The 55,852-nt window shown below is 66.3% G+C and carries 50 protein-coding genes (2 of these 50 cut by a window edge); 23 read left to right on the plus strand and 27 right to left on the minus strand.

Annotated features, from left to right (window positions below):
- Both ACQY39_RS11500 and ACQY39_RS11505 read left to right on the plus strand, forming a co-directional pair.
- Positions 1–15: the end of a tripartite tricarboxylate transporter permease gene (locus ACQY39_RS11500; protein WP_428506304.1), read on the plus strand. It extends 1,512 nt beyond the left edge of the window; the window shows 15 of its 1,527 coding nt (coding positions 1,513–1,527); the start codon falls outside the window, past its left edge; it ends in the stop codon at positions 13–15.
- A gap of 19 nt (positions 16–34) precedes the next feature.
- On the plus strand, positions 35–1,051 hold the full coding sequence (locus ACQY39_RS11505) for a 2-dehydropantoate 2-reductase (protein WP_428506306.1): 1,017 nt from the start codon (positions 35–37) through the stop codon (positions 1,049–1,051).
- 21 nt (positions 1,052–1,072) lie between these two features.
- Here the strand turns inward: ACQY39_RS11505 and ACQY39_RS11510 are convergent, their stop codons facing one another.
- From ACQY39_RS11510 to ACQY39_RS11525, 4 genes are all read right to left on the minus strand, one after another.
- Complete coding sequence (locus tag ACQY39_RS11510; protein ID WP_428506308.1) at positions 1,073–1,909, minus strand: HAD family hydrolase; 837 nt, start codon at positions 1,907–1,909, stop codon at positions 1,073–1,075.
- A 75-nt stretch (positions 1,910–1,984) separates the two neighbouring features.
- Positions 1,985–3,733 carry a PhoH family protein gene (locus ACQY39_RS11515; protein ID WP_428506310.1) on the minus strand — a complete coding sequence of 583 codons (1,749 nt, stop codon included), beginning with the start codon at positions 3,731–3,733 and terminating at the stop codon, positions 1,985–1,987.
- Positions 3,734–4,014: 281 nt separating this feature from the next.
- Positions 4,015–4,494, minus strand: coding sequence for a peroxiredoxin (locus tag ACQY39_RS11520; protein WP_428506312.1), 480 nt, complete (start codon positions 4,492–4,494; stop codon positions 4,015–4,017).
- 164 nt (positions 4,495–4,658) lie between these two features.
- Complete coding sequence (locus ACQY39_RS11525) at positions 4,659–5,033, minus strand: Mth938-like domain-containing protein (RefSeq protein ID WP_428506314.1); 375 nt, start codon at positions 5,031–5,033, stop codon at positions 4,659–4,661.
- Positions 5,034–5,175: 142 nt separating this feature from the next.
- On the opposite strand from ACQY39_RS11525, the gene ACQY39_RS11530 reads away from it, so the two are divergent.
- Genes ACQY39_RS11530 through speD form a run of 6 tightly spaced genes read left to right on the plus strand, consistent with a single transcriptional unit; the run spans position 5,176 to position 11,148 of the window.
- Positions 5,176–6,456 (plus strand): pyridoxal phosphate-dependent aminotransferase, encoded by a 1,281-nt coding sequence (locus ACQY39_RS11530; RefSeq protein ID WP_428506316.1) that lies wholly within the window; start codon positions 5,176–5,178, stop codon positions 6,454–6,456.
- A gap of 55 nt (positions 6,457–6,511) precedes the next feature.
- Complete coding sequence (locus tag ACQY39_RS11535) at positions 6,512–7,825, plus strand: homoserine dehydrogenase (protein ID WP_428506318.1); 1,314 nt, start codon at positions 6,512–6,514, stop codon at positions 7,823–7,825.
- Positions 7,826–7,830: 5 nt separating this feature from the next.
- Positions 7,831–9,237: a threonine synthase gene (gene thrC, locus ACQY39_RS11540; protein WP_428510791.1), complete on the plus strand. Its 1,407-nt coding sequence runs from the start codon at positions 7,831–7,833 to the stop codon at positions 9,235–9,237.
- Positions 9,230–10,489 (plus strand): molybdopterin molybdotransferase MoeA, encoded by a 1,260-nt coding sequence (locus ACQY39_RS11545; RefSeq protein ID WP_428506320.1) that lies wholly within the window; start codon positions 9,230–9,232, stop codon positions 10,487–10,489. The genes thrC and ACQY39_RS11545 overlap by 8 nt, the downstream gene beginning before the upstream one ends.
- A complete protein-coding gene (locus ACQY39_RS11550; protein ID WP_428506322.1) occupies positions 10,486–10,761 on the plus strand; it encodes a MoaD/ThiS family protein in 276 nt (91 codons plus the stop codon). Before ACQY39_RS11545 ends, ACQY39_RS11550 begins: the two co-directional genes overlap by 4 nt.
- A gap of 15 nt (positions 10,762–10,776) precedes the next feature.
- A complete protein-coding gene (gene speD / locus ACQY39_RS11555) occupies positions 10,777–11,148 on the plus strand; it encodes an adenosylmethionine decarboxylase (protein ID WP_428506324.1) in 372 nt (123 codons plus the stop codon).
- A 27-nt stretch (positions 11,149–11,175) separates the two neighbouring features.
- Here the strand turns inward: speD and ACQY39_RS11560 are convergent, their stop codons facing one another.
- The 3 genes from ACQY39_RS11560 to soxR all read right to left on the minus strand — a co-directional run bounded on the left by ACQY39_RS11560 (position 11,176) and on the right by soxR (position 13,990).
- On the minus strand, positions 11,176–12,336 hold the full coding sequence (locus ACQY39_RS11560; RefSeq protein WP_428506326.1) for an IS30 family transposase: 1,161 nt from the start codon (positions 12,334–12,336) through the stop codon (positions 11,176–11,178).
- A 460-nt stretch (positions 12,337–12,796) separates the two neighbouring features.
- Complete coding sequence (locus ACQY39_RS11565; protein WP_428506328.1) at positions 12,797–13,327, minus strand: outer membrane beta-barrel protein; 531 nt, start codon at positions 13,325–13,327, stop codon at positions 12,797–12,799.
- A 96-nt stretch (positions 13,328–13,423) separates the two neighbouring features.
- Positions 13,424–13,990 carry a redox-sensitive transcriptional activator SoxR gene (gene soxR / locus ACQY39_RS11570; RefSeq protein WP_428506330.1) on the minus strand — a complete coding sequence of 189 codons (567 nt, stop codon included), beginning with the start codon at positions 13,988–13,990 and terminating at the stop codon, positions 13,424–13,426.
- Positions 13,991–14,085: 95 nt separating this feature from the next.
- On the opposite strand from soxR, the gene ACQY39_RS11575 reads away from it, so the two are divergent.
- Positions 14,086–15,114, plus strand: a complete 1,029-nt coding sequence (locus tag ACQY39_RS11575) for a questin oxidase family protein (protein WP_428506332.1) — start codon at positions 14,086–14,088, stop codon at positions 15,112–15,114.
- 84 nt (positions 15,115–15,198) lie between these two features.
- Here ACQY39_RS11575 and ACQY39_RS11580 read toward each other — a convergent pair whose 3' ends face one another.
- From ACQY39_RS11580 to ACQY39_RS11590, 3 genes are all read right to left on the minus strand, one after another.
- Complete coding sequence (locus ACQY39_RS11580) at positions 15,199–15,717, minus strand: outer membrane beta-barrel protein (protein WP_428506334.1); 519 nt, start codon at positions 15,715–15,717, stop codon at positions 15,199–15,201.
- Positions 15,718–15,877: 160 nt separating this feature from the next.
- Positions 15,878–17,488: a flavin monoamine oxidase family protein gene (locus tag ACQY39_RS11585; protein WP_428506336.1), complete on the minus strand. Its 1,611-nt coding sequence runs from the start codon at positions 17,486–17,488 to the stop codon at positions 15,878–15,880.
- Positions 17,488–19,086 carry a polyamine aminopropyltransferase gene (locus tag ACQY39_RS11590; protein WP_428506338.1) on the minus strand — a complete coding sequence of 533 codons (1,599 nt, stop codon included), beginning with the start codon at positions 19,084–19,086 and terminating at the stop codon, positions 17,488–17,490. Before ACQY39_RS11590 ends, ACQY39_RS11585 begins: the two co-directional genes overlap by 1 nt.
- A 227-nt stretch (positions 19,087–19,313) precedes the next feature.
- Between ACQY39_RS11590 and ACQY39_RS11595 the strand changes: the two genes are divergently transcribed.
- Positions 19,314–19,973 (plus strand): PEP-CTERM sorting domain-containing protein, encoded by a 660-nt coding sequence (locus ACQY39_RS11595; protein ID WP_428506340.1) that lies wholly within the window; start codon positions 19,314–19,316, stop codon positions 19,971–19,973.
- A 43-nt stretch (positions 19,974–20,016) separates the two neighbouring features.
- Here the strand turns inward: ACQY39_RS11595 and ACQY39_RS11600 are convergent, their stop codons facing one another.
- Genes ACQY39_RS11600 through ACQY39_RS11610 form a run of 3 tightly spaced genes read right to left on the minus strand, consistent with a single transcriptional unit; the run spans position 20,017 to position 23,011 of the window.
- On the minus strand, positions 20,017–20,244 hold the full coding sequence (locus ACQY39_RS11600) for a DUF350 domain-containing protein (RefSeq protein ID WP_428506342.1): 228 nt from the start codon (positions 20,242–20,244) through the stop codon (positions 20,017–20,019).
- Positions 20,245–20,280: 36 nt separating this feature from the next.
- The gene (locus tag ACQY39_RS11605) at positions 20,281–21,942 is read right to left on the minus strand and encodes a DUF4178 domain-containing protein (RefSeq protein WP_428506344.1); all 1,662 of its coding nucleotides are present in this window, start codon (positions 21,940–21,942) and stop codon (positions 20,281–20,283) included.
- A gap of 13 nt (positions 21,943–21,955) precedes the next feature.
- Positions 21,956–23,011, minus strand: a complete 1,056-nt coding sequence (locus tag ACQY39_RS11610) for an SPFH domain-containing protein (RefSeq protein ID WP_428506346.1) — start codon at positions 23,009–23,011, stop codon at positions 21,956–21,958.
- Between the two features lie 224 nt (positions 23,012–23,235).
- Between ACQY39_RS11610 and ACQY39_RS11615 the strand changes: the two genes are divergently transcribed.
- Positions 23,236–23,736: a molybdenum cofactor biosynthesis protein MoaE gene (locus ACQY39_RS11615; RefSeq protein WP_428506348.1), complete on the plus strand. Its 501-nt coding sequence runs from the start codon at positions 23,236–23,238 to the stop codon at positions 23,734–23,736.
- Positions 23,733–24,137: a fluoride efflux transporter CrcB gene (crcB, locus tag ACQY39_RS11620; protein WP_428506350.1), complete on the plus strand. Its 405-nt coding sequence runs from the start codon at positions 23,733–23,735 to the stop codon at positions 24,135–24,137. Before ACQY39_RS11615 ends, crcB begins: the two co-directional genes overlap by 4 nt.
- Before the next feature lie 79 nt (positions 24,138–24,216).
- On the opposite strand, the gene ACQY39_RS11625 is transcribed toward crcB, so the two are convergent.
- Entirely contained in the window at positions 24,217–27,336 is a 3,120-nt protein-coding gene (locus ACQY39_RS11625; protein ID WP_428506352.1) for a beta strand repeat-containing protein, read from the minus strand.
- Between ACQY39_RS11625 and ACQY39_RS11630 the strand changes: the two genes are divergently transcribed.
- Positions 27,335–27,505, plus strand: a complete 171-nt coding sequence (locus ACQY39_RS11630; RefSeq protein WP_428506354.1) for a hypothetical protein — start codon at positions 27,335–27,337, stop codon at positions 27,503–27,505. The two genes, ACQY39_RS11625 and ACQY39_RS11630, sit on opposite strands and share 2 nt — an antisense overlap.
- Before the next feature lie 183 nt (positions 27,506–27,688).
- Here the strand turns inward: ACQY39_RS11630 and ACQY39_RS11635 are convergent, their stop codons facing one another.
- Complete coding sequence (locus tag ACQY39_RS11635; protein ID WP_428506356.1) at positions 27,689–28,207, minus strand: DUF1993 domain-containing protein; 519 nt, start codon at positions 28,205–28,207, stop codon at positions 27,689–27,691.
- Positions 28,208–28,397: 190 nt separating this feature from the next.
- On the opposite strand from ACQY39_RS11635, the gene clpB reads away from it, so the two are divergent.
- Positions 28,398–31,004 (plus strand): ATP-dependent chaperone ClpB, encoded by a 2,607-nt coding sequence (gene clpB, locus ACQY39_RS11640; RefSeq protein ID WP_428506358.1) that lies wholly within the window; start codon positions 28,398–28,400, stop codon positions 31,002–31,004.
- Between the two features lie 664 nt (positions 31,005–31,668).
- Here clpB and ACQY39_RS11645 read toward each other — a convergent pair.
- On the minus strand, positions 31,669–32,691 hold the full coding sequence (locus tag ACQY39_RS11645; protein WP_428506360.1) for a DUF2804 domain-containing protein: 1,023 nt from the start codon (positions 32,689–32,691) through the stop codon (positions 31,669–31,671).
- The gene (locus ACQY39_RS11650) at positions 32,688–33,698 is read right to left on the minus strand and encodes an AraC family transcriptional regulator (RefSeq protein ID WP_428506362.1); all 1,011 of its coding nucleotides are present in this window, start codon (positions 33,696–33,698) and stop codon (positions 32,688–32,690) included. The genes ACQY39_RS11645 and ACQY39_RS11650 overlap by 4 nt, the downstream gene beginning before the upstream one ends.
- Before the next feature lie 201 nt (positions 33,699–33,899).
- On the opposite strand from ACQY39_RS11650, the gene ACQY39_RS11655 reads away from it, so the two are divergent.
- The 3 genes from ACQY39_RS11655 to modA all read left to right on the plus strand — a co-directional run bounded on the left by ACQY39_RS11655 (position 33,900) and on the right by modA (position 37,278).
- A complete protein-coding gene (locus ACQY39_RS11655) occupies positions 33,900–34,802 on the plus strand; it encodes a sterol desaturase family protein (RefSeq protein ID WP_428506364.1) in 903 nt (300 codons plus the stop codon).
- Positions 34,803–34,878: 76 nt separating this feature from the next.
- Entirely contained in the window at positions 34,879–36,522 is a 1,644-nt protein-coding gene (gene nadB, locus ACQY39_RS11660; protein WP_428506366.1) for an L-aspartate oxidase, read from the plus strand.
- 3 nt (positions 36,523–36,525) lie between these two features.
- Complete coding sequence (modA, locus tag ACQY39_RS11665) at positions 36,526–37,278, plus strand: molybdate ABC transporter substrate-binding protein (RefSeq protein WP_428506368.1); 753 nt, start codon at positions 36,526–36,528, stop codon at positions 37,276–37,278.
- A 10-nt stretch (positions 37,279–37,288) separates the two neighbouring features.
- Here modA and ACQY39_RS11670 read toward each other — a convergent pair whose 3' ends face one another.
- From ACQY39_RS11670 to ACQY39_RS11685, 4 genes are all read right to left on the minus strand, one after another.
- Positions 37,289–37,579: a late competence development ComFB family protein gene (locus ACQY39_RS11670; protein ID WP_263519192.1), complete on the minus strand. Its 291-nt coding sequence runs from the start codon at positions 37,577–37,579 to the stop codon at positions 37,289–37,291.
- Positions 37,580–37,703: 124 nt separating this feature from the next.
- Positions 37,704–39,908, minus strand: a complete 2,205-nt coding sequence (locus tag ACQY39_RS11675; protein WP_428506370.1) for a TonB-dependent receptor domain-containing protein — start codon at positions 39,906–39,908, stop codon at positions 37,704–37,706.
- 144 nt (positions 39,909–40,052) lie between these two features.
- A complete protein-coding gene (nadA, locus tag ACQY39_RS11680) occupies positions 40,053–41,183 on the minus strand; it encodes a quinolinate synthase NadA (RefSeq protein WP_428506372.1) in 1,131 nt (376 codons plus the stop codon).
- A gap of 61 nt (positions 41,184–41,244) precedes the next feature.
- Positions 41,245–42,087: an AraC family transcriptional regulator gene (locus ACQY39_RS11685; protein ID WP_428506374.1), complete on the minus strand. Its 843-nt coding sequence runs from the start codon at positions 42,085–42,087 to the stop codon at positions 41,245–41,247.
- A 69-nt stretch (positions 42,088–42,156) separates the two neighbouring features.
- On the opposite strand from ACQY39_RS11685, the gene ACQY39_RS11690 reads away from it, so the two are divergent.
- The 3 genes from ACQY39_RS11690 (at position 42,157) to ACQY39_RS11700 (ending at position 46,151) form a co-directional block, all read left to right on the plus strand.
- The gene (locus ACQY39_RS11690) at positions 42,157–43,425 is read left to right on the plus strand and encodes an MFS transporter (protein WP_428506376.1); all 1,269 of its coding nucleotides are present in this window, start codon (positions 42,157–42,159) and stop codon (positions 43,423–43,425) included.
- A gap of 96 nt (positions 43,426–43,521) precedes the next feature.
- Positions 43,522–45,282 (plus strand): thiamine pyrophosphate-binding protein, encoded by a 1,761-nt coding sequence (locus ACQY39_RS11695; protein WP_428506378.1) that lies wholly within the window; start codon positions 43,522–43,524, stop codon positions 45,280–45,282.
- Positions 45,279–46,151: a hypothetical protein gene (locus ACQY39_RS11700; RefSeq protein WP_428506380.1), complete on the plus strand. Its 873-nt coding sequence runs from the start codon at positions 45,279–45,281 to the stop codon at positions 46,149–46,151. Before ACQY39_RS11695 ends, ACQY39_RS11700 begins: the two co-directional genes overlap by 4 nt.
- A 20-nt stretch (positions 46,152–46,171) precedes the next feature.
- Here the strand turns inward: ACQY39_RS11700 and ACQY39_RS11705 are convergent, their stop codons facing one another.
- Positions 46,172–47,005 (minus strand): hypothetical protein, encoded by an 834-nt coding sequence (locus ACQY39_RS11705; RefSeq protein WP_428506382.1) that lies wholly within the window; start codon positions 47,003–47,005, stop codon positions 46,172–46,174.
- 295 nt (positions 47,006–47,300) lie between these two features.
- On the opposite strand from ACQY39_RS11705, the gene ACQY39_RS11710 reads away from it, so the two are divergent.
- Entirely contained in the window at positions 47,301–47,522 is a 222-nt protein-coding gene (locus tag ACQY39_RS11710) for an RNA-binding S4 domain-containing protein (protein WP_428506384.1), read from the plus strand.
- A 33-nt stretch (positions 47,523–47,555) separates the two neighbouring features.
- A complete protein-coding gene (gene rraA, locus ACQY39_RS11715) occupies positions 47,556–48,053 on the plus strand; it encodes a ribonuclease E activity regulator RraA (RefSeq protein ID WP_428506386.1) in 498 nt (165 codons plus the stop codon).
- Between the two features lie 4 nt (positions 48,054–48,057).
- Here rraA and ACQY39_RS11720 read toward each other — a convergent pair whose 3' ends face one another.
- Together ACQY39_RS11720 and ACQY39_RS11725 are read right to left on the minus strand one after the other, a co-directional pair.
- Positions 48,058–48,753 carry a LytR/AlgR family response regulator transcription factor gene (locus ACQY39_RS11720; RefSeq protein WP_428506388.1) on the minus strand — a complete coding sequence of 232 codons (696 nt, stop codon included), beginning with the start codon at positions 48,751–48,753 and terminating at the stop codon, positions 48,058–48,060.
- A complete protein-coding gene (locus tag ACQY39_RS11725; RefSeq protein WP_428506390.1) occupies positions 48,753–50,483 on the minus strand; it encodes a sensor histidine kinase in 1,731 nt (576 codons plus the stop codon). Before ACQY39_RS11725 ends, ACQY39_RS11720 begins: the two co-directional genes overlap by 1 nt.
- Positions 50,484–50,628: 145 nt before the next feature.
- Between ACQY39_RS11725 and ACQY39_RS11730 the strand changes: the two genes are divergently transcribed.
- Positions 50,629–52,062, plus strand: coding sequence for an alpha/beta hydrolase (locus ACQY39_RS11730; RefSeq protein WP_428506392.1), 1,434 nt, complete (start codon positions 50,629–50,631; stop codon positions 52,060–52,062).
- 2 nt (positions 52,063–52,064) lie between these two features.
- Here the strand turns inward: ACQY39_RS11730 and ACQY39_RS11735 are convergent, their stop codons facing one another.
- The 3 genes in view from ACQY39_RS11735 to mfd are tightly spaced (at most 22 nt apart) and all read right to left on the minus strand, a layout consistent with a single transcriptional unit that may run on beyond the window.
- Positions 52,065–53,015: a septation protein IspZ gene (locus ACQY39_RS11735; protein WP_428506394.1), complete on the minus strand. Its 951-nt coding sequence runs from the start codon at positions 53,013–53,015 to the stop codon at positions 52,065–52,067.
- A gap of 22 nt (positions 53,016–53,037) precedes the next feature.
- On the minus strand, positions 53,038–53,730 hold the full coding sequence (gene serB, locus ACQY39_RS11740) for a phosphoserine phosphatase SerB (protein WP_428506396.1): 693 nt from the start codon (positions 53,728–53,730) through the stop codon (positions 53,038–53,040).
- A 10-nt stretch (positions 53,731–53,740) separates the two neighbouring features.
- Positions 53,741–55,852: the 3' portion of a transcription-repair coupling factor gene (gene mfd / locus ACQY39_RS11745; protein WP_428506398.1), read on the minus strand. Its footprint extends 1,365 nt past the window's final position; the window shows 2,112 of its 3,477 coding nt (coding positions 1,366–3,477); the start codon falls outside the window, past its right edge — the gene reads right to left on this strand; its stop codon occupies positions 53,741–53,743.

Raw genomic sequence — 55,852 nt, forward strand, 5'->3', positions numbered from 1 at the left:
GTGAAGGCTGTATGAGCGGAATGAGGGCAGGGGCATGAAGTTCGCCATCGTGGGCGCAGGCGCCATCGGCGGCCTGCTCGGGGTGCGCCTGGCCGCGGCCGGTGAGCAGGTCTGCTTCATCGCCCGCAACAAGAACCTGGCCGCCATCCAGGCCCAGGGCTTCACCCTGATCGAGGAAGACGGTCGCAAGCTGACGCAGCCGGCTGGCGCTAACTTGCATGCGGTTCAGCGCATGGCTGAAGCCGGTGTGCAGGATGTCGTGCTGCTGACCGTCAAGGCGCATCAGCTGGTCGATCTGCTGCCCGAGCTGCCGGCCCTGATCGGCCCGCAGACCTTGATCGTCAGCATGATCAACGGCCTGCCCTGGTGGTACTTCCAGGGCTTGGCCGGCCCGCATGAGGGCCGCGTGTTGGAGTCAGTGGACCCGGGCGGCGCCATCGCCGCCACGCTGCCCTCGGCCCAGGTGATCGGCAGCATCGTCTACCCAGCGGCGCAGCTGGAGGCGCCCGGGCGGGTGCGCCTGATCGAGGGCAATCGCTTCAGCCTGGGCGAACTCGACGGCCAGCGCAGCGAGCGCATCGAGGCCTTGTCACAAGCGCTGATGCGCGCCGGCTTCAAGGCGCCGGTGGCCAAGGACATCCGCTCCGAGCTCTGGGTCAAGCTCTGGGGCAATCTGAGCTTCAACCCGATCTCGGCCCTGAGCCACGCCACGCTGGAGGACATCTGCCGCTTCCCGCTCAGCCGCGAGCTGGCCGCGCGCATGATGGGCGAGGCCCAGCAGGTGGGCGAGAAGCTGGGCGTGCAGTTCAAGATCTCCCTGGACAAGCGCATCGCCGGCGCCGAGGCCGTGGGCGCCCACAAGACTTCGATGCTGCAGGATGTGGAGGCCGGCCGGGCGCTGGAGCTGGAGGCCTTGCTGGGGGCCGTCGTCGAGCTGGCCCGCATCACCGAGACAGTGACGCCCAATCTCGACGCCATCTATGCCGTCACGCGCCTGCTGGCCTTGAGCCTGAGCCGGCAGGGTGGCCGCTTGCAGATCAGCCCGGCCTGACGCCCCTCACAGAGGCGCGCTTCAGCGCTGCCAGTCGCTCTCGATGAAGCGCAGTACCGCATCCTCGTGGTGCGGGCCGATCACCTGGTGGGCTTCCTGCTTGACCGCCTCGATGGCGTTGGCCACGGCGATGCCGCGGTGGGCGGCACGCAGCATCTTGACGTCGTTGACATGGTCGCCAAAGACCACGACTTCGCGCTCCTGCAGGCCGTAGCGCTGGGCCAGCAGCTGGATGCCCTGGTCCTTGGTGGCGCGCCGGTCGTGCACGGTCAGCCAGGGCCAGCCGGGCTTGTAGAGGTCCTCGGCGAGATGGGTTTCCACCGCATCGCCGCAGAGCGCGTCGATGTCCGCCTGCAGTGCCGCCAGCGGCGCTTCGCGTTCCACCACCACAAAGGTCACGGCCGGGTCGCGCAGCTCGTCTTGCAGGCGCGGGCTGTGGCGCAGGCGCGGGTCCGCATTGCGCTGGCGTTCGGTGACAAAGGCCTGCTGCGCCTCGTTGTGCACCGATTGGTAAAACAGCTGGTCGCCCAGCGGGCCGTGGGTGGAGACGAAGGGCATCAGGCCATGCTGGCGGATCAGGGCGAACACGGCCTGAGCCAGGGCCGGCTCCATGGCGTTGACCACTTCATGCTCGGCGCTGGCCATATCGCTGAGGTAAGCGCCATTGCTGCCGATCACAGGCAGGCGCAGGGGCAGATCGCCGAGGATGTGGCGGATCGAGGTGACATGGCGGGCGCTGGCCACGGTGAAGAGCAGGCCTTGGTCCAGCAGGCGGGTCAGGCCGGCGCGGGTGCTGTCAGCCAGGCGGCCTTGCGGGTCGAGCAAGGTGCCGTCGAGGTCGGAGACGTAAAGCGTCATGTCGGGATCAGGCTGCGAAAAGAAAAAGGGCGGCTGAAGCCGCCCCGGGGCAAAGATGCGATCGGCGCAAGGTGCTCAGAGCACCTCGGAGGCAAAGTCTGCCAGACGCGAGCGTTCGCCGCGGGCCAGCGTGACATGGCCGCTGTGGGCCCAGCCCTTGAAACGGTCCACGGCGTAGGTCAGGCCCGAGCTGCCTTCGGTCAGGTAGGGCGTGTCGATCTGCGCCAGATTGCCCAGGCAGACGATCTTGGTGCCGGGGCCGGCGCGGGTGATCAAGGTCTTCATCTGCTTGGGCGTCAGGTTCTGCGCCTCGTCGATGATGACGAACTTGTTCAAAAAGGTGCGGCCGCGCATGAAGTTCAAGCTCTTGATCTTGATCTTGCTGCGCACCAGGTCGTTGGTGGCGGCGCGGCCCCATTCGCCGGCGGCGCTGTCGCCACGGGCCAGCACTTCCAGGTTGTCGTCCAGGGCGCCCATCCAGGGGCTCATCTTTTCCTCTTCGGTGCCGGGCAGGAAGCCGATGTCCTCACCCACAGGCACGGTCACGCGGGTGACGATGATCTCGCTGTAGCGGCGCTCATCCAGCACCTGCGAGAGGCCGGCGGCCAGGGTCATCAGCGTCTTGCCAGTGCCGGCCGTGCCGGTCAGGGTGACAAAGTCGCAGTCGGGATCGAGCAGCAGGTTGAGAGCGAAGTTCTGCTCGCGGTTGCGGGCGGTCACGCCCCAGACCGAGTGCTTCTGGTTGCCGTAGTCCTTGAGCGTGCGCAGCACGGCGGTCTTGCCGGTGATTTCCAGCACCTTGGCGTAGAGCGGCACGGCGCCGGGCGCTTCCAGGTAGACCAGCTCATTGACCAGCAGCGATGGCACCAGGGGGCCGCTGATGCGGTAGAAGGTCAGGCCGCCTTGCTGCCAGCTTTCCATGGTCTTGCCATGACGCTCCCAGAAGTCGGCCGGCAAGGCTTGCACGCCGGTGTAGAGCAGGTCGGAGTCTTCCAGCGTCTTGTCATTGCGGTAGTCCTCGGCCGGCAGGCCCAGGGCACGCGCCTTGATGCGCATATTGATGTCCTTGGACACCAGGACGACTTCGCGCTCGGGCTGCTGGATCTTCAGCGCCTGCACCACGGCCAGGATCTGGTTGTCGGCCTTGCCCTGGGGCAGGCCGGCGGGCAGGGGCGTGTCGATCAGCTGGGTCTGGAAGAACAGCTTGCCGCCGGCTTCACGGTGGCCGGTGTGGTCCAGAGGCAGGCCTTTGGCCATTTCCTCGATGCCGCTGCTCTTCAGGCCACCGGCCAGGTTGTCCAGTTCGCGGCTGACCTGGCGCACATTGCGCGCCACTTCGGTCATGCCTTTTTTGTGCCCGTCCAGCTCTTCCAGCGTGATCATGGGCAGGTAGATGTCGTGTTCCTCGAAGCGGAACAAGCTCATTGGGTCGTGCATCAGCACATTGGTGTCGAGCACAAAGAGCTTGGGCGCGGCGGCGCCGGCCTTGCTGGAGCGGCTGGCCTTGCTGGGCTTGGCCACCGGCGCGGCGGCGGCGGTCGCCCGGCTGGCTTTGGGCTTGTCGGCTGGATAGACCGTCGGCGTCATTGCGTCCAGGGCCTGGCCAGGCGCGGCCTTGGGGGCGGCGGGGCGTGCCTTGGCCGCGGAGGCTGCGGCGCTGACGGTGACGGGCAGCGGCGCGGCGACGACCGTCTTGCTGGCGCTGCTGCGGTTGGGCTTGGGGGCAGGGGCTTCAGCCTTGCTGGGGCTCACCGCCAAGGTGTTTGCAAAGGCGGTGGGCTCGAGGCGGGCGGCGCGTTTGGTCGGGGGCTTGGGCAGTGGCATGGTGCTCAGTGTTCTGACGGGCGCGAACCCGCCATGCTGTCGGAATCGGGAGACGGCAAAAGCCAGCAGCGGCGAAAAAAGCAAAAAGCCGCACAGGCTGCTGTGCGGCTTGATGGGCTTTGTTCTTGGGCTGCGTGGCTCTCGGGCATGAAACCATTATGCACAATGCCGACGACGACTCGTGGCGATCCAAGCGACTCGCTTGGCCCATGAAAAAAGCCGGCGCGGGCAAGGCCCGGTCCGGCTTCGTATCGGCGGCAGCGGAGCTGCCGGCCTGTGGATCAGGCGGTGGTCTTTTTCAGCGCGCCCACTTCCTTCAGCACTTCGTCCACATGGCCGGCCACCTTGATGCCGCGCCATTCGGCACGCAGCACGCCCGAGGCGTCGATCAGGAAGGTCGAGCGCTCGATGCCCTTGACCTTCTTGCCGTACATGATCTTGTTTTTGACGACGCCAAACATATGGCAGAGCTTCTCCTCGGTGTCAGCGATCAGTTCGAAGGGGAGTTCCAGCGTTTGCTTGAACTTGTCGTGCGAGGCCATGTTGTCGCGTGAAACACCGAGCACAACTGCGCCAGCTTTCACGAAGTCCTTGTGACGGTCGCGAAATTGCATCGCTTCCGTAGTACAACCGGGGGTGTTGTCCTTCGGGTAGAAGTACAGCACCACGGCTTGACCTTGATAGGTATGTGGTGTGAACTTCACGCCTCCGGTGGCAAGGGCTTCAATTTCCGGGAGAGGTTTGTTGAGCGCTGGCGTCATGTGGCGTTCTATGTATGATGTGCCCGGCTGGGCATAGCCGTTGATTATACGGCCTTTGATGAGCCCCCTCCGGGAGGCGGCCGCTCGTCATTTAGGGGGATTGCCCTCACCCCTACTCCTCTGGTCTTGTGGCATCGCTCTTTGACTGCCCTTGGCGCTGAGGCTCAGCCTTCGATCAGCAAGGCCGCCAGCACCGCCCGACTCTCGCTGCTCAGCACGTTGTAAGTGCGGCATGCGGCAGCTAGGTCCATGGTCTCGATGCCGATGCGGGCTTCGATCAGGCAACGGTAGAGGCGTGGATTGGCGAAGCGGATGCGGCTGCCACTGCCGAAGATCACCAACTCGGGCTTGAGAGCCAAAATTTGCTCAAAGTGGCTTTCGCTCAAGTCTTCGAAGCGCGTCAGCGCCCAGGCTTGCACATCGCCGCGCCAAGGCACCAGCACGCTGCTGCGGTGTTCGTCGGCATTGACCCGGACGCTTTGCCCGTCGTGGCGCGAAATGATGTTGCCGCCTTGCGGCTCGTCGAGTTGGAATTTCATCGTGGAGGGGGAGGGGGTGGCGACAGCGCCGGGACCTGCGAAGGCTCACTTGCTTGTACTCTCAGGCGGCAGGCGTCTTGGCAGCCGCAGCCCTGTGATTAAATTGTATGGTTTTGCACTGCAACATGAATATCGAAGGCCCATGACCGCAGCGCAGACTCTGATCCTCTACCCGACCGCACCAGGAGTCCCCGTCTTGAAGCCCATCGCCAAGTCCAGCAAGCTCGCCAGCGTCAGCTATGACATCCGTGGCCCCGTGCTGGACAAGGCGCGCCAGATGGAGGACGAGGGGCAGAAGATCATCAAGCTGAACATCGGCAATGTGGCCGCCTTTGGGCTGATGCCGCCGGACGAGATCGTGCAGGACATGATCCGCAACCTGCCTGATGCCGCCGGCTACACCGACAGCAAGGGCCTGTTCGCCCCGCGCAAGGCCGTGGTGCACTACACGCAGGAAAAAGGCGTCAAGGGCGTGACGGTGGACGATGTCTACCTGGGCAATGGTGCTTCTGAGCTGATCCAGATGGCGATGAATGCCCTGGTCAACGACGGCGACGAAGTGCTGATCCCGGCGCCCGACTTTCCGCTCTACACCGCCGTGGTGGGGCTGTCCGGCGGCAAACCGGTGCACTACCTCTGCGACGAAGGCGCGGGCTGGCTGCCCGACCTGAACGACATCGAGTCCAAGATCACGCCGCGCACCCGCGCCATCATGGTCTGCAACCCCAACAACCCGACCGGTGCGCTGTACCCGGACGACCTCTTGCTGGGCATCATCGAGATCGCCCGCCGCCACCAGCTCTTGATCTTCGCGGACGAGATCTACGACAAGACCTTGTACGACGGCAACACCCACACCAGCATGGCCAGCCTGGCCGACGATGTGCTGTTCGTGACTTTTAATGGTCTGTCCAAGAACTATCGCGCCTGCGGCTACCGCGCCGGCTGGATGGTGGTCAGCGGTGAAAAGCGCCATGCCCGCGACTACATCGAGGGCCTGAACATGCTGGCCTCGCTGCGCCTGTGCTCCAACACGCCGGGCCAGTTGGCCATCCAGACCGCGCTGGGCGGTTATCAAAGCATCAAGGATCTGGTGGCCCCGACCGGCCGCCTGTGCCGCCAGCGTGATCTGGCCTACGAGCTGCTGAGCCAGATCCCGGGCGTCAGCGTGGTCAAGCCCAAGGCAGCGCTCTACATGTTCCCGCGCTTGGACCCCAAGGTCTACCCGATCACCGACGACCAGCAGTTTGCCTACGAGCTCCTGGCCGAGGAGAAGGTGCTGATCGTCCAGGGCACCGGTTTCAACTGGGTGGCGCCAGATCACTTCCGCCTGGTCTTCCTGCCCAATTCCGACGACCTGAAGGAAGCGATTGGCCGCATCGAACGCTTCCTGGCCCATTACCGCAAGCGCCACGGCACCTGAGCCGCCCTCCCGGGTTTGTTTTCTTCGAAACGTGAACAGCAAAGTGACAGACAGCATGAAAGCGATCAAAGTCGGCCTCCTCGGCATTGGCACCGTGGGCAGTGGCACCTTCCATGTGCTGCGTCGCAACCAGGCGGAGATCAAGGGCCGTGCCGGCCGCGGCATCGAAGTGAGCATGGTGTGCCGCCGTGATCTGGCGCAGGCGCGTCAAATCGTGGGTGACGCCGATGTGGTGGTCACCGCCGACCCCTTCGAGATCATCCGCAACCCCGAGATCGACATCGTGGTCGAAACCATCGGTGGTTGCGATCTGGCCCGCACCCTGGTGCTGGAAGCCATCGCCCAGGGCAAGCATGTGGTCACCGCCAACAAGGCGCTGCTGGCCGTGCATGGCACGGAGATCTTTGCAGCCGCGCGCGCCAAGGGCGTGATGGTGGCGTTTGAAGCGGCGGTAGCCGGTGGCATCCCCATCATCAAGGCCTTGCGCGAAGGCCTGACCGCCAACCGCATCGAGTGGATCGCCGGCATCATCAACGGCACCACCAATTTCATCCTGTCCGAGATGCGCAGCAAGGGCCTGGACTTCGCCACCGTTTTGAAGGAAGCGCAGCGCCTGGGCTATGCCGAGGCCGACCCGACCTTTGACGTCGAAGGCGTGGACGCCGCCCACAAGCTGACGCTGATGAGCGCCATCGCCTTTGGCGTGCCGGTGCAGTTCGACAAAGCCCATGTGGAAGGCATCAGCCAGCTGCAAGCGGCCGACATCAAGTACGCCGAGCAACTGGGCTACCGCATCAAGCTCTTGGGCCTGACCCGCCGCCGGGACACGGGCATCGAGCTGCGCGTGCACCCGACCCTGGTGCCCATGAGTCGCCTGATTGCCAATGTCGAAGGCGCGATGAACGCCGTGGTGGTGCAGGGCGATGCCGTCGGCACCACGCTTTACTACGGCAAGGGCGCCGGCGCAGAGCCGACCGCTTCGGCTGTGATCGCCGATCTGGTGGACATCACCCGCTTGCACACCGCCGACCCCGACCACCGTGTGCCGCATCTGGCCTTCCAGCCCGACGCGATGAGCGACACCGCCATCCTGCCCATGGCCGAGGTGCTGACCAGCTACTACCTGCGTCTGCGCGTGGCCGACGAGGCCGGCGTGCTCTCGCGCATCACCACCATCCTGGCCGAGCACGACATCTCGATCGACGCGGTGCTGCAGCGCGAATCCAATGAGGGCGAGCGCCAGACCGACCTGATCATCCTGACCCACGAGACCCAGGAAGGCCGCATGAACCTGGCCCTGGCTCAGATGCAAGCTTTGAACACCGTGCTGGCGCCCATCGTGCGTCTGCGCAAGGAAGAGTTGGCCTGATGAGCATGCGTTACATCAGCACCCGAGGCGACAAGACGGAGCGCCGTTTCTGCGACATCTTGCTGGAGGGCTTGGCGCCCGATGGCGGCCTTTACCTGCCGGTGAGTTACCCGCAGGTGGACGATGCGACCCTGACACGCTGGCGCGGCCTGGCCTATGCCGACCTGGCGTTTGAGATTTTGTCGCTCTACATCGACGACATCCCGGCTGAAGACCTGCGCGCCATCACCCGCCGTACCTACACCGAGGCCGTGTTTGGCACGCCCGAGATCACGCCTCTCAAGACTCTGGAGCCGGGCCTCGCCCTGGAAGCGCTGTCCAACGGCCCGACTTTGGCCTTCAAGGACATGGCCATGCAGCTGCTGGGTCAGTTGTTCGAGTACGAGCTGGGCCGGCGCGGCCAGACGCTCAACATTCTGGGCGCCACCTCGGGCGACACCGGCAGCGCGGCCGAATACGCCATGCGCGGCAAGGCCGGCGTCAATGTGTTCATGCTCAGCCCCCATGGCCGCATGAGCCCCTTCCAGCAGGCCCAGATGTTCAGCCTGCAGGACGCCAACATCCACAACATCGCCGTCGAGGGCGTGTTCGACGACTGCCAGGACATCGTCAAGGCGGTCAGCAATGACCTCGAGTTCAAGCGCAAGTACCAGATCGGTACGGTCAACTCGATCAACTGGGCGCGCTTGCTGGCCCAGGTGGTGTACTACTTTGCCGGCTACTTCCAGGCGACGACGAGCAATGCTGAGCGGGTCAGCTTCGCCGTGCCCTCGGGCAATTTCGGCAATGTCTGTGCCGGCCATGTGGCGCGCATGATGGGCCTGCCGATTGCGCATCTGGTGGTGGCCACCAACGAAAACGATGTGCTGGACGAGTTCTTCCGCACCGGCGTCTACCGCGTGCGCGGCAGCGCCGAGACGCACGAGACCTCGAGCCCGTCCATGGATATTTCCAAGGCCAGCAATTTCGAGCGCTTTGTGTTCGATCTGCTGGGGCGAGACGGCCAACGGGTCAAGGGCTTGTTTGGCGAGGCCATTGCCCGCGAAGGGCGCTTCCAGATCAGCGCCGGCGAACATGCCGAGATTGCGCGTTATGGCTTCCAGTCGGGTCGCAGCAACCATGCCGACCGCCTGACCACCATTCGCGCCACCCATGCACGCTACGGCGTGGTGGTGGACACGCACACCGCCGATGGCCTCAAGGTGGCACAAGAGCGCCGCGAGCCCGGTGTGACCATGCTGGTGCTGGAGACAGCTTTGCCGGTCAAGTTCGCGGCCACCATCGAGGAGGCCTTGGGTACAGCGCCGCCGCGCCCAGCGGGCCTGGAGCACATCGAATCTCTGCCCAAGCGGGTGGTGGTGATGCCGGTCGATGTGGCCGCCGTCCAGCGCTTCATTGAAACCCATGTCTGAGCCCCTTGCCGCAAAGGCCAAGCCGGCCATGCTGCCGCTGGACGAGGCGCTGGCCCGCTTGCTGGCTGCTGTTCAGCCCTTGGGCTTGAGCGAAGTGCTGCCCACGGCCGAGGCCCTGGGCCGGGTGCTGAGCCAGGACGTGGTGTCCTTGCTCGACGTGCCGCCTGCCGACAACTCGGCCATGGACGGCTATGCCTTTTGCGCCGCCGATGTGCAGGAGCCGGGCACGGTTCTGCCGGTGGCGCAGCGCGTGCCGGCCGGCGTGGTCGGCGCGGCCCACCAGCCGGGCACGGCGGCGCGCATTTTCACCGGTGCGCAAGTGCCCGTGGGTGCCGACACCGTGCTGATGCAGGAGCAGTGCGAGGCCGTGCCGGGCGAGGGCCTGGGCGCTGTGCGATTCTTGAGCGTGCCCGAGCCGGGCAATGCCATCCGCCGCCGCGGCGAGGATGTGGAGCGCGGCGCCACCGTGCTATCGGTGGGAAGTCGCCTGGATCCGGCGGGCTTGGGCCTGGCTGCTTCGGTTGGCGCGGCACAGCTGAAAGTGGCGCGGCGCCCGCGCGTGGCGCTGTTTTCCACCGGTGATGAGTTGGTCATGCCCGGCGAGCCGCTGCGCCCCGGCGCCATCTACAACTCCAACCGCTTCACCCTGCGCGGCCTGCTGCAAGGCCTGGGCTGCGAGGTGCTGGACCTGGGCATCGTGCCGGACCGGCTCGATGCCACGCGCGCGGCCCTGCGGGAAGCGGCGGCGCGGGCTGACCTCATCATCACCTCGGGCGGCGTTTCCGTCGGCGAGGAAGACCATTTGCGGCCGGCCGTGCAGGCCGAAGGGCAGCTGGAGCTCTGGCAGATCGCGATCAAGCCGGGCAAGCCCTTGGCTTTCGGTTCGGTGCGGCGCAATGGTGATAGCGGTTCAGCATGGTTCATCGGTCTGCCTGGCAATCCAGTGGCCAGTCTGGTGACCTTCAGCTTGCTGGTTCGGCCGGTGATCTTGCGCCTGCAGGGCGCCACCCGCCTGAAGCCGCGCGCCTATGCGCTGCGTGCCGATTTCGCCTGGCCCAAGGCCGACCGGCGCCAGGAGTTCCTGCGCGCCCGGCTCAACGAGGCCGGCGGCCTGGACCTGTTCGCCAACCAAAGCTCGGGTGTGCTGAGCTCGGCGGTCTGGGGTGACGGCCTGGTGGACAACCCTTCGGGCTGCCGCATCGCTCCAGGCGACACGGTGCGCTTTTTGCCTTTCAGCGAGTTGTTGTCATGAGTGAGGCCGTGGTCTTGATCCAGGTGCAGCTGCGCTTCTTTGCATCCTTGCGTGAGCAGCTGGGTGCGGGCGAGCGACTCGAGATCCCCGCTGGCACCAGCGTGGCCGCTTTGCGCGAGCAGCTTTGTGGACGCTCGGCGACGCATGCAGAGGCCTTGGGGCCTGGGCGAGCCGTTCGTTGTGCGCTCAACCAGCAGATGGTGGTGCGCGATGAGTTGCTGATTCCGGCCAACGCCGAGCTGGCTTTCTTCCCTCCGGTCACCGGCGGCTGAGGCGCTGAGGCTGCTGTGCAGGGCTTGCACCTGACTGCCGATTTGCGCGGCTGCGATCCGCAGTCGGCGCTCATGCTGGACCCGGCTGCGCTGGGACGTTTGTGCCGTGAGTCCGTCCAGTCTGCGGGTTTGGGCGCTGTGGCCGAGCTTTTCCATCGCTTTGAGGTCGCACCCGGCTGCGAGCAAAGCGGCATCACAGGCGTGGTGCTGCTGGCCGAATCGCATCTGGCCATTCACACCTGGCCCGAGCTGGGCGGCGTCACGCTCGACGTGTACGTCTGCAACTTGGTGGGCGACAACAGCGCCGCGGCCGAACGGTTGATGCAACTTCTTTGCGATGCTTTTTCAGCGCGCGAGCGGCGCAAGCAGCGTTTGGTACGCGGCTGACGAGGTCGGCTGGAATCTGCGGCGGATTCAACCGGTCGTCGCAACACATTCGCTGAATCTCTCAGCGGGCGTTTGGAAGCCGAGCGTCTTGCGCGGCCTCTCGTTCAATTGTCTGGCGATCGCGTTGAGTTGGTGTTGTGAGTAGCCCGAGATGTCGATGCCTTTGGGTAGGTACTGCCTGAGCAGCCCATTGGTGTTCTCGTTGCTACCTCGCTGCCAAGGGCTTTGCGGGTCACAGAAGTAGACCTGAATATCGGTGGCCATGGTGAATCGCTTGTGCCCATGCATCTCCGTGCCTCGGTCCCATGTGAGCGACTTGTAGAGCTCCTGCGGCAGCTTGCGGGCATGCTTGATAAGCGCGTTGACGACCGTCTGCGAGTCCTTGCCTTCCAGCTTCACCAGCATCACGTATCGCGTCTGGCGCTCGACCAGCGTCGCGATCTGGCTGTTGCTGCTGCCGAAGACCAGGTCTCCTTCCCAATGGCCAGGCACCGCCCGGTCCTCGATTGACGCGGGCCGCTCGCTGATCGAGACCGCGTCGACGATCTGGCCATGAATCGCGGTCTTCTGCGTGTATGAGCGAGAGCGCCGCATGCCGCGCGTGCGCCGCAGGTGCTCCAGCAACTCCTTCTTCAAGGCACCGCGCGCTTGAATGAACAGGCTGCGGTAGATCGTCTCGTGTGACACGTGAAAACTGTGGTCGTTCGGATAAGTATGCTGGAGCCGGCCCGCAATTTGCTCGGGCGACCAGAGCTTACGAAGCATGTCAGCCACGATGCCAGCCAAAGCCCGGTTCTTGGCAAGCTTACAGAGCTTCGGTCGAAGGGCCCGCTCCCACGCAGCTTGGTCGGCCAGGGCTGCGCGATAGCCATCCTGCCCGCCGTTGCGGCTGACTTCTCGGCTGATCGTCGACGGCGCCCTTCCGAGTTGGGCAGCGATCGAACGCATTGAATGCCCGGCCATCAGCGCCCGCGAGATCTCCTCTCGCTCCTCCAGCGTCAACGCACTTGCGCAGCGCTGCCGCTCGGGCGGTCGAATACCACCGGTCTTCGAAAGAATGCCATGGATCGACGTGTGCGGCCGGTCGAACAGCTTGCCAATCTCATGAAGCGTCCAACCCTCCTTCCAACGTTCCCACATCAATGCCTTCTGGGTGGCCGTGTAGTACGTACGAGTCCGGTACTTCATCTGCAACACTCCTTCTGCTCAAGCAGTGGTTAGTGTGTTGCATTGACCGGTTGAATCCGCCGCACTGAGCAGCCGTTCGGTTGGGCGGAGATTGGGCCGCCTGGCCACTCTGCTCCGTTCATGTCCCCCGGCCCCCGACTGCGTCGGGCGCCTCCTCCTTTACTTCACTGCGCAGAGCACCCAGCCGGCCCAATCCAGCACGGTCTTGCCCTTCGACGAAGACGGCGACCGGTTGAACTGACAAGGGGTGTCGGGTGAGTGCTGAAGCGAAGTCAAGGAGGAGGTCCGCGCGCAGCGCGGGCCGGGGGACATGAGCGGAAGCACTCGCCCGGCGACCCTTGGCAACGGCCAAATCTGAGCGGCTGCTCAGTGCCGATCGCAGTCTTTCAAGGTGCCGCTCACAAGCAAAAAAGCCCCGCAGTTGTGGGGCTTCTTATGGATACGATCGGATCGGTGAAGATCAGAAGGCGTAGTTCAGGCCCAGGTTGAACTGGTGAATCTTGAACTCGGCGCTTTCGCCGCCAGCGCTGATCTTGTTGTTGCCCAGGTTCACGTACTCAGCACGCAGGCTCAGGGCCTTGTCGAACTGGTAGGCGCCGCCCAGACCGAAGAAAGCCTTGGTCTTGTGCAGCGAGAAGTCGACCTTGCTGAAGGTGAAGTCCAGCGAGTTGCGGCTCACGCCCAGGCGTGCGAACAGCGAGAACTCCTTGTTCAGCGGAGCGATGCCCAGGGCCGACAGTTGCAGGGAGTTGGCCGACAGCTTGATGCCGTCTTCCTTCCAAGAGCCCAGGCGGCGAACCGAGGCTTCGAAGGCCACATTGGTGTTCAGCTGATAACCCACGGTCGCGCCGAAGCCGGTGCGGGTCGAGGAATCGCCTTGAGCCTTGAACTTGGTGGAGCCGATATCGCCTCCCACATACCAGCTGTTGTCAGCGGCGCAAGCGGTGGAAGCGGCGAAGGCCAGAGCGGCCAGGGCAAAAATCTTCTTCATGGGATAGGTACTCTTTTTTAGGATCACAAGAAACTCTCCCTCCGGAGAGAGGCGCGGATCCTCCCCGTGCTTTCGCGAGGGTGTTGTATCGACCCATCAAGGTTTGATCACACGCTGAGCTGGTGCGGCGGCTGCGGGCGGTGCGCTGTCTCCGAGCAAGTAACGTGCACCCGCGCCGTGCCGCGCCGCTTGGTCTTCCGGGTTGTAGAGCGCGCATTTGCTCAAGGAGAGGCAGCCGCAGCCTATGCATGAGCTCAAGGTGTCGCGAAGTCGCGTGAGTTCGGCAATGCGCTGATCGAGCAAGGGGCGCCAAGAGGCGGAGAGTCGCTGCCAGTCGGCCACGGTGGGTGTACGGCCATCTGGCAGCTGGGCGAGGGCGGTGCGGATCTGCTCCAGGCTCAAGCCGACCGCCTGAGCCGCACGGACAAAAGCCAGACGGCGCAGATCGCTGCGTGCGTACTGGCGCCGACCGCTGCCGCTGCGCGTGCTTTGCATCAGCCCCGCGTCTTCATAGAAGCGCAGGGCACTGGCCGCCACGCCGCTGCGGCGTACCAGTTCACCGATGGGGAGCCGTTCTGTGGGTGCCGCAGTGGCCTTGGCACGCCTTTTCGGTTGCGCCGTGGCAGCGTCGATGGGTAGCTTGGTGGCGGACTTCAGGGGCATATGTGTCCTGATCAGCACGACAAAACAGAACTTGACTTCAAGTTCACTTGAGCTTTCAGTATAGAGGTCTTGCATCACCTCCGAGCGCTTCCACCATGCCCAGTTCCACCGTTTCCAGCAGCAGCCAGCTCCATGCCTGGCTGGACCGCAGCCTTGCTTTCCCGCCCGAGTATGGCCAGCAGTTGAGCAGCCATCTGCCCATGGCTCTTCAGGCTTTGCACAGCCTGGGCGCCGATGAGGCTCGCATCGAAAGCTTCTTCGCAAGCTACACCGAGCGCTTCGAGGGCCGCCGCAGCCAGAGCGAGGGGCGAGTCTTGCCTGATTGGCAAGCGGCACTGGGTCGCTACGAGGCCTTTGCAGATCTGCGGCACAGCTTCGCGGCTGCTCTCGCCGAGCAGGGGTGCGACGCATTGTTGCGCCAGGTTCTGCCGGTGCTGCTGCCTGGTGTCTCGGCCGTGGCTTTTCATGGCGCAATCCGTACCGCACATGCACTCGAGTCCAGCCATGCTGTGGAGCTGGCCTCGGCCTTGGCCTACTGGGCTTGTCGCTGGCAAGTCTTGCCGGCGCCGGCTGCCGGACCCGCTTCGCTGCGTCAGCAGGAGGGCTGGTCACAAGCGCTGGTCGACGGTGCCAAGTCCTGGCGCAGTGAGGCGCCCTTGATTTTTCTGCGCATGGAAGCGGCGACACAGACGCCCTTGTATGCCGAATTGGCCCACGGTCTGGCGCCCGCCGCTTCGCTGGAGCAGCGCCTCGCTGAGTTTGCGCATTTGGCATTGACTTACTACCTGGACAGCGCCAACTTCACCGTCTTGCACATGATCACCGGTCTGCGCGCCCTGCGCCTGCTCTTGCCCTGGCTGCCGGAGACCTTGCGTTCTGATCCGGCCGCCCAGGATCTGCTGGGCGAGGCTTTTGTCGCGGCCTATATGGCGGGGCGGGTCCAGCCTCGATCGACTGCGAAGGCACTGGCCCGAACTGCGGACCTGAGCTGGAGCGAGTTGGCTGAGGCTGCCACGCAAGCCCGCGATGACCACACGATCAAGCTCGTCCACGCCTGCCACGAGGAAATGGCAGTCTATGGCGATGCCCGTTATCTCCAGGCGGCGGCCCTGGTCTTGCGCTGATTCCTGAAAAAGGAAAAGCCCCGCTGTGGCGGGGCTTTGCTGTCATTCAGAGGAGCCGGCGGACCGGCGTCAAGGCCGGCCGGCTCAGAAGGCGTAAGTCACGCCGACGTTGAACTGGTGCATCTTGACGCTGGTGTCGCCCACCTTGTTGTTGCCCAGATTGGTGTACTCGCCGCGCAGAGCGACGTTCTTGGCCACTTGGTAGCTGGCACCGATGCCGAACAGTGCCTTGTTCTTGTGGACCGATGCACTGACCGCACCTTCGGTCAAGTCCAGGGAGTTGCGGCCCATGCCCAGGCGGCCGTAGATCGAGAACTCGTTGGTGATCGGAGCGATGCCCAGCACCGAGGCTTGCAGAGCGTTGGCGCTGATCTTGCTGCCGCCTTCATTGAAGTTGCCCAGGCGGCGAGCCGACAGTTCGAAGGCCACATTGGGGTTCAGGGTGTAGCCCAGGGTGGCGCCGAAGCCGGTCTTGGAGCGGGATTCGCCATCGGCTTTGAACTTGCTCGAGCCGATGTCACCACCGACGTAGAAGTTGCTGTCGGCGGCAGAGGCGGTGGTGGCGATCAGGGCCAGGGCGGCGGCGGCGATGAATTTGTTCATGGTGTGGACTGCTTTCAGGGAAAAGTTGCGGTTGAAATCAAGCTCCCCCTCGGGAGATGCTTCGCACTCTAATCAGGCTTCTCTGCGGTGTCGCGGCCTGCGCTGCAGGTGCCGGCATGCAGTCGATAAGTCTTGAATATCGCTACCTTCCCTTGTTTTTTTATTTGATGGATGCAATTTTCGCAACCGTAACCGCGGTTTCGCGGCCACGGGTGTAGGCCTCTTCAAACACCGAGTAGCCCGCCAAATCGCTGTGTGCGAAGTGAATCCGCCCCTGCGGTCGGCGCAGGGCCTGCAGGGCGGGCGAGCCGCGCAGGCCCGGGCTTGGAATGCTCATCGCATGGCCCCAGCGCACCAGATCGGCCCGCTGCAAGAGCCCGGGCAGATCGGGGTGAACCGTGCTCAATTCGGCCAAGACCTCGGTCAGCCAGTGGCGCCAATCTGAGCGCAGCAGCTCGCCGCGGCGCACCTGCGGCAAGGCCCAATAGGCGCTGAGGACGGTCGGCCCGCTCACGGGCTTCAGACTCTGGTGCATGGCGTCCACATAGCCGAGCGCCTGGCTGCCATAGACGACATTGTCCCAAGACGGCGCCACGCCCAGGCCTTGCAGCATGGGCCCTTTGAGCTGCAGATTGGCGACCAACCAGGGGGCATGACGCTGCAATGCGACGGCATCGTTCAGCGCTGGAATGGCCTGGCCCAGCAGGCGCTGAGCGACGAACAGCGGTGTTGCCAGGACCAGTTGCTGGCATTGCCATCGCTCTTCGCGCTGTGCGGCCTCGTTCCAGACCCGCAGCGTGATCTCATGCTTGCCGGTATCGACATGCAGCACCGTGCGCCCGCGCTGAATCTGCGGCTGCAAGGGGGCCGCGATGGCTTCGCTGAGAAAGGCATTGCCCTGCGGCCAGGTCAGCACGGGCTCGCGCTCCTGCGTGTCCGAGCCCGGCGGATGGAAGCCGTGGCGGCTGGCGAAATAGTGCAGGCCGGCCCAGGCCGAGACGGCCTCTGGACCGGCGCCGTAATCGTCACGGCAGCAGTAATCCAGGTACCAGCGCAGCTGCGGGTCATCGAGCCCTTGCTGGTTCAACCATTCGGCAAAGGTCTGGGCGTCGAGCGCTGCATGGCTGGCGGTCCAGGGCAGACGATGGCTGGGCATGGCAAAGCCGAGTTTGCGCTGCGCGCGCTCCACCGCCTGTTCAAAGCGCTGAAGCTGAGTGACGGCCGCTGGGCTGCGCGCCGGCGGCAACAGACCCTCCAGCCACTGGCCTTGGAAGTACAGGCGCTCCTGCGGGCTGTGGCAGAGCTGACGTTCATCCCAGACGGGGCGGCCGAGCTCCTGGCGCACCAGGCCCAGTTCTTCAAGCAACTGATAGACCTCGCGCGCATGTGGCCCCGGCAAGGGCAGGTAATGGGCGCCCATGGGGCAGGCCATGCCGCCCATACGGTGGCCCCGGCTGTTGCCACCGACCTCGTCTTCCAGCTCCAGCAGCGCGAAATCGTCGATGCCGGCCTGGCTGAGGCCGCGCGCGCAGCCCAGACCGGCGATGCCGCCGCCGACGATCAAAACCTGGCGCCGCTGTGTCGGCAAGCTGTGGTGGCTGCTGCCCGCGGGCAGGGGCTGGCGCAGGCGGTGACCGCGTTCGGCGCTCGCGCCCAGCCAGCCGCCGGGCAGGCCGGCCAGATCTGGCGCCTGTGCCTGGCAGCCTTGCAAGAGCGCGCTGCCCCCGCCGGCCAGCGCTGCCAGCATCAGTTCGCGACGACGCAGCGCCATCAATGCACCTGCCCCCATTCGGCCTCGAATTCGTGCACCAGAACCTGGTTGGACAGGCGGTTCACTTCGGTCGGCACTCGCGCCATATCGGGCGGGAAATTGAGCAAGGCCGGCAGGCCGGCCGTGCTCAGGAAACGCAAGCCCTCGGGCAGCTGTCGCGGCATGGCCCAGGGCCGGCGCCCGGCCAGCACAAAGCCCCATTCGCCGAAGCTGGGTACATGGGCGTGGTAAGGCGTGGTCGTGAGCCCCGCCGATTCCAGGGTGCTCACTACCGTCCAGAAGCTGCGCCGTGCGATTAGGGGCGAGGTGGTCTGCACCACGGCATAGCCGCCGGCATTGAGGCGCTGGTCGATCAGGCGGTAGAAGCTGCTGCTGTAGAGCTTGCCGAGTGCGAAATTGCTGGGGTCGGGGAAGTCGATGACGATGACGTCGAAGTGTTCGTCGGCCGGCTGTTCTTCCAGCCAGCCAAAGGCGTCGGCATTGACGATCTTCAGCTTGGGGTTGAGCAAGGCGTCGCGGTTGAGCTGGCGCAGCAGGGGGAGGGTGGAGAAAAGCCGGGTCATGTGCGGGTCCAGCTCGACCAGGGTGACACGCTCGACGCTGGGGTAGCGCAGCACCTCGCGCACGGCCATGCCGTCGCCGCCGCCCAGCACCAACACGCGCTTGGGCGCGCCGTGGCCGGCCATGGCGGGGTGGACCAGGGCTTCGTGGTAGCGGTATTCGTCGCGCGAATGGAACTGCAGATTGCCGTTCAGAAACAGGCGCGTGCCGGCCTGGCCCGAGGTCACCACCACGCGCTGGTAGTCGCTGCTTTCGCGCACGATGATGTGCTCGCCGTAAAAACGGTCCTCGGCCCAGGTGTTGAGTCGCTCCGCCAGGAGCATGGCGACCAGCAACACGAGCAGGCTCAGCGCGCATGCGAGGGCATGGCCGCGCCAGGCGCGCAGCTCGCTGCGGAACAGGTAGAGCGCCCAGATCGCCACGCCCACATTGAGCAGGCCGAAGAACAGCCCGGTGCGCACCAGACCCAGATGCGGCACCAGCAGCAAGGGGAAGGCCAGGGCGACCACCAGGGCACCGAGGTAGTCGAAGGTCAGCACCTGTGAGACCAGATCGCGCAAGGCATAGCGGTGGCGGAACTGCTTCTTGAGGATGCGCATGACCAGCGGAATCTCCAGCCCGACCAGGGCCCCGACCAGCAGCACCAGGCCATAGAGCAGCACGCGAAACGCGGCCTGATGGCCCGGAGGAAGCAGGCTGTGAGCCAGGAAGAGGGCGGCCGGCATCAGGCCGCCGACCAGCCCCACCAGCAGCTCGATCTTCAGGAACTGCGCAATCAGCTGGCGCTCGACATAGCGGCTCAGCCAGGAGCCCAGGCCCATGGCAAACAGATAGGTGCCGATGATGGTGGAGAACTGCAGCACCGAGTCACCCAGCAGATAGCTGGCCAAGGCCCCGGCCGCCAGCTCGTAGACCAGACCGCAGGCAGCCACCACAAAGACGCTGGCCAGCAGCAGGACCTCGTGCAGGGAAATGCGGCCGGCCGCCGCTTCCGCGGCTTCAGTTGGGGCAATGCGCTGCGGTGCTGGGGTGCTCATGGTGTCGGGCGACGAAGGGGTGGGCGTGGGGGGCTTCATTGTGGCTGGCCAGTGCTGCGTGGTGTTTTGGGCGGCACCGTGCGGCGGGGTGGGTGGGTTCACCACCTGTTTACGGGGGCGTGGAGCAGATGTGCGGTCTGAGCGTGAAGTGCATCACTGCTGCTATGCCAGCCCCAGAGTTTTTGCCCTGACACTGGATTCAATCCACAAGCCAACAGGAACCGACGATGAAGCGCATGACTCTGAGCCAACTGTCCCGCAGCGCCGCCTGCCTGATCGCCCTCAGTGCGGGCGTAGCCCAAGCAGGCATCGTCAGCAATGGTGGCTTCGAGAACCAAACCGGAAGCAATGTGGGAGGCTACTGCTACACCAACACGGCAGGATGCTCTGTGTCCGGCTGGTCCAGCACCGGCAGCAATGGCACCGTGGTCATTGGCGCCAACAGCGGCGCCTGGGGCACGCCCAGCAGCCTGGCGAACAGCCTGGGCGGCCTCGGCAATATCGTGATCGGTCTGCAGGGCAACAGCAGCACGATTTCCCAAACCCTGAACCTGGATGCCAACAGCCTGATCGAGCTGAGCTGGTACGACGCCGGGCGCAGCAACTGGTCGGGCCTGCAGAGCTACAGCGTTTCCTTCGGCGGCAAGGACCTGGGCACTTTCTCCACCAATGCCGGCCAGGGCTGGAGCCAGCATCAGCTGCGCTTCACGGCCAGTGGCTCGGGTCTGCTGGAGTTCCGCAGCCTGAATCTGGGCAGCTATGACCGCACCAGCTTCATCAACGGCGTGCAAGCCACTGCCACCCAAGTGCCGGAACCGCAGTCGCTGGCCCTGACCTTGGTCGCCCTGATGGCCGTAGGCCTGGTGCGTCGCCGCCGCAGCGCCTGAATCTTCAGTGATGGGCCCGCCTGGCCTGAGCCAGTCGCGCCCATCAGCCGTGAATTGCCGCGGCCACGATCTGGCCGATCGAGATGCACATCGCCCCAACCACGATGGCCAGGGCGACGTTCTTGTGTTCGACGATCTCCTCCCAGAGCTTGTAGGGCGTCAGCTTGTCGATGATGACGAAGCTGATCCAGAACACCAGCACGCCGATCAGGGCGTAGAGGATGGAGCCCAGGACGATGCCGGGCTTGAGCCATTCAAATGTATGTTCCATGGGTGTGTTCTCCTCAAGTCTTGCCTTGTCGCGGGTTCATTTGTGGCCGCCGCCACCGCTGCTGTAGCCGCCGTATGAGCCACCGTAAGAGCCGCCCGATGAGCCTCCGTACGAACCTCCGCCCGAACTGATGCGAGCGCCGCTTCGGCGGCATTGCTGGTACTCGGCGCTGGCTTCGCCGTAGCTGTCCTTGTAGGCCTGACAGTCGTCCCGGCTGCAGGCGCGTAGCAGCAAGACCAGTACCAGCAGGATGAAGACCGCAATGACGATCTTGCGCAGCAAGCCGCCGCCGTCACTGAGGCTGCTGGCATCGCGGCCCAGGGCCGCAGCGCGCTCGGGTGCCAGTTTGAAAGCGCGAGCCACCACGGCCGAGTCGAGCTTGCGCCCGAGGCTCCAGACCACCTCGTTGTCGGTCTGCTCGCGGCTGAGCAGCATTTGTCGTGCCTCGCCTTGACCCTCGTAGTCGCTGACCAGGGCGCGCTGCTCGCGGCTGACCTGCCAGTAGAACTCGCCGAGCACATAGGTGACTTTGGCCTGGTAGGTCCAGCGCTTCTTGTAGCTCTTGCCGCCCCAGTCGATGCGTTCGCCGCGGCTGCTCACCGGGGCGCCGGTCAGGGGCCGCACCAGGCTCCAGCCTTCCTCGGTGTCGACGAGAAAGGCAAAGCCTTCCACCTTGTTGTAGAGCAGGTACTCGCGCCAGAAGGTTTGCTCGTCCTCGCTGCTTTCGGGCAAGTCGCAGCGCTCCTGGTAGCCGACCACCTGCCAGCTGATGGCCTGGCCGGTCTCGGTCTGCAGCATGCCCGTGCTGCCCAGACGCAGCTGTGGCTCCATGCCGTTGTTCTGGGCATAGTGTTCGAGATCGGCCCCGGCGCCTTGCGAGATGTCCACCACCGCATGGCACTGGCCGCAGACGATCGAACGGGTGCTGCTGAGGCTCGGCGTCAGGGCGGCGCCGCAGCTGGGGCATTCCAGGCTGCGCGATTTCAGGTCTTTGCTGCTGCTGGCCTCCTCGCGCAGGCCTTGCATGGCCATGGCGTCCAGGCGGATAGCGCGGCCCAGCGACCAGATCGGTGCCGCGCTGCTCGATTGCAGGTTGGGGCTGAAATCCAGACTGCCGACTTCATTGCCGGGCCCGCGCAATTCGGCCACCAGGTACTGCCGCTCGGCACCGAGCTGAGGTGGACTTGGCAGCTCACCTTGAGCCGCACGCAGATGGCACTGGGTGACGGCCGCCACCGTCCAGCGCTGGCCGGCCAGTTGCAGCGTGCGGTCGAGGATCAGCTCTTGCGCCTTGGGCGCGGTTTCGGACAGCGACGCCTCGAAGGCCATGACATAACTGCCGTTGTCCTCGGCCAGCCAGCCGGAGCGCGGCCCGGCGGCACCGCCATCAAACAGCACATGCCATTCGTTCCAGCTGCCCTCGGCATAGGCGATTTGCTGGCGGCCGACGACGGTGAAGGGCGCTCCGGCGTAGCGTCCGCTGGCGCCGATCTGAAGCGGCGAATAGTCTTCGATCAGCTCGGCGCTGAGGCCGATCTTGCGCAGGGCATCGCCCTCGCGCAAGAGACTGCTGCGGCAATAGCTGCAAACAGCGCTGGCGGAGGCCGCCGAAGCGAACTCCACCGTGGCGCCGCAATTCGGGCAGGCCGCCTGCCAGCGGCGCTGAGGCGCGCCGGACGGGGTCGTGTCGGATGTCAAGACGCGCGCTGCTTCAGCTCAGCTTTTTCAGCAAGTCGGCCTTCTTGGCGGCGAATTCCTCGTCGGTCAGGATGCCCTTGGTCTTGAGGTCACCGAGCTTCTCCAGCAGCAGCACGATGTCATCGGCCGTTTGTAAGGCTGTTTGCACAGCCGGTGCGGCTGCGGCCGCCAGGGGAGCGGCGGCAGCCGCCAGTCCGCCTTGCAGCTGCTGGGCCAGCACCTGGCCCATGGCCAGGCCCGCGCCCAGGCCCATGGCGTCGCCCGCGACGCCGCCGCCTCCGCCCTGGCCCACGCCTTCGGCCAGCTTGGGGATGGCTTGCGCGGTCTGGTACTGCATGAACTGGCCCATGTTCTGGCCGATCATGCCCATGCCGATCTTTTGGTCCAGGATCTTCTGCAGCTCTTCCGGCAGGGAGACGTTTTGCAGCGTCACGCTTTCCAGCTTCAGGCCGATTTTTTCAAACTCGGGCGCGGTGGCGGTTTGCAGCTGGCGCGCAAACTCGATCTGGTTGGCCGCCAGGTCCAGGAAGGGGATGCCGCTCTGGGCCACCGCGTCGCTGATGTGTTGCAGCATCAGGCCGCGCAGCTGGCCGTCCAGATCCTGCACGGTGTAACGCTCGCGCGTGCCGGAGATCTCGGTGTGGAAGAGCTTGGCATCGGCCACGCGGTAGACGAAATTGCCGAAGGCGCGCAGGCGCACGGCACCAAAGTCCTTGTCGCGGATGGTCACCGGCTGCTGCGTGCCCCAGCGTTGGTCCACCTGTTGGCGGGTGCTGAAGAAGTAGACATCGCTCTTGAAGGGCGATTCGAAGAGCTTGTCCCAGTTCTTCAGGTAGGTCAGCACCGGCAGGGTCTGGGTATTCAGGGTGTGGGTGCCCGGCCCGAAGACATCGGCCACCTTGCCCTCGTTGACGAACACGGCCAGTTGCGACTCGCGCACCGTTAGCGAGGCGCCGTACTGGATTTCCATGTCGGCCATGGGGAAGCGCCAGGCCAGCGTGCCGTCTCCATCCTCGGTCCATTGGAGGATGTCTATGAACTGCTTCTTGATGAAATCCATCAGGCCCATGGCCACGTCTCCTTGTTGTCACTCCGTTCGCATGCTGCTGGCACTTGTTGATGAAATTGATCATGAACAAGCATCGAAGCCCATACTTCGACCCGAACCGACAGCGCTTGGCGGGCAGTATGCGACAAAGTACCAAAGCTACCGTTCGGCAGCCCGGGTCAAATTCACCGTCGCTCCCCAAGCTGGATGTGATACCTCCGACCGCCGATGACACAATTCGCGCCATGACAGCCAGCCCTACCCGCGTCCGCATCCAGACGGAAGATTTTGACTTGAGCCAGGAAGCGGCTGCCTTGCGCGCGGGCGATGGTCGCACAGGTGCTGTAGTCAGTTTTTTGGGCACGGTGCGCGATGTGGGCGGCGAGGCGCCCGCCATCGAGGCGATGGAGCTGGAGCATTACCCCGGCATGACTGAGGCCAGCATCGAAGCCATGATCGATGCCGCCATGCAACGCTTCGACATCCACGGCGCGCGAGTGATTCACCGCGTCGGCCGCCTGGCCGCGCTGGACCAGATCGTGCTGGTGCTGGTGACATCGCGTCACCGCGGCCAGGCCTTTCAAGCCTGCGAATTCTTGATGGATTACCTCAAGACCCAGGCACCGTTCTGGAAGAAGGAATACACGGCCGAGGGCGGGCAGTGGGTCGATGCACGCGAATCGGACGACAAGGCCTTGGCACGCTGGGGCATTGATGCGGCCGGCAATGCTGGAGCGGCCGCATGAGCAGCGCATCCTCGGTCTGGCTCGTCCAGGGGGTAGCCGTTGCAGGCGGTGCCGCTCTGGGGGCGCTCTGCCGCTGGATCGCCGGCGTCTACCTCAACAGCAGCTACGCCGGTTTCCCGCTCGGCACCTTGCTGGTCAATCTGGTCGGCGGCCTGCTCATCGGCATGGCGCTGGAATGGTTCGGCCGCACGCCGGATGAGTTCCTGCGCCTGCTGCTGGTCACCGGCTTTCTCGGTGGCTTGACCACCTTCTCGGCCTTCTCGGGTGAATCGCTGGGGCTGCTGCAGCGGGGCGAGATGGGGATGGCCTTGCTGCACGCCGCGGCCCATGTGCTGGGCTCGCTGGCGTGCGCGGCGCTGGGCATGAAGCTGATGCGGCACTGGCTGGCGATGGGCGCTTGATGTCACCAGCAGGGCTGGGGCGGCGACCGAGTTCATGAGTTGCTAACTCGACGGCGCCCCGAGCCAGCCAGGTGCCGGCTTATTGCTCAGCCATGCGGCGGCGCCGCGACGACAACCAGCCGAACAAGGCCAACCCGGAGAACATCAGTGCCCAGCTCGAGGGCTCGGGTACGGCTGCCACCCGCAAGGTGATGTCGCTCGCGTTGTATTCAATGCTCAGCGTCAAGCCCGGGTTGCCCAGCCATTGCACCTGGCTGAAGCTCCCCCCGCCGATCATCTGGCTGAAGCTGGCGATCTTGAAACTGTCTCCCACCTGAGGGGCGAATCCGTCCAGGCTTTCCACCTTCAGCACGCCGGCGACGCGCAGGTCACTGCTGATGCTGATGGAATCAAAGCTGCTCAAGCTGGCCAGATCAATGTCCAGTACCGAGCCGCTGCCCAGGGTCAGATCGCCATCGATGGCCAGGTGACCGACAGTGGACAAGGTTCCCGGGGCGATTTCGCCCAGGTTCAGCAACGCATAGTTCAGACCCGCAGTCCGGACCGTGCCGTCGCCTTCCAGTCGCCCCTGGTTGTTGAAGCTGGCCTCAGAGGAGGCCAGGTTCGCGCCCGCGGCAATGCGGGCGATGCCGGTGTTGTTCCACGCGCTTCGCAGCAAGAAGGTGCCCGAGTTGATGTTGATCCGGCCGCTGTTGTTGAAGCCATAGGCGTTGGTGGTGCCCAGGCCGTTGCGCTCGTAGGTGCCGGCGTTGTTGAAGCTGCCGTTGCCGTAGTAGCCCAGGGAGCGGCTGCCGGAGGGGCTGAGTGCGCCGGCATCGACGAAGCTGGTGCCGGTGGCGACGTTGATGCGGGCATCGGTGCCGGTGGAGATGGTGCCGTTGCCGGCAGACCAGGTGGCGCCACCGTTGAGGTTGAGGGTGTGGGTGGCGTCGACGGTTTGGTTGTTGGTGCCGGTGAAGCTGGCGGCACCGGTGATGGTGGTGGCGCCAGGGCCGAAGAGAGAGCCGGAGACGAAGGTCAGGGCGCCGCTGGTGAGCAGGCCACTGCCGCCGCGGTTGCCGCCGGCCAGGCCCAGGCTGGACAGGCTGTGGCTGCCCTCGTTGTAGAAGCTGCCGTAGTCCAGTTGCAGGGCGCCGTTGATGGTGGCGGCTGCGGTGAGGGTGAGGTTGCCACCGCTCTGGCGCAGCAGGCCGGCGTTGCTGACGCTGCCGGAGATGGTGGAGTTGCCGCCGTTGTAGTCGAGCAGGGCGTCGCTGGCGATCTGGATCTGGCCGGTGGAGGTGGAGGCCGAGCGCATGATCAGATTGCCGGCATTGACCTTGAGCAAGCCGCTGTTGTTGAAGCCGTAGGCGTTGGTGGTGCCCAGGCCGTTGCGCTCGTAGGTGCCGGCGTTGTTGAAGCTGCCGTTGCCGTAGTAGCCCAGGGAGCGGCTGCCGGAGGGGCTGAGTGCGCCGGCATCGACGAAGCTGGTGCCGGCGGCGACGTTGATGCGGGCATCGGTGCCGGTGGAGATGGTGCCGTTGCCGGCAGACCAGGTGGCGCCACCGTTGAGGTTGAGGGTGTGGGTGGCGTCGACGGTTTGGTTGTTGGTGCCGGTGAAGCTGGCGGCGCCGTTGATGGTGGTGGTGCCAGGGCCGAAGAGAGAACCGGAGACGAAGGTCAGGGCACTGCTGGTGAGCAGGCCGCTGCCGCCGCGGTTGCCGCCGGCCAGGCCCAGGCTGGACAGGCTGTGGCTGCCCTCGTTGTAGAAGCTGCCGTAGTCCAGTTGCAGGGCGCCGTTGATGGTGGCGGCTGCGGTGAGGGTGAGGTTGCCACCGCTCTGGCGCAGCAGGCCGGCGTTGCTGACGCTGCCGGAGATGGTGGAGTTGCCGCCGTTGTAGTCGAGCAGGGCGTCGCTGGCGATCTGGATCTGGCCGGTGGAGGTGGAGGCCGAGCGCATGATCAGATTGCCGGCATTGACCTTGAGCAAGCCGCTGTTGTTGAAGCCGTAGGCGTTGGTGGTGCCCAGGCCGTTGCGCTCGTAGGTGCCGGCGTTGTTGAAGCTGCCGTTGCCGTAGTAGCCCAGGGAGCGGCTGCCGGAGGGGCTGAGTGCGCCGGCATCGACGAAGCTGGTGCCGGCGGCGACGTTGATGCGGGCATCGGTGCCGGTGGAGATGGTGCCGTTGCCGGCAGACCAGGTGGCGCCGCCGTTGAGGTTGAGGGTGTGGGTGGCGTCGACGGTTTGGTTGCTGGTGCCGGTGAAGCTGGCGGCGCCGTTGATGGTGGTGGTGCCAGGGCCGAAGAGAGAACCGGAGACGAAGGTCAGGGCACTGCTGGTGAGCAGGCCGCTGCCGCCGCGGTTGCCGCCGGCCAGGCCCAGGCTGGACAGGCTGTGGCTGCCCTCGTTGTAGAAGCTGCCGTAGTCCAGTTGCAGGGCGCCGTTGATGGTGGCGGCTGCGGTGAGGGTGAGGTTGCCACCGCTCTGGCGCAGCAGGCCGGCGTTGCTGACGCTGCCGGAGATGGTGGAGTTGCCGCCGTTGTAGTCGAGCAGGGCGTCGCTGGCGATCTGGATCTGGCCGGTGGAGGTGGAGGCCGAGCGCATGATCAGATTGCCGGCATTGACCTTGAGCAAGCCGCTGTTGTTGAAGCCGTAGGCGTTGGTGGTGCCCAGGCCGTTGCGCTCGTAGGTGCCGGCGTTGTTGAAGCTGCCGTTGCCGTAGTAGCCCAGGGAGCGGCTGCCGGAGGGGCTGAGTGCGCCGGCATCGACGAAGCTGGTGCCGGCGGCGACGTTGATGCGGGCATCGGTGCCGGTGGAGATGGTGCCGTTGCCGGCAGACCAGGTGGCGCCGCCGTTGAGGTTGAGGGTGTGGGTGGCGTCGACGGTTTGGTTGCTGGTGCCGGTGAAGCTGGCGGCGCCGGTGATGGTGGTGGTGCCAGGGCCGAAGAGAGAGCCGGAGACGAAGGTCAGGGCGCCGCTGGTGAGCAGGCCACTGCCGCCGCGGTTGCCTCCGGCCAGGATCAAGCGGCCCAGCAGTCGGTCGCTGTCCAGAATGGCGCTGCCGGTGTTGATGCTTGCCGTGTCCCCGGAGCCAGGCAGGCCCAGCAGGGACCACTTGCTCGTGTCGGTCCAACTACCAGTTCCGCCCAGCCAGACGTAGTCCAGCGCCTGGGCTGGACCGGCGCCCAGTGCCAGCAAGCTGGCCAGGAGTAGGGGGCTCATGCGCATGGGCATCGGCTTCTTTGATGGGCGGCGAGATGGAATACGCGGTGCGTTTTTCATGTGGATCCCTGTGGTGAAGTGGTGCGGACGTGGGCAACTGGACGGAGTGAATGACGATGGGGTGCCGGGCTTCATGGGCCTGATCAGGCGAACGAGGCTGAGCCAGTGAAACGGCTGGTCGTCCCGTCGCCAGCGCCTTGTGCGCACCGACCCCTTAGAGACGAGCACGCCCCAAGCTCGTCAGGGCCGGATGAACTTCAAGTTAGGGGGCTCGCGGACAAGCCTTGGGTGTCGTCGCTCACGCGAGGGACAGGCAGCGTTGCCCCGGACATCGGGCGCGCTGGTTCAGGGGCTAACGGTAGCGATGCAAACCGTCAAAGTCCTGCTTGCCCAGGGGCACGCCGCTCTGGCGCAGCAAGGCGTAGGCGCAGCTCAGATGGAAGAAGAAATTGGGCAGGGCAAAGTGCTGCAGAAACTCGGTGGCGGGCAGTTGCAACTGCGCTCGGCCGGCGTCACTGTCGATCACCCGTGCTTCGGCGTTGCGGAAGGCCTCGGCAGGCAGGGCGTCGAGGTAGCTTTGACGCTCACGCAGCAGGGCTTGCAGGCCGGCCAGACCGGGCGCCGGGCTGCCCAGTGGCGGCGCGGGCAGTCCTTGCAGCGGGGCGCAGGCGCGCAGGACAAAGCCCGAGGCGATCTGTACCTGCAGCTGCAGGGGCAGCATGTCCGGTGCCAGGCGCGCTTCCAGCAACTGCGCTTCGTCGACGCGGCCCATCGTGACTTCGGCTTGAGCTGCATCAAGCATCAGGCCCAGCTGCCTGAGGTAGCGTTGGAACACGGGCACGCTGGCGGTGTAGAGCTGGGGCGGGTTCATGGTGTGGAAGGCTGGCTGGCAGTCGGTGAGCGGGTGACAGGTTTGCGGCGGCGATTGTGCCGCTCGCCGCGTGCCGTCGGTGGCACGCGAATCGCTGGAGCACTCCCCCTAGAAGCCGCGCTCTGCGCCGCGGGCCTCTTGAAAGCCGGGTCTATGGCCTCAGCTGTCCGAGCAACGGAGGATTCATCCCATGCGTGCAGACAAGTTCACCACCCGTTTCCAAGAAGCCCTGGGCGAGGCCCAGAGCCTGGCCATCACCCGCGACAACCCCTATATGGAGCCGGCCCATGTGCTGAGTGCCATGTTGGCGCAGGAAGACGGCCCTAAAGCCTTGCTGGAGCGTTCGGGCGTCAAGGTACCGGCGCTCAAGACCGCGCTCGACAGCATCATCGCCGGCCTGCCCCAGGTGCAGGGCGAAGGCCAGCAGGTCAGCGCCGGGCGCGACCTGGTGGCCTTGCTGCAGGCGGCCGAGAAAGAGGCCTCCAAGCGCGGCGATCACTTCATCGCCAGCGAGATGTTCTTGCTCGCCCTGGCCGATGCCAAAACCGATCTGGCCGGCATTGCGCGTGGTCACGGCCTCAGCCGCAAATCGCTGGAAGCCGCCATCGAGGCGGTGCGCGGCGGCCAGAAGGTCGACAGCCAGGAGTCCGAGGGCAACCGCGAGGCGCTCAAGAAATACACCCTGGACCTGACCGAGCGCGCTCGCGAAGGCAAGCTGGACCCGGTGATCGGCCGCGATGACGAGATCCGCCGCGCCATCCAGGTGCTGCAACGCCGCAGCAAGAACAACCCGGTGCTGATCGGCGAGCCGGGCGTCGGCAAGACCGCCATCGTCGAAGGCCTGGCTCAGCGCATCGTCAACGGCGAGGTGCCCGATTCCCTGAAGAACAAGCGCGTGCTGGTGCTGGACATGGCCTTGCTGCTGGCCGGCGCCAAGTACCGTGGAGATTTCGAGGAACGTCTGAAGTCCGTGCTCAAGGAAGTGGCCCAGGACGAAGGCCAGACCATTCTCTTCATCGACGAGATCCACACCATGGTCGGCGCGGGCAAGGCCGAGGGCGCCATCGACGCCGGCAATATGCTCAAGCCGGCCCTGGCCCGCGGTGAGCTGCATTGCATCGGCGCGACCACGCTTGACGAATACCGCAAGTATGTGGAGAAGGACGCCGCCCTGGAGCGCCGCTTCCAGAAGGTGCTGGTCGATGAGCCGACGGTGGAAGCCACCATCGCCATCTTGCGCGGCCTGCAAGAGAAGTACGAGGTTCACCACGGCGTGGAGATCACCGACCCGGCCATCATTGCCGCGGCGGAACTGAGCCACCGCTACATCACCGATCGCTTCCTGCCCGACAAGGCCATCGACCTGATCGACGAAGCTGCGGCCAAGATCAAGATCGAGATCGACTCCAAGCCCGAGGTGATGGACAAGCTCGATCGCCGCATGATCCAGCTCAAGATCGAGCGCGAGGCCGTGCGGCGTGAGAAGGACGAAGGCTCGCAAAAGCGCTTCGCTCTGATTGAAGAAGAGCTGCTCAAGCTGCAGCGCGAGTACAACGACCTGGAGGAGATCTGGACCGCCGAGAAGGCGCAGGCCCAGGGCAGTGCCCACGTCAAGGAAGAGATCGACCGCATCAAGCAGCAGATCGAGGAGCTCAAGCGCAAGGGTGATTTCAACAAGGTCGCCGAGCTGCAGTACGGCCGCCTGCCCGAGTTGGAAAAGGGGCTGAAGGAAGCGCAGGCCAAGGAGGCCGGCAAGGCCAAATCGGGCAAGGACGGAGCGGCCCGCCCGCAGTTGCTGCGCACCATGGTCGGCGCCGAGGAGATCGCCGAGGTGGTGGCGCGTGCCACCGGCATTCCGGTGTCCAAGCTGATGCAGGGCGAGCGTGACAAGCTGCTGCAGATGGAAGCCAAGCTGCACCAGCGCGTGGTCGGCCAGGACGAAGCCATCACCGCGGTGGCCGATGCCATCCGCCGCTCGCGCGCAGGCCTGTCCGACCCGAACCGCCCCTTGGGCAGCTTCCTCTTCCTGGGCCCCACCGGCGTGGGCAAGACCGAGCTGTGCAAGGCCCTGGCCGGTTTCCTGTTCGACAGCGAAGAGCATCTGATCCGCATGGACATGAGCGAGTTCATGGAGAAGCATTCGGTGTCGCGCCTGATTGGCGCGCCTCCGGGCTATGTGGGCTATGACGAAGGCGGCTACCTGACCGAGGCGGTGCGCCGCAAGCCTTACAGCGTGCTGCTGCTGGACGAAGTCGAGAAGGCCCACCCCGATGTGTTCAATGTGCTCTTGCAGGTGCTGGACGACGGTCGCCTGACCGATGGCCAGGGTCGTACCGTGGACTTCAAGAACACCGTGATCGTGATGACCAGTAACTTGGGATCTCAGCAGATCATGGGTCTGGCCGGCGAGTCCAGCGAGGTGATTCGTGAGGCCGTCTGGGGCGAGGTCAAGGCGCATTTCCGCCCCGAGTTCCTCAACCGCATCGACGAGACCGTGGTCTTCCATGCTCTGGACGAGAAGAACATCGCCTCCATCGCCAAGATCCAGCTGCAGATCCTGGAGCAGCGCCTGGAAAAGCTGGAGATGAAGATCGACGTCAGCGCGGCTGCGCTGGCCGAGCTGGCCAAGGTCGGCTTCGACCCGGTGTTTGGCGCCCGTCCGCTCAAGCGTGCCATCCAGCAGCGCATCGAGAACCCGCTGTCCAAGCTCATCCTGCAAGGCCGCTTTGGCCCCAAGGATGTGATTCCGGTCGATGTGCTGGACGGCGAGTTCCAGTTCGGGCGCGTGGTGCATTGAGTGCGTGGCGGCCCCTCTCGTTTTGCGAGGGGCTGCGAGCGGCATAAAGTGGAAACTTGATGGCCGGGTTCCCGCGCTGCGGTGACTCGGCCCGCCGCCCTGCTCATGGTGCCCGGGTCGGCTCTGCGAGCCGACTCCCCTCGGTGCTCACTGCGCGGCTCAGCGGCGCCAAACTCCCTCCGTTCGCTGCGCTCACTGTGGTCAAACAGTGGCGCCGAGTCAGAGCTTGAACCGCGCGTTGCGCGTCTGAGCCGCTCCGTTGTGCTCTCGGCCGCGCACAAATCGCCCGTCGTCGGGCCGAGCCACCTCCGAGCTTGGCGTGTTCCACCGTCGAAGGGCAGATCGATCGCGATGCAAGCGCCCTGCAGTTCGGGCCGCTGCTGGGCGATTTGTGAAGGGCTGAGCAGCGCAGGGCATCGGGGCGCGCGCGTACCCGCGCGCTTCAAGCTCTGACTTGGCGCGTCTGTCTGAACGGAACGAGCGCAGAGAGTGAAGTGACGATATGGGCTCAGGCGCCAGCCCCGAGGCGCGAGCAGCGCAAGGCAGTCGGCCCGACAGGGCCGACCCCGGAACCATGAGCCCGGCGGCGGCCCGAACTGCAGGGCCTCACGCACTAGCGCCAGAGGGCTGCTCTGTGCTGTTTTCTGCCATCCCAGCTAGCTGGTCACCACACCGACCGATGGTCCTCGGTCACGCCCAGCAATCGGTGAACCTCACGCTTGGGCCCATCGGGTGATGCGCGCACCCAGCCGCTGAAGCGGCCGACCGGCTGCACGTAGTGGCTGGCGGCAAAGCCGAGGTTGCGGGCATCCTGGCGCGCGCCTTCGGGTTGGAACTGCAGGTCGAGCAGCCCGTCGTCTGTGCTCACATGCCAGGGTTGCAGGGGCCGGGCTGCATCGAAGGCGAAGCGTGCCGCGCCGAGCGGGATCAGCTTGCCATCAAGCCAGAGCGCGTTTTCCTGGCCTCCGAAATAGCCCTGCTGCAGATTGAAGCCCAGCTCGGGGCCATGCGCGCTGGCCCAGCGCCAAGCGGTGTGGCGGGGGAGCAGTCCGTTGGAGGCGTCGAGCGCTCCCCAAGCTTGGGCCAGGTCCAAGTCTTCGTGGCCGGCGGCGCCGCGCAGCCTGGCTTGGCCGCGCAAGGGCAGGGCGCTGGTCTTTTGCGTGGCGTGGGCGACACCGCCGGTGATGGGGCCGATGGCCAGCAGGGGCGGCGCCATGGCCGCCAGGTCCAGTTCGGCCTCGATCTGCAGCTGCGGCGTGTCCACCTGAATCTGCATGCGCTGGTCATTCCCGCTGCTCAAGGCGAGTCGAGCGCGCAGGCCGCGAAACCAGGTGGAGCTGCCTGCTGCAAACGGGTCGTCGGACACCTGCGCCTGCAAGCCCGGCAGGCCGTCCTGGCTCCAGTCCACCCGCATGGCCCGCTCGCGCCGGTCGAACAGATAGGCAAAAGCAGTGCAGGTCCAGCCCACATCGACAATGGCCAGGCCGATGAACAGGCCCTCGTCACCGAGGCCCAGGTAGAGCCAGCGTTTGTGATGCAGACGCCGCCACAGCCAGCTGCGCATGTGCGGGGCATGCAATCCACGCCAGTCAAAGCCGGCTTCGAGTCGCCCGGCATAGCGGCCGTTGGCGGGCTCGCCGTTCAGCACCAGGTGGGCTGGTGGCGTGGGCAGTCGGTCGAGCTTCACGAGCTGTGCCCCTTCTGGTTCTGGGTGCGCCGCCATTCCTGCAGCGTCTGCCCCGTCCACTGCCGGAAGGCGCGGCTCAGTGCGCTGTGCTCGGAGTAGCCCAGAAGGCCGGCCACTTCGCTGAGCTCCAGCTCGGGGTCGCGCAAATAGGCTTCCGCCAGCTGCTGGCGGGTCTGGTCCAGCAGGACTTGGAAGCTGCTGCCTTGCTCGCTCAGGCGGCGCTGCAAGCTGCGCGGGCTCATATGCAGAGCCTGGGCAAGATCGGCCAGGGCGGTGCGGCCGGAGCGGATCAGACCGATCAAGGTGTGGCGCCACAAGGCCACCGGCTCGCTCAGCGCCGTGCCCAGCTCGCGCAGCAGGCGCTCGGCCTGCTCGTCCAGCAGGGCCAGCAAGGTGCTGTCCGAGGCTCGCAAGGGCAGGGCCAGGTCCGCATGGGCCAGCGTCAGGCGGGTGAGCGGCTGGGCGAAGCGCACCGGGCCGCCGAAGTAGGCCTCGTAGGGCTTCACATCGGCCGGCCGAGGGTTGACGAAATCCACGCCCAGGGCGCGCAGCGGCTTACCGCTCAAGTCACGCGTCAGCTGCATCAGGGCGGCCAGCGCGGTCTCGTCCACCAAGGGGCCGGGCCGGCCGCGCTCCACGCCCCAGACGATGCGCAGGCCTTCCGGCCGCAGCTCGACCTGAGCCTGGTTGACGTCGTAGACCGAGCGGTGGTGGCGCTCCAGGCGCTGCAAGGCTTGCGCCAGGGTGCCGCAGGCCAGGGCGGCATAGCCGATCACGCCGAAATGTCGCGGACTGATGCCCCGGCCCAAGCGCAGGCCGAAGGTGGCCGGCGGGCCGGGGTCCAGGGTTTGCGCCTGTTGAAGCAAGGCTTGCCAACGCTTCAGCGACACGAAATGCTCGCCCGCGGCCGGGCCTGTGCCCAGCAGGGCGGGTGCGTCAAGCCCGAGCGCGGCGACATGCTCGTAGAGCAGCTGCACATAGCTGGCGGCAACGCGGGCTTCGGTCATGGGTGAGGTGATGAGCGGCAAGTCATGGGAAAACAGGCCGCGATGATGCCCGAGCAGTGTTTCTCTGCGGTCGGGATAAACGCCAGGGCGACCCGGTTTTGGCGTGATCCGTCAAGCGATTGGCCCGCTGCGTCAAGCAGCAGCGCGCGCAGCGGCGCATCATGTCGGCTGCCACGGCTTCTTCCCTTTTGCGCACCCACCATGGACGCCCTGATCGACTTCTTCCAGCAGCTCTACCTGCGCCACGGCGACTGGCGCGACTTGACCCTGCTCTTGCTCTCGCCGCTCTTCATGGTCTTCATCGCCCTGGAGGCCTGGCGCTTGCGCCAGCGCCGCGTCTACCGCTGGCGCGACACCCTGGACAGCATGAACAGCGGGGGCAGCTATTTGCTCGTCGATCTGGTCTTGCTGGCAGTCTGGGTCTTGCCGGCCATGGGCTGGATCTACCAGCACCGGCTGTTCACCCTCGAAGTGACGCCGCTGAACTTCATCGGCCTGTTTCTGGCGGTGGAGTTCTTGTACTACTGGTTCCACCGTGCCAGCCATCGCATCCGTTGGTTCTGGTGCGCCCATGTGGTGCATCACGGCTCGGAGCAGATGAACTTCACCACGGCGCTGCGGCAGAGCTGGTTCTACCCCATCGCCGGCAATTGGTTGTTCTACACGCCCATGGTCTGGTTGGGTTTCGAGCCGCGCTGGGTGCTGTTCGCGCTCTCGCTCAATCTGGGCTACCAGTTCTTCGTCCACACCCAGTGGGTCGATCGCATGCCGGCCTGGTTTGAATGGGTGTTCAACACCCCCTCGCACCACCGCGCCCACCATGGCCGCAACCCGGTCTACATCGACCGCAACTTCGGCGGCATGCTGATCGTGTTCGACCGGCTCTTCGGCACGTTTGTGCCCGAAGAAGAACCGGTGGACTACGGCCTGCAGCACCCGGTCGAAACCCACAATCTGTTCTGGCTCAATGCCCACGAATGGGCGGCCATGTTCGCGGACATGCGGCGCGAACGCAGCCTGTGGCTGGCGCTCAAGCATCTCTGGGCGCCGCCGGAATGGCAGCGCCACGGGGACAAGACGGGCTCGTCCGTGAGTCCGGGCTGATCTCCGTAGAATGCCTCTTCTTTTATATGACGCCCGCGTGACAGACAAGAAGCGCGGCGTTTGAGGCTCCCTATCCATGACAGGCTTTCCCGCAGGCACGAGCGCCGAATCTGCATCCACCCAGCCGGTGGTGATCGTCGGGGCCGGTCTGGCCGGTTTGACCGCAGCGCTCCATTTGGCCGACCGCGTGCCCGTGGTGGTGCTGGCCAAGCGCCAGCTGGGCGAGGGCGCCACTGCCTGGGCGCAGGGCGGCATCGTCGGCGTGCTGGGCAGCGATGACAGCATCGACTCCCATGTGCGCGACACCCAGGACGCTGGCGCTGGCCTGGTGGACGAGGAAACGGCTCGCTTCATCGCCGAACGCAGCGCCAAGGCGGTCGAGTGGCTGGTCAACCAGGGCGTGCCCTTCACCGCCGACGAGGAAGGCCCGCTGGGCCTGCACCTCACGCGCGAAGGCGGCCATGCCGTGCGCCGCATCGCCCATGCGGCTGACGCCACCGGCAAGGCCATCCACGAGCAGTTGCTGGCCGCCGCGCATGCCCACCCGAACATCGACCTGCGCGAGCGCTGGATGGCGCTGGACCTGATCACCTCGCGCCATGTGCAGCGCGAAGAAGAGCCGCGCTGCTACGGCATCTACGCGCTCAATATCGACACCCAGCGCGTCGAGGCCCTGGCCGCGCGCGCCGTGGTGCTGGCCACCGGCGGCGCCGGCAAGGTGTATCGCTACACCACCAACCCCGATACATCCACCGGCGACGGCATCGCCATGGCTTGGCGCGCTGGCTGCCGGGTGGCGAATATGGAGTTCATCCAGTTCCACCCGACCTGCCTCTACCACCCGCAAGAACGCAGCTTCCTGATCACGGAAGCGCTGCGCGGCGAGGGCGGCCACCTGGTGCTGCCCGACCATGTCGGCGGCGGCCGCTTCATGGCCGCGCATGACGAGCGCATGGAGCTGGCGCCTCGCGACATCGTCGCCCGCGCGATTGACTTCGAGATGAAAAAGCATGGCGTCGACCACGTTTGGCTGGATGCCACCCATCTGGGCGAAGCGTTTTTGAAGGAACATTTCCCGACCGTGCATGCGCGCTGCCTGGCCCTGGGCATCGACATCGCGCGGCAGAAGATCCCGGTCGTACCGGCCGTGCATTTCACCTGTGGCGGCGCCGTCACCGACTTGCAGGCCTGCTGTGATCTGCCCGGGCTCTATGCCGTGGGCGAAACCGCCTACACCGGCCTGCACGGCGCCAATCGCCTGGCCAGCAACTCGCTGCTGGAATGCGTGGTGCTGGGCCAGACCTGCGCCGAGCACATCCTTGGCCTGCCCGATCTGCCGGCTGCGCCCCTGCCGGCCTGGGACGAGAGCCAGGTCGAAGACGCCGACGAGCAGGTCGTCATCGCCCACAACTGGGATGAGATCCGCCTGCTGATGTGGAACTACGTCGGCATCGTGCGCACCACCAAGCGCCTGGAGCGGGCTCTGCACCGCATCCATCTGCTGCGCGCTGAAATTGACGATTACTACGCGAATTTCCGCGTCACCCGAGATCTGCTGGAGCTGCGCAATCTGGTCGACTGCGCCGAGCTGATCGTGCGCTCGGCGCTCTTGCGCCACGAAAGCCGCGGCCTGCACTACAGCCGCGACTACCCGCGCACCTTGCCGGTCAGCTTCCCGACGGTGTTGGTGGCCGAGCGCGGCCTGCGCACCAAGCGCTGAGCGATGGGGGCTGTACGCAGTCTTGCGGCATCCGCCGTGCTCTTCGCCTTGCTGGGTGCGGCCGAGGCTGCGGACCTGACGGTGTCGGCGGCCTCCAGCCTCAGCAATGCCTTCAGGGAGCTTGCCCCCGCCTTCGAGGCTCAGAACTCCGGCACCCGCCTGCTGTTCAATTTTGCCGCTTCGGACACGCTGCTGGCCCAGATTGCCAAGGGCGCACCGGTCGATGTGTTCGCCTCCGCCGACCAGGAGACCATGGACCGCGCGGAGGCCCAAAAGCTCTTGCTGCCCGGCAGCCGGCGCAACTTCGCCGGCAATGACTTGGTGCTGGTGACGCCGCTTGAGGGAGGGCTGGCCGTATCCAGCCTGGCGGATCTGGAGAAACCAAGCTTCAAGCGCATCGCCTTGGGTCGGCCGGAAGGCGTGCCGGCAGGGCGTTATGCCAAGAGCGCGCTTGAGGTGGCCAAGCTGTGGCCTGTGGTGGAGCCCAAGGCCATTTATGCCATCAATGTGCGCCAAGCCCTGGACTATGCGGCGCGTGGCGAAGTGGACGCAGGGTTTGTCTACGCCACCGATGCCCTGGCGCAAAAGGACAAGGTCAAGATCGTGCTGCTGGTGCCCACCGAGACGCCGATCCGCTATCCGGTCGCAGCCGTCAGCGGCGGCAGCAAAGCTGCCGAAGCACGCAAGTTCATCGACTATCTGCTGTCACCTGCCGGCCAGACGGTGCTGGCCCGACACGGCTTTCGCAGGCCTTGAGTTGAAAAGCTCAGCCTTGCTGACGCAGCGCTGTGCGCGCTTGCACGAAGTTGAAGGCGTAGTCGACCGACTCCTCGATCGCAGTGTCGATCTCGCGGCGTTCGTGTTCGGTCAGGTAGAACAGAAAGTCCACCGCATGCCGGATGTAGCGCGGCGGCAGGCGGTTCAGGGCCACGCAGGCCACGTCGCAGAGCAGGTCGCTGTCGGCCTGGATGGCTGGGTACTGCGGCGCCAGCGCCATCACGGCGGACAGCACCTCGCGTTCATGGTGGTTGTAGAGCGAGCTGAAATCTTGACTCATGGTGCAGGGGTCTCCGCGTATCGCCAGCAAGGCGGGTTGATCCTTGCAACGATAGCCGCTTTTGCGCGCCTCGCGTGGCAGAAAAAGCCGCGCCCGGCCGCTATTTCGCTCCCCTGCCCGTGGCTCAGATCTGCTGGCTGAAGCTCAGCTTGAGATTGCGTCCCGGCGCATAGACCGCCTCCGCCAGATAGGGCTGGTAGCTGCGGTTGAACAGGTTGTCGACACTCAGCTGCATCCGGCTGCCGGCCCAGCGGCCCCGGCCCTGCCACTGGGCGAACAGGCCGTGCACGGCATAGTCCTTGGCCACAGGCAGGGCGTAAGGCACGATCTCGTCGTCAGGCACCTGCGTTTGCGCGCCGACGAATTTGCCCTGCCAGCCCAGCGCCAGGCCTTGCGCCGGCCATTTGCCGCCGAGTACCAGCACTGCCTTGGGCGCGCCGATGTCGATCAGCGGCTGGTTCTTGGCCGACCAGGGGTCGCGGATGGAGCCCCGGTGTTCGCCGTCCATCCAGGTCAGCGATGCCGTCATGAAGTAGCGGCGTTGCTCGTAGTGCGCCTCCACCTCCAGGCCCTCGCTGCGGTAGCCGGGCAGATTGCGGTAGAAGGGCAGCTGCGCCGGCCGCACGCTGCCGGGCTCCACCATGACGCCGAAGCGCTTGTGGATGTTGTCCTGCACCAGATTGCGGAAGGCGGTGAAGGTGGCGGCCAGTGCATCGCCATCGCTGAGCCAGTCGGCCTGCTGGAGCTTCAGCCCGCCGCGCAGGGCAGTGACCCGTTCCTTGCGCAGGCCGCGGCTGGTCGCTGGCGCGCTGGCCGCGGCCGACTGGACCTCGAACATCTCGTCGATCACCGGCGCCCGCCAGCTGCGGCCGGCATCGGCGAACCAGCTCGTCGCAGCGCTGGCCCGCCAGCTGGCGCCCAGATGCTGGGACCAGCCGCTGTGCCGGGCGGCACTGTAGTCATGGCCAGCCTTGGGGTCGTTGTAGCGCGGTGCCAGATTGGGCTGACCTTCGGTGCGCACCTGCTCGTAGCGCAGGCCGGGCTTCAGGCTGAAACGGCCCCAGCGCATCTCGTCCTCCAGCCAGCCGGCGAGGCTGCGCTGCTGGCCGCTGGGCATGTAGTAGGGCTGCAGCCAGCCGTAGTTGTAGCTGGCGTCCTGCGTGCGGGTGTGCAGCAGCATCAGGGTGTCGCGCTGGTGGCGCTGCACTTGCAGGCCGGCGGCCAGCTCGTGCGCCAGCGCGCCGGTGGCGAAGCGGGCGGTGTTGCTCAGCTCGAACTGCTGGTCGCGGTAGCTGGCATGGCTTTGCTTGCCCAGGCTGGCGGCGAAATCGCTGCTGATGCTGTCGGGCCGCTGGTCGTCCTGCACGCTGGACGAGCGCGTCAGGCGCAGCTGCAGGTCCAGCAGTGGCTGTGCCGCCGGGGCGTACTGCCACTGCAGCGTCTGACTGCTGTCGCGCTGATCGCGCCACAGGACTTTGCGCAGCCAGGCCTCGCGTTCGCCGTATTTGGCGATCTCGGCCGCTGTCGGCGCCGGCATCTCGTCACGCTTGGCGGCAAAGGGCGACCAGGCTTTGCTGCGGCCTTCGATGGCTGACAGGGTCAGCTTGGCCTCGCCGATCGGCAGGCTCAGCTTGGCCAGGGCCGAGCGCGCATGGGTGCTGGAGAACTCGTATTCGCTGCCGTCGGCGCGCCGCTGGTTGTCGGAGTCACGGGCGGTGACGGCGAGCAGGAACTGCCAGGGCAGGGCGGCCTCGTCTTCGGCACGCGCGAACACGCTGGCCGAGCCCAGGCGCTGGCCGTCATTGCTGTGCCAGGCGAGCTTGGCCAGACCGCCCAGGCGCTGGCCGGGTTGCAGCAGGTCGGCCGCATCCTTGCTCTCGATCTGCACGGTGCCACCGAAGCCGCCATTGCCGAAGCGCACCGAGTGCGCGCCCTTGTCGACCGTGATGCGCTTGATCAGCTCAGGCTCGATGAAGATGGAGCCCTGGCGGTATTTTTCGAAGCCTTTGTTGGCGCCGTCCAGCTGCACCCGGATGTCTTCGACATCGCCGAAGCCCCAGATATTGAGGCTCTGGCCGCCGGGGCGGAAGCTGCCGTTCAGGTCGACGCCGGGCAGATTGTCCAGCAGCTGCTGCACCGTGAGCGCCTGCTGGCGCTCGATTTCGGCGCTGCTGATGCTGGTCTTGCCGGGGCTGACGCTGCGTACGCCGTAGACGGTGACCGGCGGCAGCTCCAGTTCGGCAGGGGTGTTGGCGGCGAAGGTCTCGGGGACGGCCAGCAGCAGGGGGAGGAGAAGAGACAGCGAGGGGGCGGGGTGCGGGGATTTCACGAAAACTCAAATGAGAATTATTATCATTTGAGTATAAGGCAGTCCAGCAGCTCAGCCCTCAAGCCAAGCGGCCAATCTGCCAACGAGCTGGAAGCGCGGCGGGCCCCAGTGGCCGGCCGCTTGCGTGCCGGCGCCGCTGCCGAATCAGGCGGCGCCGATGCCGGGCACCAGGCTGCCAGCAGCGGGAACCGGCGCCTGGGCCTGCGCCTGGCGCGCCTTGAGCGCAGCGGTGAAGTCCAGCATGCGGTCGATGCAGCCCAGGGCCTCGACCCGGATCGTTTCTTCGATGTGGATTTCGCCCAGGCCCTGTTCCAGGCAATCGACCAGATTCTGCAAGCCGTTCATGGCCATCCAGGGGCAGTGCGCGCAGCTCTTGCAGGTGGCGCTGTTGCCGGCGGTGGGGGCTTCGATCAGGGTCTTGCCCGGCGCCAGCTGGCGCATGCGGTGCAGGATGCCGTTGTCGGTCGCGACGATGTACTCCTGCGCTGAGCCCTCGACCACGGCCTTGATGAGGGCCGAGGTTGAGCCCACCACATCGGCCTTGTCGACCACGCTCTTGGGCGACTCAGGGTGCACCAGCACCATGGCGCTGGGGTGCTGCTCGCGCAGCAGCTCCAACTCCAGGCCCTTGAATTCGTCGTGGACGATGCAGGCGCCGTTCCACATCAGCATGTCGGCGCCGGTCTGCTCCTGGATGTAGCGGCCCAGGTGGCGGTCCGGCGCCCAGAGGATTTTCTGGCCCTTGGCATGCAGATCGGCCACGATCTCGAGCGCGCAGGAGCTGGTCACCATCCAGTCGGCACGCGCCTTCACGGCGGCGCTGGTGTTGGCATAGACCACGACCTGGCGGTCCGGGTGAGCGTCGCAAAACGCGGCGAATTCATCGGCCGGGCAGCCCAGGTCCAGCGAGCAGGTGGCGTCCAGATCGGGCATGAGCACGCGCTTCTCGGGGCTCAGGATTTTGGCGCTCTCGCCCATGAAGCGAACACCTGCCACGACCAGGGTTTGGGCCGCATGGTCGCGGCCGAAGCGGGCCATCTCCAGCGAATCAGAGACGATGCCTCCGGTTTCCAGGGCCAGGTCTTGCAGGTCGCCGTCCACATAGTAATGGGCCACCAGCACGGCCTTGTGCTGGCGCAGCAGCTCGGCCGCGCGGGCTTTCAAAGCCTGTCTTTGGCTGGGGTTCAGCGGCGCTGGCACCTTGGCCCAGGCGTGGGCGGTGCAGCTGTCGCCCTGGGCGTCCTGGCGGGTGTAGTCGAAGAGTACCTGTGTCATGGGCCGAAATGGTAGCGCAGGCCCGATGAGCCGAGGCCGCAAGGGTCGATTGACGCGGCCTTCAGGCCTCCGCAAAGAACTTGCTCGGCGGCATGCCCACCGTGCGCGTCACCATGGCGCTGAAGGCGCTGGCGCTGGCGTAGCCCAGCTCGGCGGCGATCAGGCTCATGGGCCGCTTGCGGGCGGCCAGGCTCAGGGCTTGGGCCAGCAGCACCTGCTGGCGCCACTGCGCATAGCTGCTGCCCAGCTGTTCGCGAAACAGGCGCGAGATGGTGCGCTCGCTGGCGCCGACCTCGGCCGCCCAGTCGGCCAAAGCCGTGTGGCGTTGCGGCGCTTGCAGGATGGCCTCGCAGAGCCGCCGCAGGCGTGTGTCCTGAGGCAGGTCCACGCCCAGGCGCAAGGGCTTGGCGCGGCTCAGTTCATCCAGCACCAGGCTGGCGATCCAGTGCTCCCGCTGCGCCTCGACTGCTGTGGCGTTTGGCTGGGCCTCGCTGCTTGTGGCCAGCTGCAGCACCAGCTCGCGCAGCAGCGGCGTCACCTCCAGCACCCGGGCTTGGCTCCAGGCCAGCGGGTCGGGCGCGGGCGGTTCCGCGTGCAGATACAGCGTGCGCAGGTCGGCGCGTTCGACGGCGGTCACCGCGTGTTCGCGCAGCGGCGGAATCCAGCAGGCGCGTGAGGGTGGCAGCAAGAAGGTGGCATCGGGCGTGTTCACCCGCACCACGCCGCTGATGGAGAACACCAGCTGGCCCCAGTCGTGCTGGTGGGCGTGGATGTCCATCCAGTTTTCCATCTGTCGCGCCTTGGCCCGCACCGGGCGCGCAGCGCTGGGTGCGTAGCGCAGCGGGTCCAGTGGCGGCAGGCTGGTGCGGCCCGGCGGTCGGCTTTTCTTGGGAGCAGGGCTCATGGCGGAAATTCAATACTCTTTGGCGAACTATCGTAACCCGGCCTCTGCCGGGCCGCCTACATTGAGGTCATGAACTCTTCCGCAGTCCTGTCCTCCTCCACATCCGGCTCGGCCTTGAGCCCGGACGAGCAAGCCGCCGCGCAGAAAAAGCGCGATATCGCCACCATCAGCCTGATCGGCCTGGCGCATGGCACCTCGCATTTCTTCCACATGCTGCTGCCGCCGCTGTTCCCGGTCTTCATTCGCGACTTTGGTCTCAGCTATTCCCAGCTTGGCCTCTTGGTCACCACCTTTTTCGTGATTTCTGGCATTGGCCAGGCTTTGGCCGGCTTCCTCGTCGACCGCCGCGGTGCCCGGCCGATTTTGTTCGCGGCCCTCGCTTGCTTCGTGGCGGCTTCGGCCGCGGCCGGCCTGGCCCAGGGCTTTGGCGGCCTGATGCTGGCGGCGGCCCTGGCCGGCCTGGGCAACTCGCCGTTTCATCCGGTCGACTTCACCATCCTCAACAAGCGGGTCTCGCCGGCGCGGCTGGGCCATGCGTTCTCGGTGCACGGCATCTCGGGCAATATCGGTTGGGGCCTGGCGCCGCTGTTCGCCTTGGGGCTGAGCAGCTGGAGCGGCAACTGGCGCTACGCCTACCTGGGCACGGCTCTGCTGGGCCTGGCGGTGATCGCCGTGCTGGCTTGGCAGCGCGCGGCGATCGACGATGCCCACGGCAGCTGGGCCCATGAGAAAGCCGGCGCGGCCACCTTGGCGCCCGAGCATCCGCTGGCGTTCTTGCGCCTGCCTTCGGTCTGGCTGTGTTTCTCCTTTTTCCTGTTCACCACCGCCTCTCTGAGCGCCATCCAGAGCTTCGCCAGCCCGGCCCTGGCCAGCCTCTACGGCCTGCCTTTGGCGACCACGGCTTTTGTGGTCACCGGCTATATGTTCTGCGGTGCCATCGGCATGGTGATCGGCGGCTTCTGGGTCGCCAAGGGCAAATCCCTTGAGCGCAATATCGCCATCGCCTTGAGCATTGCAGCGGCCCTGCTGATCTTGGCCGCCACTGGCTGGGTGGCGCCGGCGCTGGCCGGCTTCATCGTCGCTTTGGCCGGCTTCGGCACCGGGCTGGCCGGCCCCTCGCGCGATATGTTGATCAAGCGCGCCGCGCCTCCGGGCGCCACGGGCCGGGTCTATGGCACGGTGTACTCGGGCCTGGACATCGGCTTCGCCGCAGCGGCGCCCGTCTTCGGCGCGCTGCTCGATGGCGGCCATGCCGGCGCCGTGTTTGCCGGTGCGGCCCTGTCCTTGCTGATGGCGATGTCGGCGGCTGCCTTGGTGCGGCGGGTGCGCGGCGCTTGACCCAGCGCAAGCCCGGGCGATCTTCATCTCGCCGCCTTGGCAATGGCGGGTAAGTCCAGAGTCAGACCGCGCCCGGCCGCGCTTAAAGTCGGGCGCATGAACAGCAGCCCCAGCCTCATTCCCACTCCGTCGCCTGCCGCGGCTTCAGCACGCATGGCCGGCCACCTGCTGGTCGAAGCCTTGATCGCCCAAGGCGTGACGGAGGTCTTCGGCGTACCCGGTGAGTCCTATTTGGCCGTGCTCGATGGCTTCCATGAGCACCGCGAACAAGGCATACGCTTCATCGCCTGTCGGCAGGAGGGCGGTGCCGCCTTCATGGCCGAGGCGCAAGGCAAGCTGACCGGCCGCCCCGGCATCTGTTTTGTCACCCGCGGCCCTGGCGCGACGAACGCCAGCATCGGCTTGCACACCGCCTTCCAGGACAGCACGCCGATGATTCTCTTCATCGGCCAGGTGGCCAGCGACCAGCGCGACCGCGAGGCCTTCCAGGAGCTGGACTACCGCCAGATGTTTGGCCCGGGCACGCTGGGCTTTGCCAAATGGGTGGGCGAAGTGCAGGACGCCGACCGCCTGCCCGAATATGTTGCCCGCGCCTTCCACACGGCTTTGCAGGGCCGCCCCGGCCCGGTGGTGCTGGTGCTGCCCGAGGACATGTTGACCCAGTTCACGACGGCGCCGGTGCTGCCGCGTGTGCAGGCGGCGCAGAGTTATCCCAGCCCCGCCGCCTTGGTCGAGCTGCGCGAGCGCCTGCTGGCTGCGCAACGCCCGCTGGTGATTGCCGGCGGCGGCGGCTGGACGGCCGAGAGCTGCGCCGCACTGCAAGAATTTGCGGAGAGTTGGCAACTGCCGGTCGGCTGCGCCTTCCGTTTTCAGGACCTGTTCGACAACCGCCACCCGCTCTATGCCGGCGATGTCGGCATTGCCATCAACCCCAAGCTGGCCCAGCGCGTCAAGGACGCCGACCTGATCATCGCCGTGGGCCCGCGCCTGGGAGAGATGACCACCGGCGGCTACAGCCTGCTGCAGGCACCGCGCCCTGCCCAGACCCTGGTGCACATACACGCCGGCGCCGAGGAACTGGGCCGGGTCTACGCGGCCGACCAGATGATCAACGCCAGCATGAGCTGCGCCGCCCAGGCCCTGGCCTCGCTGCAGGCGCCCGAGGCGGTTGCGTGGAGCGCATGGGCCCAACAGGCGAACGCCGATTACGAAGGCAATCTGCAGCCGCAGGCCGTCAGCCCCCTGGACATGGCCGAGGTCGTCAAGACCCTGGGCCGGCGTCTGCCCGAGGGCACGGTCTTCACCAACGGCGCGGGCAATTACAGCGGCTGGCTGCACCGCTTCCACCGCTACACGGGACTGCAGCGTTATGGCCGCAGCCAGCTGGCACCGACCAGCGGCGCCATGGGCTATGGCCTGCCGGCAGCGGTGGCCGCCAGCCTGCTTCAACAAGAGCGTTGGGTCGTCAACATCGCCGGCGATGGCGACTTTCTGATGAACGGCCAGGAGCTGGCCACGGCCACCGGCTATGGCGCCCGCCGCCTGATCTGCGTCGTGGTCGACAACGGCACCTACGGCACCATCCGCATGCACCAGGAGCGCGAGTACCCGGGCCGGGTCTCGGGCAGCGATCTCTACAACCCCGACTTCGCCGCCCTGGCCCTGGCCTATGGCTGGCGCTCGGCTCGTGTCGAACGGACGGAGGATTTCGAGCCGGCACTGCAGGCCGCCATGGATGCAGAAGGCCAGCCGACCCTGATCCATCTGCGCTTGTCCAGCGATGTCTCGACCAGCCGCAGCACGCTGAGTGCCATCCGCGCCGCCGCCGAGCAGCGCCTGGCCGCCCCGAAATCTTGAGCACGCCGATGTGGCTGACCCTGGAGCCCGGCGGCCGGCGCCAGGTGCACAGCGCGGCGGAATTGGCGCAGGCGCTGGAGGGCTGGAGCGCTCGCGCGCCGGGCAGCTTTGTTGTGCTGGAGGCGCCCACGGGCCGCTGCCTGCAGGCCGCCGGCTGCACCGCGACGGGCTTTCAGCTGGAACTGCTGGACGATGCGGCTGCGGATGCCGAGCACCATGTGCTGCGCACCGAACGCGATGACCTCAGCCGCGCCGAGCTGCTGCGGCGTTTGCTGGACTTCTGGGCCTGCGGCGGTGCGGCCTGTGACGCCAAGGTGCCGTGGCGCCGCGGTCGGCGCTGGTTGTCGGAGGACGAGCCCGGTGGCGGGCGCAGCCACGAGGTGGCACCGACCTTGATGACCCGGCTGCGCGACCTCTTGATCCTCATGGTCGTTCCCGCCTTGCTGACCCTGGCGGGCTGCTGGGAGTCCCGCGAGAACGAGCGCTTTCGCAGCCATGCGAAGCCCTTGGAGATGCGGGTGCTGGCGCGTGAAGAGCTGGGCAGCGGGCGCAAAGCGTATGCGCAGCTGACGCTTTTGCATCGAGACGCGCAAGGCCGTGAGCAAGGCCACGCCTACGCCGCCGGGCGCAAAGATGCCTGGCACGGGGCTCAGCCGGGGGATGTGATTCGACTCTGGCAGCTGCAGGATGGCAGTGGCCGGGTACACGATGCCGAGCCCTATTCGGGCCTGGGTTTTTTGCTGGGCGGAATCTTCGGCCTGGGGGCCTTGATGATTTGGCTGCGCGGCCTGTATCAGGCCAGGCGCATGCGAGCTCAGGCGCCGCGCTGGAGCGGTTTGCCGCCGCGTTCAGCGGCGGCAGGGGACTGAGGCCCGCAGCGCTTGGGCCTCTACCGGGCTGACGACTCAGACAGCCGCTCGATGTCTCGCTGTAAGCCTTCGATCTGAAAGCCCAGGCCATCGCAGACGAGCGCTTCGGCGCTGGCAAAGGCATCACGAGGAATCTGCGCATAGGCCTGTCGTAGCGCCTCCATGGCGGGTTTCAGCAGGCGAGGCTGGGAGACCTGGTCGATCTGCTGGTGCAGTTCCAGATAGGCCTGGCGCGCGGCCTGCACGGCCTGCTGCGCATCGCTTGCGCGATGCTGGCGGGCCAGGCATTGGAAGTCTTCCAGCACGCCGGGGTGGCTTCGCGCGTGATCACGCCGCAGCTCTTGCATGGCTTCTGAATCGCCAGCGCTTGCCTTGGCGGCGGCGTTGCAGGCTTGGATTCGGGTGACCACATGTTCCTGAAGCTGGGCTTGCACGCTCTTCTGGCGATTGAGGCCGTGTTTCAGCAGCACCTGCTCGCGCGGCCAAGCGCTCAGTGCGCGTTGCTCTGCTTGCGTGAAGGCGATGACGGGTGCGGGCGCCACGGCCTGGCCCGGCCGTGGCGGGCTCAGGGTTTGCCGCAGTTCGGCCAGCAGCAACTGCAGTGACTTTTGGCCCAAGGCTGTGGAAAGAAAGCGGTCCAGGCTGCGCAGCTCGTCGGGCTTGTAGGCCAGTGGCGCCAGCTCGCCGGCGAAAGATCGGAAGTTGTCCGGGCCGAGGGCCTTGAGGCACATCGCGGCTTCCGCGCCGGTGCCCGGGCGGGCGTGGAGTGCCCGGGCCTCGGCCACGGCTTGGGTGACGGTCCACAGCTGCAGGGCAATGGCCGTCTCGCTGCGTTCACCAGCCAAAGCCGGCATGGGGACGAGCAGGCTCAGTCCCAGGCTCAAGCTGAGGCTGAGCAGCAGACGGCGGCAGCCGGCGAGCGGCGTGTGGGGACGAGCGAGAAGAAGGGTGGAGAGGGCGCCGCCAATTGGCGATCGAAGGGTTCGAATCATGGTTCAGCGGCGAAACTGCCGTGGGCTGGATCTCAGGGTCTGAAAGCCCAGGCCTCTGAACTGCAGGCCGAGCGCCGGATGGTGGGCGGGCTGGAGTTTAGACGCGCGCGGTCCTGCAGCAGGCAGCCAGGCCACGCCACTCTGGGACAATGGCGCCATGCAACACATCGATTTCGAATTGCGCGGCGAGTTCATCGAGCTGGACAAGCTCTTGAAGGCCAACGGTCTGGTGGAGAGCGGCGGCCGCGCTCGCGTGGTCATCAGCGAGGGCCATGTGCAGGTGGACGGGCGCGAGGAACTGCGAAAGACCGCCAAGATCCGCGCCGGCCAAGTCGTGCAGTACCAGGATGCCCGCATCAAGGTGCTGCCCCCGGTCTGAGTCCGCCGTTTCCAAGGGAGCAAGTGTCACGCCATGGAATTCTCGACCTGCGATTTTTGCGATGCCTTCAAGTCCGACGAGTCCGGGCGCCTGCGCGTGCTGCCCAGCGTCTACCGCAGCTACGGTGCGCTGTCCCGCTTTGCCGGCCCCATGCGCACGGTCAAGTGTTTCGAGGACAACAGCCGGGTCAAGGAAGCCGTGGAAAGCCCGGGCCTTGGCCAGGTGCTGGTGGTGGACGGCGCCGGCTCCCTGCGCCGTGCCTTGCTGGGCGGCAATCTGGCGGCGGCTGCCGCGGCCAACGGTTGGGCCGGCCTGCTGATTCACGGCTGCGTGCGTGATCTGGCCGAGCTGGCGGCCACGCCTCTGGGCATTCTGGCCCTGGGTCATGTGCCCATGCCAACCGATCGCAAAGGTCAGGGCCAGAGCGAGCTGGTCCTGCATTTTCACGGTATGCCTCTGCGTCCCGGCGAGTGGCTGTATGCCGATGCCGACGGTGTGGTGATCTCTGAGCAGGCTCTGCACGGCCGCTGAACGCTCACAGCAGCCGCGCTCGCAGCGCCTCGACCTGGGTGCGGCCGACCGGCAGCTCACTGCCATCGCACAGCTCCAGCGTGTAGCGGCTGCCGCTGGCCACATGCAGGCGGCGTGCCTGCTTCAGATTGACGATCCAGGAGCGATGGCAGCGCAGGAACTCGCCGGGCAGCAGGGCGGCCAGTCGTTCCAGTGATTTCGCATGCAGCTCGACACGGCCGTCGATCAGGCGCAGCTCGCTGGCCTCGCCGTCGGCCCGGAAGCACAGCACCTCGCTCAGCTCGACCAGGGCCACACCGCGCGCGCGCCAGACGGCCAGCTGGCGCAGGCTGCGGCGTGCGCCCTCGGCCTGGCCGAGCAGGCGCTGCAGCGCCTGCTGCAAGCGTTCGCGGCTGAAGGGCTTGGGCACGAAGTCCAGTACGCCCAATTCGAAGGCCTGCAACGCCCGCTCCGCATGGGCGGACACCACCACGGTGTGGAAGGTGCCGGCCACGGCCTGGCGCAGCAGGTGAAAACCGTCTTCGCCGGCCAGATTGAGGTCCAGCAGCAGGCCGTCGCAGCCACCCGTGCGCAGACGTTCCTGCGCCTCGCCCAGCTCGGCCACGGCCTGGCAGTGCACGCCTGGCCCGACCAGTTCGCCGCACAGGCGCAGCAGGCGCTGACGCACCAGGGGTTCGTCTTCAACGATCAGCAGGCGCATCAGGGCCGCCCTCCGGCGTTCAAGGGCAGGCGCAGCAGGCTGCACCAATGGCCTTGGCCGTCGGGTCCGTCGCTGAAACGCCAGCGCCCGGGGAAGGCTGTGGCCAGGCTGGTTTCGATGAATTGGCGTCCGGCTCCGCTGGGTCCCTTGCTGGTACGGCCCGGTCCTTGTGGCGCCCGGAAGCGCAGCTCGGTGGCGTCGCCCTGCGCTTCAATCTGCAGCAGAAAGGCGGGCTGGCCGTGCAGTTCACCGCCATGGGTCAGTGCATTCTCGACCAGGGTGTGCAGCAGGCCCGGCGGCAGCATGATGCCGGCCGCCTGGCCTTCGACCTCCAGCGCGATGTCATGCCCGCGCAGCAGGGCCAGGATGCGCAAGTGTGCGCGGCAGAGCTCCAGTTCCTGCTCCAGCGTGATCAGCGGCGCATCGCCGAGCCGGCGCAGCTGGCTGAACTCCTCGGCCAGCAGGTCCACCATGCGGCTGGCGCGAGCGGGCTCGGTTTCGATCAGCTCTTGCAGCGAGGTCAGGGTGTTCATCAGCCAGTGGGGCTGCATGCTGTTGCGCAGCAGCCGCGTCTGCAGCTCGGCCCGCTGTGCTTCGCTGCGGGCGGCCTGTTCGCCCAGGCGCAGCAGGCCACGGGCATGGCCGAGCAGCAAGAGGCTCATCAGCAGCGTCAGGGCTAGAAAGTAAAAACCATCAAGAAAGGCCCCCGGCCAGATCAGGGCCAGGGCCAGGCTGCACAGCACGGTGGCCAGCAGTGGCCAGGCCATGCCGGGCTCCTGCGACCGGCCGCGCCAGCACATCAGGGCCGCCGCCAGCAGGCCCAGCACATGGGCGAAATAGCCGGCCATGTCGTAGCTGTAGCCCGGGCCGGCCCAGGCCAGCAGCAAGAAGGACAGGCCGGCCACCGGCCCCCAGCGGCGGGCTGGCCCGAGCAGTTGCCAGCGCGCCGCCAGGGCCAGGGGCAGCAGCCAGGCGGCCAAGCCGGTCAGCCCCAGGATCAGGCCCAGGCGCCAAGGGTGCCAGGGATAGGCATAGCCCAGCACCGGCCGCCACGCCTCGGCCAGCGGAAGCAAGAGGCCGACCAGGCCCAGGACCAGCAGCAGGCGCTGCTCGCTGCGCCGCCCGGTCTGCTGCTTGGCCTGCTGGCTGGCATGGTGGGCCGCGAGCAGGAAATAGCCCCAGGCCAGGGCCAGGCAACCGAAGGCTGCTGCCGCGACCAGCCAGGGTGCATAGCGTGCGGTGGCCTGGGTCTGTAAGTTGGCAATGCGCAGCTCGGCTTCGGCCGAACGAATGGCCAGCGGCCAGTGGCTGGATGCCCGCACGTGCAGCTGGTGCCGGCCCGCCCTCTGCGGCGGCAAGGGCACCCAGTGGTCCACGCGGCCGGGCTGCTCCTCGGCTTGATTGAGGCCGACGCGGCCATTGCCGGCCAAAGCCTGCCCGTCCCAACTCAGCTCGCTGGCGGCGCGCAGGAGCAGGCCCAGCACCAGGGGCTGCCGCGCCGCCTGCTCGTCCAGATCGACTTCGAAGCGCAGCTCGTAGGGGCCGGCCCATTGCGCCAGCAGGCGGCGGTCCAGTTTCTGCCATGGTCGCTCGGGCTGGCTGAGCTCGCGCATCTGAGCGGGCTGGATCTGCACCCCGGCCCCTTGACCCTGCGCGGCGCCGAGCTGCCAGAGCGCACACAAGAGCAAGAGGGCCAGCACGGCCAAGAGCGAACGCAGCAAGAGTGTCATGGCCGGCATGGTAGCGAGGCTCCGGCATTTGGCGGAGTCGTTCAGCGGTCTGCTGGAGCAGTTCAGCAGGCTGCGGCGCGGCGCGAGCCGGCACCGCGAGCACAGTGAGGCTTCCAGTTCAACTGATGGAGTGAGTGAGGCCACCATGGGATCCATAACTTTTTATCGAAGCGTCTTTCTGATCGCGACTCTGCTCGCTTGTGGGGCAGCCTATGCAGCGCCCGCAGCCGGTGACTTGAGCTATGAGCCCTATGCCTTGCCTGTGCGCGGCCAGGCGTCGGTGGCGGCCGAGCTGGGCACACTGACCGTGCCGGTCCGCCATGCTCAGCCGGCCGGCGCCACGCTGAGCCTGCGCTTTGTGCGGCTGAAGGCTGTGCAGCCGGTGGCCGGCTTGGCGCCTGTGGTGTACCTGGCCGGCGGGCCCGGCGGTTCCGGCATTGGCTCGGCCCTGGGTGCTCGTTGGCCGTTGTTCGACCGTGTCCGCCAGCAGCAGGATTTGATCCTGCTGGACCAGCGCGGCGCCGGCCGTTCCGGCGCGGCACCGAACTGCCCGTATGCGCTGGAGCTGCCCAGCCAGGACCTGCAGGACCATGCCCGCCAGCTGGCGGCCAGCCAGGCACATGCCCGCCGCTGCATGGCGTTCTGGCGCCAGCAGGGCTGGGATCCGAATGCGTTCAACACCGAGGAGAACGCCGCCGATCTGGCCCTGCTGCGGCGCGCCCTGGGCGTGCCCAGGCTCAGCCTCTGGGGCATGAGCTATGGCACGCATCTGGCGTTTGCCGCGCTGCGCACCCAAGGGCAGACCCTGGAGCGTGTGATCCTGATGGGCAGTGAGGGCCCGAACGACACGCTCAAGCTGCCGCTGGACGCCGACCGGCTGATCAGCCAGATCGCCGCCCAGCGGCAGCGGCCTGACCTGCCGGCATTGATGGCCTCGGTGATCGCCGGCTTGGCCGCCAAGCCGGCGCTGCTGCAGGCGCCGGGGCTGGAGGGCGGCAAGGACAGCACGCTCAGGGTCGGCGCCTTCGATCTCCAGCTGGCCACCGTCCTCTGGCTGGCCCGGCGCGACAGCGCGCTACAGCTGCCCGAGCTCTACGACGCGCTGGCGGCCGGCAAGTGGGACGCTTTGGCCACCCTGGTGCGCGACATCCGCCGCTACGGTGGCGAGCAGCGCCTGATGCCGCTGGCCATGGATGTGGCCTCGGGCGCCTCGCCGCTGCGCTTGCGCCAGATTGCCGCGGAAGAAGGGCGCAGCCTGCTTGGGCCGGCACTGAATTTCCCCTTCCCGCAGATCAGCGAGGGCCTGGGCATCGAGGACTTGGGCGAAGGCTTCCGCGCCTTTCCGGCCAGCGCTGTGCCGACCCTGTTCGTCAGCGGCGAGCTGGACGGCCGCACCCCGCTGCACAACGCCGAGCGCCTGCAGCGCGGCTTTCGCCACAGCCGCCATCTGGTGATCGAAGGTGCCGGCCACGACGACGATCTGTGGCTGGCCAGCCCGGTGCTGGCCGAGCGCATGGCCGACTTCCTGGCGGGGCGGGAGGTGAGCACGGCCTGGCTGCCGCGCGGGTCTGGCAAGTAGGGCTAAGAGCTTCTCGGGCGCAGCGCTCCAGGCTTGCGCCGCGCCCAGTGGATGGCCAGGTTCGACAACACCATCACCAGCAGCAAATCGCCCCAAAGCGTGTACCAAAGCCAGGCGTCTTTGGACATCAGGCTGGCCACGGCCGCATTGACCCCGGCCAAGGCCAGGCCCATGGCGCACATGCCGGCCGAGAGCCGGCGCGCGTCGATGTCGCTGTAGACCAGATAGTTCATCACCCGCTTGCCCAGCCAGCGGCCGCTAGCCAGCGCGTCGACGCCGAAGGCGCAGGCCACCAGGCCGCCGATCACGCTGGCCTTGAGCTGCACCAGAAACTCCGACTCGAAGTACCAGGAGAAGCCGGCCGACAGCAGCATCACAACCACGCCGAACAAGGCCATGCCACCGAGCAGATCGACTCGCCGCGCGGGCGGCGCGAAGCGGTTGATCGCCCATTGCAAGGGCAGCAAGGCCAGGCCCGCCGCGGCTGTCACCAGGGCGGCCGTGCGCAGATCACCGAGCTTGCCCATCACGAAGAAAAGCAGGCCGAGCGCAATGTCCACGGCGATGGCGGGCGCCTGGCCCTTGAGGCGCGAAAAATCGGGCGCGCCCGGCGCCGAAGCCTGCCGCTGGCGCTTGGCCATCATGGCCTGCACCCGGGCCAGGTAGGCGAAGGGGTCGGGGTGGGAACGGTAGAGCACCTGGCCTTGGCGCGACACCTTGACGCCGTAGCTGAGCACCGTGCGCGGGCCCAGCTCGAAGAGCAGCGGGCCTTGTGCCGTGTCCACCTGCAGCCGATGCAGGCGATAGGGAGCGCTGCTGTAGTCTTGCCGGTCTTCCAGCGTCTGCCCCTCATGCGTGAGCAGGAGGCGCGAGCTGCGCAGGCCGGTTTCGAGGCGCAGGGCGTAGCGCTGGCCGTCGATGTCGACCGGGTAGTGGTAGGTCCAGATCTTCAAGGTCGGGTGGCGATGTCGGGGTTCAGCGCAAGACCTCGAGCAGGCGATCCAGCCCGCCCGCGTTGATCGCCACCATGGCCTGCTCGCGCACCTTGGGCTTGGCGTGGTACGCCACCGACAGGCCGGCCGCGCCCATCATGGGCAGGTCGTTGGCGCCGTCACCCACGGCGATGCACTGCGCCGGCAGGGCGCCGATCTCGGCCGCGCATTGCTCCAGCATGCGGCGCTTTTCCTCACCGTCGCAGATCTCGCCCCAGGGCTGCATCACGAGCGCGCCGGTCAGTTGGCCGTCCACGATCTCCAGCTCATTGCTGCGCACCCAGTCCATGCCCAGCTCGGCGGCGACATAACGCGTAAAGAAGGTGAAGCCACCCGAGACCAGCAGCAGCTTCAAGCCCGCAGCCTTGAGCGCCGCGCACAGCTCGCGCGCGCCGGGGTTGAACTGCAGGCGTTCCTGCAGCACCTGCTCCAGCGCGCTCACCGGCACGCCTTGCAAGAGCGCCAGGCGGCGGCGCAGGCTGTCCTTGAAATCGCTGATCTCGCCGCGCATGGCGGCTTCGGTGATGGCAGCGACTTCTTCCTTCTTGCCTGCGGCGGCAGCGATCTCGTCGATGCACTCGATATTGATCAGGGTCGAGTCCATGTCGAAGGCGGCGAGGCGGAAATCGCTCAGGCGCAGCGGGGGCGTGAAGCCCTGGGTCACGAGATCTTGCATATCAAAAAACTCAGTCCTGCTTGAGGGGTTGGCCGAGCAGCCTCAGCACTTCGCGGATGGCCTGCGCCCGGTCCTTGGGGTCGCTCAGCGCCTTGTCGATGCGCAGCTTGTCGTTGCCGACCAGCTTGATGCTCTTGTTCTTCTGCACCAGCTCGATCACGCGCATGGCATCGATCGGTGGGTTGGGGCGGAAGTTGATGTTCATGACCATGGGCGCGGCGTCGATCTTGCTGACGCCGTAAGGCTTGGCCAGCACGCGCAGGCGGTGGGTGTCGAACAGGGTCTGGCCTTGCGCCGGCAGCTTGCCGAAGCGGTCGGTGACTTCTTCCAGCAGCTTGTCGATCTGCTCGCTCTTCTCGGCCGTGGCCAGGCGCTTGTAGAGCGAGAGGCGCTGGTGCACATCGCCGCAGTAGGCGTCGGGCAGCAGGGCGGGGGCGTGCAGATTGATCTCGGTGGTGGCGCCCAGGGGCGAGAGCAGATCGGGCTCCTTGCCGGCCTTGAGCGAGCGCACGGCTTCCGACAGCATCTCGTTGTAGAGCTGGAAACCGATTTCCATCATGTTGCCGCTCTGGTGCTCGCCCAGCATTTCGCCGGCACCGCGGATCTCCAGATCGTGCATGGCCAGGTAGAAGCCCGAGCCCAGCTCTTCCATGCCCTGGATGGCGTCCAGGCGCTGGGCGGCCTGCTTGGTCAGGCCTTCCAGATCGGGCACCATCAGGTAGGCATAGGCCTGGTGGTGGGAGCGGCCGACGCGGCCGCGCAGCTGGTGCAGCTGGGCCAGGCCGAACTTGTCGGCGCGGCTGATGATGATGGTGTTGGCGCTGGGCACGTCAATGCCGGTCTCGATGATGGTCGAGCACAGCAGCACATTGTGTTTGCCGCCCACGAACTCGCGCATCACCCGCTCCAGCTCGCGCTCGGGCATCTGGCCGTGGGCGATGATGATGCGGGCCTCGGGCACCAGCTCTTCCAGCTTCTGGCGCCGATTCTCGATGGTCTCGACCTCGTTGTGCAGGAAGTAGACCTGGCCGCCGCGCTTGAGCTCGCGCAGCATGGCCTCGCGGATGGTGCCGCTGGTCTCGCTGCGCACAAAGGTCTTGATGGCCAGGCGGCGCTGCGGCGCGGTGGCAATGACGCTCAAATCGCGCAGACCTTCCAGCGCCATGCCCAGGGTCCGCGGGATCGGCGTGGCGGTCAGCGTCAGCACATCCACCTCGGCCCGCATCGCCTTCATCGCCTCTTTGTGGCGCACACCGAAGCGGTGTTCCTCGTCGATCACCAGCAGGCCGAGCCGTGCGAACTTGCAGTCCGCCGAGAGCAGCTTGTGCGTGCCGACCACGATGTCGATGGTGCCGTCGGCCAGGCCTTCGAGCGCGGCCTTGATTTCCTTGGCCGAGCGGAAGCGGCTCATCTCGGCCACTTTGACCGGCCAGCGGCCGAAGCGGTCGGCGATGTTCTGGTAATGCTGCTCGGCCAGCAAGGTGGTGGGCGCGAGGATGGCGACCTGCTTGCCGCCCATCACCGCGACGAAGGCCGCGCGCAGCGCCACCTCGGTCTTGCCGAAGCCCACATCGCCGCAGACCAGGCGGTCCATGGGCTTGGGACTGATCATGTCCTGGATCACCGCATGGATGGCGGCGCGCTGGTCCGGCGTTTCCTCGAAGCCGAAGCTGGCGGCGAATGCCTCGTAGTCAGGGCCCGAGTAGCGGAAGGCATGGCCCTCGCGGGCGGCGCGGCGGGCGTAGAGATTGAGCAGCTCGGCGGCGGTGTCGCGCACCTGCTCGGCGGCCTTGCGCTTGGCCTTTTCCCATTGGCCCGAGCCCAGGCGGTGCAGCGGCGCTTCTTCCGCTGAAACGCCGGTGTAGCGGCTGATCAGGTGCAGCTGGGCCACCGGCACATAGAGCGTGGCCTTGTCGGCGTATTCCAGATGCAGGAATTCGCTGGCGCCATCGCCGATGTCGATATTGATCAGGCCCTGGTAGCGGCCGATGCCGTGGTTGTTGTGCACCACGGGGTCGCCGACCTTGAGCTCGGACAGATCCTTGATCAGGGCGTTGACGTCGGAGACCTGCTCCTGCTTGCGCCGGCGCCGCGTGGTGGGCGTGGTGGCGAAGAGTTCGGT

Origin of the sequence: Roseateles sp., assembly GCF_965262435.1 — a bacterium.
In the GTDB taxonomy this organism is placed as follows: domain Bacteria; phylum Pseudomonadota; class Gammaproteobacteria; order Burkholderiales; family Burkholderiaceae_C; genus Paucibacter_A.

Bases quoted from the DNA above. Each gene is read 5' to 3' on its own strand.
- ACQY39_RS11575 (WP_428506332.1), top strand. From the start codon at position 14,086: ATGCCCAGTTCCACCGTTTCCAGCAGCAGCCAGCTCCATGCCTGGCTG.
- ACQY39_RS11730 (WP_428506392.1), top strand. From the start codon at position 50,629: ATGGGATCCATAACTTTTTATCGAAGCGTCTTTCTGATCGCGACTCTG.
- ACQY39_RS11685 (WP_428506374.1), bottom strand. From the start codon at position 42,087: ATGAGCCCTGCTCCCAAGAAAAGCCGACCGCCGGGCCGCACCAGCCTG.
- ACQY39_RS11560 (WP_428506326.1), bottom strand. From the start codon at position 12,336: ATGAAGTACCGGACTCGTACGTACTACACGGCCACCCAGAAGGCATTG.
- ACQY39_RS11630 (WP_428506354.1), top strand. From the start codon at position 27,335: ATGCGCATGGGCATCGGCTTCTTTGATGGGCGGCGAGATGGAATACGC.
- ACQY39_RS11610 (WP_428506346.1), bottom strand. From the start codon at position 23,011: ATGGGCCTGATGGATTTCATCAAGAAGCAGTTCATAGACATCCTCCAA.
- ACQY39_RS11690 (WP_428506376.1), top strand. From the start codon at position 42,157: ATGAACTCTTCCGCAGTCCTGTCCTCCTCCACATCCGGCTCGGCCTTG.
- ACQY39_RS11565 (WP_428506328.1), bottom strand. From the start codon at position 13,327: ATGAAGAAGATTTTTGCCCTGGCCGCTCTGGCCTTCGCCGCTTCCACC.
- ACQY39_RS11650 (WP_428506362.1), bottom strand. From the start codon at position 33,698: ATGACCGAAGCCCGCGTTGCCGCCAGCTATGTGCAGCTGCTCTACGAG.
- nadA (WP_428506372.1), bottom strand. From the start codon at position 41,183: ATGACACAGGTACTCTTCGACTACACCCGCCAGGACGCCCAGGGCGAC.
- ACQY39_RS11515 (WP_428506310.1), bottom strand. From the start codon at position 3,733: ATGCCACTGCCCAAGCCCCCGACCAAACGCGCCGCCCGCCTCGAGCCC.
- ACQY39_RS11510 (WP_428506308.1), bottom strand. From the start codon at position 1,909: ATGACGCTTTACGTCTCCGACCTCGACGGCACCTTGCTCGACCCGCAA.
- crcB (WP_428506350.1), top strand. From the start codon at position 23,733: ATGAGCAGCGCATCCTCGGTCTGGCTCGTCCAGGGGGTAGCCGTTGCA.
- rraA (WP_428506386.1), top strand. From the start codon at position 47,556: ATGGAATTCTCGACCTGCGATTTTTGCGATGCCTTCAAGTCCGACGAG.
- ACQY39_RS11705 (WP_428506382.1), bottom strand. From the start codon at position 47,005: ATGCCGGCTTTGGCTGGTGAACGCAGCGAGACGGCCATTGCCCTGCAG.
- ACQY39_RS11580 (WP_428506334.1), bottom strand. From the start codon at position 15,717: ATGAACAAATTCATCGCCGCCGCCGCCCTGGCCCTGATCGCCACCACC.
- ACQY39_RS11695 (WP_428506378.1), top strand. From the start codon at position 43,522: ATGAACAGCAGCCCCAGCCTCATTCCCACTCCGTCGCCTGCCGCGGCT.
- ACQY39_RS11710 (WP_428506384.1), top strand. From the start codon at position 47,301: ATGCAACACATCGATTTCGAATTGCGCGGCGAGTTCATCGAGCTGGAC.
- ACQY39_RS11635 (WP_428506356.1), bottom strand. From the start codon at position 28,207: ATGAACCCGCCCCAGCTCTACACCGCCAGCGTGCCCGTGTTCCAACGC.
- ACQY39_RS11505 (WP_428506306.1), top strand. From the start codon at position 35: ATGAAGTTCGCCATCGTGGGCGCAGGCGCCATCGGCGGCCTGCTCGGG.
- modA (WP_428506368.1), top strand. From the start codon at position 36,526: ATGGGGGCTGTACGCAGTCTTGCGGCATCCGCCGTGCTCTTCGCCTTG.
- ACQY39_RS11600 (WP_428506342.1), bottom strand. From the start codon at position 20,244: ATGGAACATACATTTGAATGGCTCAAGCCCGGCATCGTCCTGGGCTCC.
- ACQY39_RS11525 (WP_428506314.1), bottom strand. From the start codon at position 5,033: ATGAAATTCCAACTCGACGAGCCGCAAGGCGGCAACATCATTTCGCGC.
- thrC (WP_428510791.1), top strand. From the start codon at position 7,831: ATGCGTTACATCAGCACCCGAGGCGACAAGACGGAGCGCCGTTTCTGC.
- ACQY39_RS11720 (WP_428506388.1), bottom strand. From the start codon at position 48,753: ATGCGCCTGCTGATCGTTGAAGACGAACCCCTGGTGCGTCAGCGCCTG.
- serB (WP_428506396.1), bottom strand. From the start codon at position 53,730: ATGCAAGATCTCGTGACCCAGGGCTTCACGCCCCCGCTGCGCCTGAGC.
- soxR (WP_428506330.1), bottom strand. From the start codon at position 13,990: ATGCCCCTGAAGTCCGCCACCAAGCTACCCATCGACGCTGCCACGGCG.
- ACQY39_RS11535 (WP_428506318.1), top strand. From the start codon at position 6,512: ATGAAAGCGATCAAAGTCGGCCTCCTCGGCATTGGCACCGTGGGCAGT.
- ACQY39_RS11590 (WP_428506338.1), bottom strand. From the start codon at position 19,086: ATGAGCACCCCAGCACCGCAGCGCATTGCCCCAACTGAAGCCGCGGAA.
- ACQY39_RS11530 (WP_428506316.1), top strand. From the start codon at position 5,176: ATGACCGCAGCGCAGACTCTGATCCTCTACCCGACCGCACCAGGAGTC.
- ACQY39_RS11595 (WP_428506340.1), top strand. From the start codon at position 19,314: ATGAAGCGCATGACTCTGAGCCAACTGTCCCGCAGCGCCGCCTGCCTG.
- ACQY39_RS11725 (WP_428506390.1), bottom strand. From the start codon at position 50,483: ATGACACTCTTGCTGCGTTCGCTCTTGGCCGTGCTGGCCCTCTTGCTC.
- nadB (WP_428506366.1), top strand. From the start codon at position 34,879: ATGACAGGCTTTCCCGCAGGCACGAGCGCCGAATCTGCATCCACCCAG.
- ACQY39_RS11520 (WP_428506312.1), bottom strand. From the start codon at position 4,494: ATGACGCCAGCGCTCAACAAACCTCTCCCGGAAATTGAAGCCCTTGCC.
- clpB (WP_428506358.1), top strand. From the start codon at position 28,398: ATGCGTGCAGACAAGTTCACCACCCGTTTCCAAGAAGCCCTGGGCGAG.
- ACQY39_RS11585 (WP_428506336.1), bottom strand. From the start codon at position 17,488: ATGGCGCTGCGTCGTCGCGAACTGATGCTGGCAGCGCTGGCCGGCGGG.
- ACQY39_RS11655 (WP_428506364.1), top strand. From the start codon at position 33,900: ATGGACGCCCTGATCGACTTCTTCCAGCAGCTCTACCTGCGCCACGGC.
- ACQY39_RS11550 (WP_428506322.1), top strand. From the start codon at position 10,486: ATGAGTGAGGCCGTGGTCTTGATCCAGGTGCAGCTGCGCTTCTTTGCA.
- ACQY39_RS11615 (WP_428506348.1), top strand. From the start codon at position 23,236: ATGACAGCCAGCCCTACCCGCGTCCGCATCCAGACGGAAGATTTTGAC.
- ACQY39_RS11625 (WP_428506352.1), bottom strand. From the start codon at position 27,336: ATGAGCCCCCTACTCCTGGCCAGCTTGCTGGCACTGGGCGCCGGTCCA.
- ACQY39_RS11670 (WP_263519192.1), bottom strand. From the start codon at position 37,579: ATGAGTCAAGATTTCAGCTCGCTCTACAACCACCATGAACGCGAGGTG.
- ACQY39_RS11545 (WP_428506320.1), top strand. From the start codon at position 9,230: ATGTCTGAGCCCCTTGCCGCAAAGGCCAAGCCGGCCATGCTGCCGCTG.